The 55,687-nt window shown below is 30.1% G+C and carries 48 protein-coding genes; 38 read left to right on the top strand and 10 right to left on the bottom strand.

The features are described from left to right. Nucleotides 1-370 precede the first annotated feature (370 nt). The 3 genes from KGF52_RS06345 (at nt 371) to KGF52_RS06335 (ending at nt 6,663) form a co-directional block, all read left to right on the top strand. Complete coding sequence (locus tag KGF52_RS06345) at nt 371-2,074, top strand: InlB B-repeat-containing protein (RefSeq protein WP_227839509.1); 1,704 nt, start codon at nt 371-373, stop codon at nt 2,072-2,074. A gap of 176 nt (nt 2,075-2,250) precedes the next feature. Beyond that, nucleotides 2,251-4,866 (top strand): cell wall-binding repeat-containing protein, encoded by a 2,616-nt coding sequence (locus KGF52_RS06340; protein ID WP_227839508.1) that lies wholly within the window; start codon nt 2,251-2,253, stop codon nt 4,864-4,866. Nucleotides 4,867-4,992: 126 nt separating this feature from the next. Next, nucleotides 4,993-6,663 (top strand): bifunctional diguanylate cyclase/phosphodiesterase, encoded by a 1,671-nt coding sequence (locus KGF52_RS06335; protein ID WP_227839507.1) that lies wholly within the window; start codon nt 4,993-4,995, stop codon nt 6,661-6,663. A 102-nt stretch (nt 6,664-6,765) separates the two neighbouring features. On the opposite strand, the gene pflA is transcribed toward KGF52_RS06335, so the two are convergent. Both pflA and pflB read right to left on the bottom strand, forming a co-directional pair. After that, entirely contained in the window at nt 6,766-7,500 is a 735-nt protein-coding gene (gene pflA, locus KGF52_RS06330; protein WP_227839506.1) for a pyruvate formate-lyase-activating protein, read from the bottom strand. Between the two features lie 159 nt (nt 7,501-7,659). Continuing rightward, a complete protein-coding gene (gene pflB / locus KGF52_RS06325) occupies nt 7,660-9,891 on the bottom strand; it encodes a formate C-acetyltransferase (RefSeq protein ID WP_227839505.1) in 2,232 nt (743 codons plus the stop codon). Between the two features lie 360 nt (nt 9,892-10,251). On the opposite strand from pflB, the gene KGF52_RS06320 reads away from it, so the two are divergent. The 10 genes from KGF52_RS06320 to KGF52_RS06275 all read left to right on the top strand — a co-directional run bounded on the left by KGF52_RS06320 (nt 10,252) and on the right by KGF52_RS06275 (nt 20,666). Further along, on the top strand, nt 10,252-11,247 hold the full coding sequence (locus KGF52_RS06320) for a calcium/sodium antiporter (protein ID WP_227839504.1): 996 nt from the start codon (nt 10,252-10,254) through the stop codon (nt 11,245-11,247). Nucleotides 11,248-11,337: 90 nt separating this feature from the next. Next, the gene (locus KGF52_RS06315) at nt 11,338-12,951 is read left to right on the top strand and encodes a DEAD/DEAH box helicase (protein WP_227839503.1); all 1,614 of its coding nucleotides are present in this window, start codon (nt 11,338-11,340) and stop codon (nt 12,949-12,951) included. A 593-nt stretch (nt 12,952-13,544) separates the two neighbouring features. Further along, complete coding sequence (locus KGF52_RS06310; protein ID WP_227839502.1) at nt 13,545-15,635, top strand: molybdopterin-dependent oxidoreductase; 2,091 nt, start codon at nt 13,545-13,547, stop codon at nt 15,633-15,635. An 86-nt stretch (nt 15,636-15,721) separates the two neighbouring features. Further along, nucleotides 15,722-16,057: an anti-sigma F factor antagonist gene (gene spoIIAA / locus KGF52_RS06305; RefSeq protein ID WP_227829681.1), complete on the top strand. Its 336-nt coding sequence runs from the start codon at nt 15,722-15,724 to the stop codon at nt 16,055-16,057. A gap of 13 nt (nt 16,058-16,070) precedes the next feature. Next, nucleotides 16,071-16,499 (top strand): anti-sigma F factor, encoded by a 429-nt coding sequence (spoIIAB, locus tag KGF52_RS06300; RefSeq protein WP_227829680.1) that lies wholly within the window; start codon nt 16,071-16,073, stop codon nt 16,497-16,499. Between the two features lie 22 nt (nt 16,500-16,521). Then, complete coding sequence (gene sigF / locus KGF52_RS06295) at nt 16,522-17,286, top strand: RNA polymerase sporulation sigma factor SigF (protein ID WP_227433403.1); 765 nt, start codon at nt 16,522-16,524, stop codon at nt 17,284-17,286. 228 nt (nt 17,287-17,514) lie between these two features. Next, a complete protein-coding gene (spoVAC, locus tag KGF52_RS06290) occupies nt 17,515-17,952 on the top strand; it encodes a stage V sporulation protein AC (protein ID WP_003418420.1) in 438 nt (145 codons plus the stop codon). Between the two features lie 135 nt (nt 17,953-18,087). Beyond that, entirely contained in the window at nt 18,088-19,101 is a 1,014-nt protein-coding gene (gene spoVAD / locus KGF52_RS06285) for a stage V sporulation protein AD (protein ID WP_227839501.1), read from the top strand. Nucleotides 19,102-19,113: 12 nt separating this feature from the next. Then, nucleotides 19,114-19,476 carry a stage V sporulation protein AE gene (spoVAE, locus tag KGF52_RS06280; protein WP_169468704.1) on the top strand — a complete coding sequence of 121 codons (363 nt, stop codon included), beginning with the start codon at nt 19,114-19,116 and terminating at the stop codon, nt 19,474-19,476. A 170-nt stretch (nt 19,477-19,646) separates the two neighbouring features. Then, nucleotides 19,647-20,666 carry a LacI family DNA-binding transcriptional regulator gene (locus tag KGF52_RS06275; protein ID WP_227839500.1) on the top strand — a complete coding sequence of 340 codons (1,020 nt, stop codon included), beginning with the start codon at nt 19,647-19,649 and terminating at the stop codon, nt 20,664-20,666. Nucleotides 20,667-20,789: 123 nt separating this feature from the next. On the opposite strand, the gene KGF52_RS06270 is transcribed toward KGF52_RS06275, so the two are convergent. Continuing rightward, a complete protein-coding gene (locus KGF52_RS06270; protein ID WP_227839499.1) occupies nt 20,790-21,659 on the bottom strand; it encodes a LysR family transcriptional regulator in 870 nt (289 codons plus the stop codon). A 148-nt stretch (nt 21,660-21,807) separates the two neighbouring features. Between KGF52_RS06270 and KGF52_RS06265 the strand changes: the two genes are divergently transcribed. Genes KGF52_RS06265 through KGF52_RS06250 form a run of 4 tightly spaced genes read left to right on the top strand, consistent with a single transcriptional unit; the run spans nt 21,808 to nt 25,262 of the window. Next, entirely contained in the window at nt 21,808-22,650 is an 843-nt protein-coding gene (locus KGF52_RS06265) for a DUF3100 domain-containing protein (RefSeq protein WP_227839498.1), read from the top strand. Nucleotides 22,651-22,664: 14 nt separating this feature from the next. Then, nucleotides 22,665-23,129 carry a hypothetical protein gene (locus KGF52_RS06260; RefSeq protein ID WP_227829675.1) on the top strand — a complete coding sequence of 155 codons (465 nt, stop codon included), beginning with the start codon at nt 22,665-22,667 and terminating at the stop codon, nt 23,127-23,129. Nucleotides 23,130-23,142: 13 nt separating this feature from the next. Continuing rightward, nucleotides 23,143-24,288 (top strand): M20 family metallopeptidase, encoded by a 1,146-nt coding sequence (locus KGF52_RS06255; RefSeq protein ID WP_227839497.1) that lies wholly within the window; start codon nt 23,143-23,145, stop codon nt 24,286-24,288. A 38-nt stretch (nt 24,289-24,326) separates the two neighbouring features. Next, nucleotides 24,327-25,262, top strand: coding sequence for a DUF1177 domain-containing protein (locus KGF52_RS06250; RefSeq protein WP_227839496.1), 936 nt, complete (start codon nt 24,327-24,329; stop codon nt 25,260-25,262). Between the two features lie 184 nt (nt 25,263-25,446). On the opposite strand, the gene KGF52_RS06245 is transcribed toward KGF52_RS06250, so the two are convergent. Continuing rightward, nucleotides 25,447-28,116, bottom strand: coding sequence for a transglycosylase domain-containing protein (locus KGF52_RS06245; protein WP_227839495.1), 2,670 nt, complete (start codon nt 28,114-28,116; stop codon nt 25,447-25,449). Between the two features lie 214 nt (nt 28,117-28,330). On the opposite strand from KGF52_RS06245, the gene yunB reads away from it, so the two are divergent. Further along, a complete protein-coding gene (gene yunB / locus KGF52_RS06240) occupies nt 28,331-29,029 on the top strand; it encodes a sporulation protein YunB (protein ID WP_227433393.1) in 699 nt (232 codons plus the stop codon). Nucleotides 29,030-29,289: 260 nt separating this feature from the next. Here yunB and KGF52_RS06235 read toward each other — a convergent pair whose 3' ends face one another. Continuing rightward, nucleotides 29,290-30,297: a SpoIVB peptidase S55 domain-containing protein gene (locus KGF52_RS06235; protein ID WP_227839494.1), complete on the bottom strand. Its 1,008-nt coding sequence runs from the start codon at nt 30,295-30,297 to the stop codon at nt 29,290-29,292. Between the two features lie 227 nt (nt 30,298-30,524). On the opposite strand from KGF52_RS06235, the gene KGF52_RS06230 reads away from it, so the two are divergent. The 4 genes from KGF52_RS06230 (at nt 30,525) to KGF52_RS06215 (ending at nt 34,621) form a co-directional block, all read left to right on the top strand. After that, nucleotides 30,525-31,409, top strand: coding sequence for an N-acetylmuramoyl-L-alanine amidase family protein (locus KGF52_RS06230; RefSeq protein WP_227839493.1), 885 nt, complete (start codon nt 30,525-30,527; stop codon nt 31,407-31,409). Nucleotides 31,410-31,751: 342 nt separating this feature from the next. Continuing rightward, nucleotides 31,752-31,928: a hypothetical protein gene (locus KGF52_RS06225; RefSeq protein WP_227839492.1), complete on the top strand. Its 177-nt coding sequence runs from the start codon at nt 31,752-31,754 to the stop codon at nt 31,926-31,928. A gap of 472 nt (nt 31,929-32,400) precedes the next feature. Beyond that, entirely contained in the window at nt 32,401-33,951 is a 1,551-nt protein-coding gene (locus KGF52_RS06220; protein ID WP_227839491.1) for an ABC-F family ATP-binding cassette domain-containing protein, read from the top strand. 28 nt (nt 33,952-33,979) lie between these two features. Then, nucleotides 33,980-34,621, top strand: coding sequence for a TIGR01906 family membrane protein (locus KGF52_RS06215; protein WP_227839490.1), 642 nt, complete (start codon nt 33,980-33,982; stop codon nt 34,619-34,621). A gap of 108 nt (nt 34,622-34,729) precedes the next feature. Here the strand turns inward: KGF52_RS06215 and KGF52_RS06210 are convergent, their stop codons facing one another. Next, nucleotides 34,730-34,990: a cysteine-rich small domain-containing protein gene (locus KGF52_RS06210; RefSeq protein WP_227839489.1), complete on the bottom strand. Its 261-nt coding sequence runs from the start codon at nt 34,988-34,990 to the stop codon at nt 34,730-34,732. Nucleotides 34,991-35,199: 209 nt separating this feature from the next. Here KGF52_RS06210 and hflX point away from each other — a divergent pair, with 209 nt between their 5' ends. The 4 genes from hflX (at nt 35,200) to KGF52_RS06190 (ending at nt 38,662) form a co-directional block, all read left to right on the top strand. Next, on the top strand, nt 35,200-36,483 hold the full coding sequence (gene hflX, locus KGF52_RS06205; RefSeq protein ID WP_227829666.1) for a GTPase HflX: 1,284 nt from the start codon (nt 35,200-35,202) through the stop codon (nt 36,481-36,483). 7 nt (nt 36,484-36,490) lie between these two features. Further along, a complete protein-coding gene (locus KGF52_RS06200) occupies nt 36,491-37,159 on the top strand; it encodes a HEAT repeat domain-containing protein (RefSeq protein ID WP_227839488.1) in 669 nt (222 codons plus the stop codon). An 85-nt stretch (nt 37,160-37,244) separates the two neighbouring features. Next, nucleotides 37,245-37,688, top strand: a complete 444-nt coding sequence (locus KGF52_RS06195; protein ID WP_227433384.1) for an NUDIX domain-containing protein — start codon at nt 37,245-37,247, stop codon at nt 37,686-37,688. Nucleotides 37,689-38,017: 329 nt separating this feature from the next. Further along, entirely contained in the window at nt 38,018-38,662 is a 645-nt protein-coding gene (locus KGF52_RS06190) for a YigZ family protein (protein ID WP_227839487.1), read from the top strand. 118 nt (nt 38,663-38,780) lie between these two features. Here KGF52_RS06190 and KGF52_RS06185 read toward each other — a convergent pair whose 3' ends face one another. Beyond that, nucleotides 38,781-39,152, bottom strand: coding sequence for a sulfite exporter TauE/SafE family protein (locus KGF52_RS06185; protein WP_227829663.1), 372 nt, complete (start codon nt 39,150-39,152; stop codon nt 38,781-38,783). Further along, nucleotides 39,152-39,538 carry a sulfite exporter TauE/SafE family protein gene (locus KGF52_RS06180; protein ID WP_227829662.1) on the bottom strand — a complete coding sequence of 129 codons (387 nt, stop codon included), beginning with the start codon at nt 39,536-39,538 and terminating at the stop codon, nt 39,152-39,154. Before KGF52_RS06180 ends, KGF52_RS06185 begins: the two co-directional genes overlap by 1 nt. Before the next feature lie 177 nt (nt 39,539-39,715). On the opposite strand from KGF52_RS06180, the gene nadE reads away from it, so the two are divergent. Both nadE and KGF52_RS06170 read left to right on the top strand, forming a co-directional pair. Next, a complete protein-coding gene (nadE, locus tag KGF52_RS06175) occupies nt 39,716-40,471 on the top strand; it encodes an NAD(+) synthase (protein WP_227433380.1) in 756 nt (251 codons plus the stop codon). A gap of 82 nt (nt 40,472-40,553) precedes the next feature. Continuing rightward, complete coding sequence (locus tag KGF52_RS06170; protein WP_227829661.1) at nt 40,554-41,273, top strand: YebC/PmpR family DNA-binding transcriptional regulator; 720 nt, start codon at nt 40,554-40,556, stop codon at nt 41,271-41,273. A 191-nt stretch (nt 41,274-41,464) separates the two neighbouring features. On the opposite strand, the gene KGF52_RS06165 is transcribed toward KGF52_RS06170, so the two are convergent. Further along, entirely contained in the window at nt 41,465-42,469 is a 1,005-nt protein-coding gene (locus tag KGF52_RS06165; RefSeq protein WP_227839486.1) for a substrate-binding domain-containing protein, read from the bottom strand. Between the two features lie 280 nt (nt 42,470-42,749). On the opposite strand from KGF52_RS06165, the gene KGF52_RS06160 reads away from it, so the two are divergent. The 10 genes from KGF52_RS06160 to KGF52_RS06115 all read left to right on the top strand — a co-directional run bounded on the left by KGF52_RS06160 (nt 42,750) and on the right by KGF52_RS06115 (nt 54,941). Next, complete coding sequence (locus tag KGF52_RS06160; protein ID WP_227839485.1) at nt 42,750-43,655, top strand: hydroxymethylglutaryl-CoA lyase; 906 nt, start codon at nt 42,750-42,752, stop codon at nt 43,653-43,655. A gap of 69 nt (nt 43,656-43,724) precedes the next feature. After that, nucleotides 43,725-44,987: an SLC13 family permease gene (locus KGF52_RS06155; RefSeq protein WP_227839484.1), complete on the top strand. Its 1,263-nt coding sequence runs from the start codon at nt 43,725-43,727 to the stop codon at nt 44,985-44,987. A 76-nt stretch (nt 44,988-45,063) separates the two neighbouring features. Beyond that, nucleotides 45,064-46,257 (top strand): CoA transferase, encoded by a 1,194-nt coding sequence (locus KGF52_RS06150; protein ID WP_227839483.1) that lies wholly within the window; start codon nt 45,064-45,066, stop codon nt 46,255-46,257. A 609-nt stretch (nt 46,258-46,866) separates the two neighbouring features. Then, a complete protein-coding gene (locus tag KGF52_RS06145; protein WP_227839482.1) occupies nt 46,867-47,661 on the top strand; it encodes an enoyl-CoA hydratase-related protein in 795 nt (264 codons plus the stop codon). Nucleotides 47,662-47,756: 95 nt separating this feature from the next. Further along, nucleotides 47,757-49,097, top strand: coding sequence for a GntP family permease (locus tag KGF52_RS06140; RefSeq protein WP_227839481.1), 1,341 nt, complete (start codon nt 47,757-47,759; stop codon nt 49,095-49,097). Nucleotides 49,098-49,234: 137 nt separating this feature from the next. Further along, nucleotides 49,235-50,467 (top strand): CaiB/BaiF CoA transferase family protein, encoded by a 1,233-nt coding sequence (locus tag KGF52_RS06135; protein ID WP_227482977.1) that lies wholly within the window; start codon nt 49,235-49,237, stop codon nt 50,465-50,467. An 18-nt stretch (nt 50,468-50,485) separates the two neighbouring features. Further along, nucleotides 50,486-51,628, top strand: a complete 1,143-nt coding sequence (acrC, locus tag KGF52_RS06130; RefSeq protein ID WP_227839480.1) for an acryloyl-CoA reductase — start codon at nt 50,486-50,488, stop codon at nt 51,626-51,628. A gap of 10 nt (nt 51,629-51,638) precedes the next feature. Then, entirely contained in the window at nt 51,639-52,433 is a 795-nt protein-coding gene (locus KGF52_RS06125; protein ID WP_227829652.1) for an electron transfer flavoprotein subunit beta/FixA family protein, read from the top strand. A gap of 13 nt (nt 52,434-52,446) precedes the next feature. Further along, nucleotides 52,447-53,466: an electron transfer flavoprotein subunit alpha/FixB family protein gene (locus KGF52_RS06120; protein ID WP_413841237.1), complete on the top strand. Its 1,020-nt coding sequence runs from the start codon at nt 52,447-52,449 to the stop codon at nt 53,464-53,466. Nucleotides 53,467-53,564: 98 nt separating this feature from the next. Next, nucleotides 53,565-54,941 carry a sigma-54 interaction domain-containing protein gene (locus KGF52_RS06115; protein WP_227829650.1) on the top strand — a complete coding sequence of 459 codons (1,377 nt, stop codon included), beginning with the start codon at nt 53,565-53,567 and terminating at the stop codon, nt 54,939-54,941. A 162-nt stretch (nt 54,942-55,103) separates the two neighbouring features. Here KGF52_RS06115 and KGF52_RS06110 read toward each other — a convergent pair whose 3' ends face one another. Beyond that, nucleotides 55,104-55,448, bottom strand: coding sequence for a hypothetical protein (locus KGF52_RS06110; RefSeq protein WP_227433370.1), 345 nt, complete (start codon nt 55,446-55,448; stop codon nt 55,104-55,106). Nucleotides 55,449-55,687: the final 239 nt, after the last annotated feature.

The following is a 55,687-nucleotide window of genomic DNA, read 5'->3' as shown; positions in this document are numbered from 1 at the left end:
TATTGATACTCTGAACATATATCACAACTAATTTTCATGAAATTGAAAACAATTAAAGTTAATTACTTTAAGTAATATAAATATATAAAATATCTTACGCTATTGTTTTTTTAGGCTGTTTAATTCTACAAAAATAAAATCAAAATATCTAGTCTATAAAGTATTAATATATTTGTGTAAAAATTAAATATATTTTTTATTTAATAAAAAGGATTTCAAGTAAAAATTAAATAAACTATAAAAACTTCACTTTTAAGATAGACTTCATAATAGATTAATTAGACTTTAAATAAATAGTTTTGATAAAGACTATGCAAAATAAAGTATGAAAAATCTGTTTGAAATAAAAAATATTGGAGGGGGATTTTTAATGAAACACAGATTAAGTAAACTAACATCTTTTGTGGCAACCTTAGCTTTAGTTGTTGGTGTAGGAGTACCATCATATGCACAAACTTTACCAGATAAAGTTAATAATGAAGTACTACAAAGTACAGAGCGAAGATATGATATTAATGGAAGATATCAAGTTGACCTTCGTGCAAATATGGGAAATGGATATGTAACATTTTTCTCATTATTTGTCCCATGTGGTGGGAACTCATTAAATGTAAAGTATGTATGGGGAACTGATCCAAAGGGAGGTTCTCAAGAAGGTTGGGTATTACAAATTAATGGGGAAAAAGTTTCAACTATTTATGGAACAAGCTATGGATTCCCTAATGGCATACCATCTGCAGGAATAACAGGAAGTCAAATGACAGGAATTTATTCTTTTGTGACAAATCGAGACATGTCTGGAGTAAATTGGAGCTATACATCACCTAATACAGGGAATGGAAACGCTACAAGAACATCATATGCATCTACTGAAATTTCAAATGCAAAACTTTCTATTAAGGTCAATTATAAAAATAAAGAAACAGGAGCTATAGTTGGGTCATATACAACTCGAGTTCCAGCTAAGTATGGAAATAGCACAGTTACACCTGATGCTACACAAATTCCTGCTGGATATAAATTAGAACCAGCAAGTCAATCTAAAGTGGTGAATCTTGCTCAAAATGGAGTTAACCCAAATGAAGTTAATTTTACAGTAATTCCTGATAAGGCTGGAGTGCCAGAAGAAAATCGTGTTCTTATAGTTGGATTTAAGGATAAAGATGGAAATAATGTTGGAAGTACTTATATAGAAGAAATTCCAGATATACTAGGCTCACATGACGTAACACCAAACACATCAAAAGTTCCTAATGGTTATAAGCTTGATCCTTCTAATCAAACTCAGACTGTTAATTTACAACCAACAGGGCTTGACAAGAGTATTGTTTACTTTACAGTAAGTCCTGATATTCCACTTGTAAATCGTATAGTTACAGTTAACTTTAAAGATAAAGATAGTGGAGCAATAATTGGAGACCCATATACAGTTACACTACCAGCTAAATATGGAAATCATAGAGTGGAATCTGATTCTACAAAGGTACCAAATGGATATGTACTTAATCCAGACAACCAATTTGAAATGGTAAATCTTAGTACAAGCGGTCTTGTACCAGATAGAGTTTACTTTACAGTAAGTAAGATGCCTTCAGAAGCAGAACGTACTTTAACAATTGGTTTTAAAGATAAGGATGGTAATATAGTTGGAGATACGTATACAGAGGTTGTTAATGCTGTACTTGGAGACCATACAATAACTCCAGACTCTACAAAGGTTCCTGCTGGATACAACTTAGACCCAGTAAGTCAATCTCAAATAGTTGCACTTGATTCTTCTGGAATTAATCCAAACACAATTTATTTTACTGTAACTGAAAAAACTTATAGGGTAGCTTATAGTGCAAACTTCCCTTCAGGAGTAACTGTTTCAGGTATGGCTCCTGTTGATACAACAGAATATAAAAAAGGAGATACTGTGACTGTTTTAGGAAATGTTAATGGGCTTAATGCTGATACTTATACATTTGTAGGATGGAGTACAGTTAGAAATGACTCATCAACAATAGTATCAGGTACAATCACTATGGACGAAAGAAACATTATATTATATGCAGTGTGGCAAAAAAATTAATAATATAAGTTGTTTATTATTGTAATTTATAATCTAAAATCGTATTTAATATTTATATAAGAATAAGATTTTAATAATTATAAGAAATACTGATATAGATTTTATCAGTATTTCTTTATTTTACAAATTACAAAATGAAAAATAAAATTAATTTTTATATAAAGGGGAGGGTTTTGATGAATAAAAAGTTAAAAAAGTTAACTATATGCATACTTACATTTGCTATAATTCCTTTAAATTATTCAAATGTTTTTGCTGATTATGATTTAAATAAGATATTTAATAAGCAGATTCAAGATAAAAGCTTAAGGCGAGTTAATAATATTACAATAACTTATGATGATAATGGGGCTACTGGAGGAACGATAAATGAAGCTATATTTAATGGGGGAAATGTTATTCCTGGACCAGTAATAACAGGTCAAAAAGTATATGACCTTGATAATTTTGATTCTTATTTAGCGTTCAGTAATAATCTTACAAGAGCAAACTATCATACTGATGCTTGGAGTGTCTCAAGGGACCATTTGGCAAGTGGTACTCAACCATATGGAAGCGGAGAAATTCTAATAGGAACAGATATCGATAGAGATACAACACTTTATGCCATTTGGATTCCAGACTTTTTACAAGTAAGATATAACGGAAATGGAAATACTTCAGGTAATGTTCCATCAGATTCAAATAAGTATCATCAGAATGCTACTTTGCAAATTAAAGGAAATGAAGGTGACCTTAAAAAAACAAATTATAAACTTACAAAATGGAATACAAAAGCTGATGGTACAGGAACATCTTATAATTTAGGCTCAAGTTTTGAGGTATTATTAAACGATTATGACAATTTTAACGTAGATCTTTATGCACAATGGGAGTATGATTTGCAACTGGATGGTAATGGAGGAACAGGTACACTTCCAGAACTACCAAAACCAGGAGAGGCTGACAAATTCCCAGGGTCAGGTGGACTTATCAATGGTGATGAAGAATTCATAGGGTGGAATACAGAAGAAGATGGAAGTGGCACATCTTTCAAAGAAGGGGACCCTATTCCGCCAAATATAGCAGGAGATACGATATATGCACAATGGGGATATAAATTAGATTATAACTTAAATGGAGGAACAGGAAGTATATCAGAAGAAAAACATAAAAAAGGCGCTGAAGTAACTGTTACAAGTCAGATACCATCTAAATCTGGAGCAATATTTATGGGATGGAATACAAAAAATAATGGTGAAGGTACTTCATACAGAGATGGTGATAAATTTAACCTTACAAAAAATACAATTTTATTTGCACAATGGAAAGAAGAATGTAGAGTAACATATGATAAAAATGGAAGTACAGGTACAGCGCCAATAGATAATAATATATATGGAAAAGGAGATGAAGTTACTATACTTGGTGATAATGGTTTAGTAGCACCTTCTGGTAGAGGAGGCAATTTTTATTGGAGTACAAAAGCAGATGATACAGGAAGTAGGTATAAAGCAGGAGAAAAGTTTAACATAAAGGATACAAATACAACTCTTTATGCATTTTGGACAGATAAATACAGAGTTAAATATGAAAATAATGGTGGACAAGGAGATGTACCTGAAGATGAACTGCATGATGGAAATACAAATACAAGTGTAAAAGCGAATACAGGAAATCTTACAAAAGAAGGGTACAAATTTATTGGATGGAATACAAAACCAGATGGTAGTGGAACTCCATATAAAGGTGATGGAAGTGATATAATTAATGTTGATGATAATATAGTACTTTATGCGCAATGGGAGAAGATACCTGATAACCAAGGAGATAATGATAATTCAGGTGGAAATAGTGGTGGAAACAGCGGAGGAAGTAGTGGAGGTTCATCCACTAATACAACTAGTCCATCAGAAGAAAATTTAACAGGTGATGATAGATACAAAACTGCTATAAAAATAAGTAAAAGAGGTTTTGAATCAGCTGAAAATGTGATACTGGTAAATAGTACATCAATACCAGATGCCCTATCAGCAACTCCATTTTCATCTACTAAAAATGCACCTATTTTATTAACTGAAAAAGATAAATTAAATGCAAATACAGAAGAAGAGATAAAAAGATTAAAAGCAAAAAATATTTATATAATAGGTGGAGAAAATACATTAAGCTCTGATTTAGAAAAAGAATTAAAATTAAAAGGGCTTACTATTATAAGAATAGGTGGAGTAGATAGATATTCAACTTCTCTAAGACTTGCTAAAGAAATAGATAAAATAATAGATGTAGAAAAAGTATCTGTAGTCAATGGACATGACGGATTAGCAGATGCAATAAGTGTTGGTGGCATTTCAGCACAAAATAAAACTCCAATAATTCTTACAAATGTAAAAAATGAGATAACATCTATTAAAAAATTTATAGATGAAGAAGAAATATCAAAATCTTATATTATAGGAGGAGAAACTTCTTTGCCAAAATCTATAGAAAAACAGTTTCCAAATCCAAAGAGAATAGGTGGAGAAGATAGAAATAAAACAAATTCAAAAGTAATAGAAGAGTTTTATAAGGATAAAGAACTAAGAAATCTTTATGTAACAAAAAATGGGATGTTAAGAGAAAATGATTTAATAGATGCTTTAACAGTAGGTGTTTTAGCAGGTAAAAATAAATCACCAGTAATGATTGTAGAAAAATCACTTGATGAGTCTCAAAAAACTTTAGTTAAAAGTAAGAAATTTGATAAGATAACTAAGGTAGGAGGAAATGGAAATGAAGATGCATTTGATGAGATAAAAAGATTAGTAAAATAGTATAATATAAATAAGAATATTTTGTTGATTAAACTACACCAATAGTAATAAATTATAACCCTACTTTATTTTTATTATAAGTAGGGTTATAATCTTACTATATTACTTATATTGTAGGGGGAAAAGATGAGAGAAGAATCGAACTCTTTAAATTTAGATCATATAGAAATTTTCTTTGAACTTTTGTCTCAAAGCACAGAAGATTATATATTTTTTTGGGATATAAATAGGAATAAATTTAAAATTTCTTCAGCAATTTTTGATGAATTTAACTTAAGTAAAGATATGGATTCTGATGTAGTCAATTGTTGGAGTAAAACTGTTTATCCAGATGATGTCAAAGTATGGAAAGATGATATACAAGCGTTGGTAGATGGAAAAAAAGATGAACATAATTTAGAATATAGATTAATTAATAAATATGAAGAAGTAGTATGGATTTCTTGTAGAGGGAAGGCTTATGTATCAGATGACCAAAAAACTATAATTATAGTTGGTAGAATAAAGAATATAGGTGAAAAGAATAAATTTGATTCTATCACAGGAACCTGGAATAGAGAACAATTTGAATACAGAATGAATTGTATTATAAAAGAGAAAATCTATACAAGTGGAGCTATATTTATCATGGATATTGATAATTTTAAAAATATAAATGAGAAATATGGGCACTCTTATGGTGATAAGGTTTTGCGTGCAATTGCTACAGAAGTTTTAGAATATTTACCTAAGGATGTTAGATTGTACAGATTAGATGGAGATGAATTTGCATTTTTTTACCCTATGTGCAATAAAGAAACGATAGAGAATTTATATGAAAAAATACAATTGTATACAAATACTCAGCATGAAATCGAATCAAATAAGTACTATTGTACAGTAACTGCGGGGGTTGCTATGTACCCAGAAGATGGAGATAATTATTTGGACTTATTTAAACATGTTGACATTGCACTAGATATCGCAAAAATGGGTGGTAAAAATAGAATGAAGTTTTTTTCAAAAGAACTCTATGAAAATAAGTTGAAAGTAATTTCAATGCAACAGAAATTGAGAGAGTGTATTGAAAATGATTTTAATGACCTTGAGTTATTTTTCCAGCCACAGGTAGATGCATCTACCAAAAACGTTATAGGAGCAGAGGCACTTTTGAGATGGCATTCAAATACTTATGGAGAAGTATCTCCTGTTGAATTTATACCAATACTAGAACAAAGTAATCTAATTATACCAGTAGGAAAATGGATTATAAAAGAGGCCATAAAACAGTGTAAAGAATGGCATAAAGTAAATCCAGATTTCAAAATATCTGTAAATGTATCGTATATTCAATTAAAAGAGGATTTTTTTAGAGATTTTATAATAGAATGTTTGATAGAATATCAATTAAAACCTGAGTTTTTGATTTTAGAACTAACAGAGAATTGTTGGATACCAGATATAAATTTATTGAATGACAAGTTTATCAGTTTAAAAAGTATTGGAGTACATATTGCAATTGATGATTTTGGTACTGGGTATTCATCTTTAAATTATCTTAAAGAGTTATCTGTTAATATAATAAAGATTGAAAGAAGTTTTGTTAAGAATATTACATATAATAGTTATGAACATACCTTTCTAGAATATATTATTAAATTAGCTCATATTATCAATTTGAAAGTTTGTGTTGAGGGTATTGAGTCTTATGAAGAATACAATATAGTGAAGAGTTTAGGTGTAGATATTATTCAAGGTTTTTTATTTGGCAGACCTGTAAGTGCATCTGAGTTTTATAGACTTAAATTATCAAATTGATGAGTGTAGATAAAGTATATTAAAAATAAGGTAAAATATAAGGTTTTTTAAATCGTATATTTTACCTTATTTTATTGTGATAGTTATTAATCTCAAGGAGTATTAGCTATTATATACTTTTGCTCCAAACTTAGAGATTATTTCACTAGCTTTTTTTATATCTTCTTTGGTAGCATCAGGAACATCTTTTAACTCATAATCAACGCCTAAATTTTCCCATTTGTGTATTCCCATAGAATGATATGGTAGCAATTCGAATCTCTCTACATTTTTTAATGTAGCAACGAATCTACCTAATCTTTCTAAGTTATCTATATCATCAGTAATCCCAGGAACTAAAACATGTCTTATCCATACTGGAATATTTCTTGATTCTAAGTGTTTAGCAAGTTTTAAAGCTTTATCCATACCCACACCAGTCAAATCAATAGATTTTTCTTCAACCATATGTTTTAAATCAAGCAAAACTAAGTCAGTATTATCTAAAACTGAGTCTATAGTTTCTATATCTACAAATCCAGATGTATCTAGACAAGTGTGTATGTTATTTTCTTTAGCTTTTTTAAATAGTTCACTTAAAAACTCTGGTTGAAGAGTAGACTCGCCACCAGAAGCAGTAATACCTCCACCAGAAAACTTCATAAAAGAAGTATACTTAAGAGCATCAGTTATTATTTCATCAACTGTATATTCTTTTCCAGATTTGGTATCCCATGTATCTCTATTATGACAGTATTTGCATCTAAGAGGACATCCTTGAAAGAATAGTATGTATCTTATTCCTGGGCCATCTACAGTACCAAATGTTTCTATAGAGTGTACTTTTCCCTTAATCATAGAGTTCACCTCACAATATATTTTGATAACTTTATTAATAGTTATAATATTTCTCTAAAAAAGGCCATCTTATACCAGAAATAATCCGAATATAAGATAGCCATTTATTTTTATTTTCTACACAGTAGTAATCTTAGCTAAAGTATAAAAATTTAAAGACTAAGCCATTTTACCGTGGAATGTTCTGTTTATAACATCTAATTGTTGTTCTTTAGTTAATTTTATGAAGTTAACTGCATATCCAGAAACTCTTATAGTTAATTGTGGATATTCTTCTGGATGTTCCATAGCATCTTCTAAAGTAGCTCTATCAAATACATTAACATTTAAGTGATGAGCATTTTGAGCGAAGTAACCATCCATCATTGCAGAAAGATTATTTATTCTTTCAGCCATATCTTTTCCTAAAGCACCAGGTACTATAGAGAAAGTATTAGATATACCATCTTGAGCATGCTCATATGGTAATTTAGCAACTGAAGATAATGAAGCTAAAGCACCATTAGTATCTCTACCATGCATTGGGTTTGCACCAGGAGCAAATGGAGCACCAGCTCTTCTACCATCTGGTGTATTACCAGTTTTCTTACCATAAACAACATTTGAAGTTATTGTAAGTATAGATTGAGTAGGATAAGAATTTCTATAAGTTTTATTTTTTCTTATCTTATTCATGAAGCTTTCAACTAGCTCTACAGCTATACTATCAACTCTATCATCGTTGTTTCCGTATTTTGGATAATCTCCTTCTATTTCGAAATCAACAGCTATTCCTTGTTCATTTCTGATAGTCTTAACTTTAGCATGTTTTATAGCAGATAATGAATCCGCACAAACTGATAATCCAGCCATACCACAAGCCATAGTTCTAAATATATCTCTATCATGTAATGCCATTTCTAATGCCTCATAAGAGTATTTATCATGCATATAGTGTATTACATTTAAAGTATTTACATATAAGTTTGCTAACCAATCAGTAAATGGTTCAAATTTACTCATAACTTCATCAAAATCTAAATACTCAGAAGTTATAGGCTCAAATCTTGGCCCAACTTGAGCACCAGATTTTTCATCAATACCACCATTTATAGCATATAATAAAGTTTTTGCTAAGTTAACTCTAGCTCCGAAGAACTGCATTTGTTTACCTATTTTCATTGCAGATACACAACAAGCTATACCGTAATCATCTCCCCAGTATGGTCTCATTAAATCATCATTTTCATATTGAACTGAACTTGTATCTATAGATACTTTAGAACAGAAATCTTTGAATCCTTGAGGTAATTTAGTTGACCATAAAACTGTTAAGTTTGGTTCTGGTGATGGTCCTAATGTATATAGAGTATTTAACATTCTAAATGAGTTTTTAGTAACTAATGTTCTACCATCTACTCCCATACCTCCTATACACTCAGTTACCCAAGTTGGGTCTCCAGAGAATAAGTTGTTGTAATCAGGAGTTCTTAAGAATTTAACCATTCTTAACTTCATAACGAAATGGTCCATATATTCTTGTAGTTCTTCCTCTGTTACTGTTCCAGCTTTTAAATCTCTTTCAAAGTATATATCTAGGAAAGTAGATGTTCTACCTAAAGACATTGCAGCACCATTTTGGTCTTTAACAGCAGCTAAATAACCAAAGTATAACCATTGTACAGCTTCTTTTGAGTTAGTTGCTGGTTTTGATATATCAAATCCATAAGATTCAGCCATTTTTTTAAGTTCGTTTAAAGCTGATATTTGTTCAGTTATTTCTTCTCTTAGTCTTATAACTTCTTCATCCATACAAGAAACTTCTAATGATTTCTTTTGTTCGATTTTATCTTCTATTAAGGCATCAACACCATATAAAGCAACTCTTCTATAGTCACCTATTATTCTACCTCTACCATAAGCATCTGGAAGACCTGTTATTATACCAGATTTTCTAGCAGCTCTCATTTCTGGAGTATATGCGTCAAAAACTCCTTGGTTATGTGTTTTTCTATATTTAGTGAATATTTCTTTTATTTCAGGGTCTAATTCATATCCAAAAGCATCACATGAATTTTCAACCATTTTTATACCACCATATGGCATAACCGCTCTTTTTAAAGGGGCATCCGTTTGTAATCCAACTATTGTTTCTAATACTTTATCTAAATATCCTGGAGCATATGCAGCTATTCCAGAAATAGTTTTTGTATCTACATCTAAAGTACCACCATTTTCTCTTTCTTTTTTAAATAAGACCATTGCTTTGTCCCATAATTTTTTAGTGTTTTCAGTAGCACCAGCTAAGAAAGAGTCATTTCCTTCATATGGAGAATAGTTTAATTGTATAAACTCTCTGACATTTACTTCTTTAGTCCATCTTCCTGTTTTAAATCCTTGCCATGCATTCATTAAGTATTTCCTCCTTAGATTTAAATGATAAATAATGTTATTAAAATTAATTTTTATATACTTAATTTATTTTATATATTTTTTAAAAAATATATTTTCTAATATAATAATAACATATTATACGTATCCTGTATACATGAAAAATAAAAAAATGTCGTTTTAAAGTATAAAACAAATTATATGTTAGTAATGTGATGAAATTATACCCATATATTAATAAAATGAAACAAATAAATGTCTAAATTAATAAGGTAATATTTGAAAAAATTATAAATTAGAAATAAATAAATCTCAGTACAAAAAAGAAAAAGCATACATCTTTACAACTTGAATATTTATTTAATAGGGGGAGGTGATATATTGTTTATCACAGTGATATTATTTTTAGTAGGTTTCCTATTAATTACTAAAGGCGCAGATATCTTTATAAATTGTACTGTAGAGATAGGTAGAAAAACGAATATTTCAGAAATTATACTTGGAGCAACTATTGTTAGTTTTGCAACAACATTGCCTGAATTTACAGTGTCATTACTTGCTTCTATTGATGGTCACACTACAATGAGTTTAGGAAATGCAATTGGTTCTATAATATGTAATACAGGATTAGCATTAGGGTTAGTTGTTTTTATAAGTCCATTTAATGTAGATAAAAAAATGTTTTTTTCTAAGTCTTTACTATTAATAGTATCTGTTATAGTTTTAATTTTATTGGGGTTAGATGGAGTTATAACAAGAGGAGATTCATTATTACTTATAATAATATTGATTTTTTATATGGTTAATAACTATAAGAGTGTTGTAGGGAAATCGCATACTAAAAATAGAGGTGTTCAAAAAAATACTATTAAAGAAATACCTACAAAGAAGAGTAAACAGTACAGAGGTTTCTCTATAGCAGAAATCATAAAAATACTAATAATTTTTGCTACAGGCTTAATAATGATGATAATAGGTTCTCAAATTCTTATAGAGAGTGGTGTAAGAATAGCTAGTTTTCTTAATATACCTCAAGGTATAGTGAGTTTGACTATAATAGCACTTGGAACTTCTTTACCAGAGATAGTGTCTTCAATTACTGCCATAAGAAAAAATCATCATGAAATATCTGTAGGAAATATTTTAGGTGCAAATATATTGAATATAGTATCAGTAATAGCTGTATCAGCAATACCAAATAACATACCAATATTATCTCAAAATAGAAAACTTGATATACCATTTATGATATTATTATTGTTATTAGTAATAGTACCAACTCTTAAATCAAATAGACTTAGTAGATTACAAGGTATATTAATGTTATTTACATATTTTATATATATATCAATTTTGTATTTTATGTATATTATTTAATCATACTGTTAAAAATATTAATTGCAGAATATCCTAAAAAAGTATATAATGGATAGGTTAAGATTAATTGATAACGGAGAGGAATAATATATGAATATAACAAAGTTTGAAGATTTACCAATAAGTGAGGGAATAAAAAAAGCTATAGCTGAAATGGGGTTTGAAGAGCCATCTCCTATACAAGCACAGTCTATACCTGCAATTTTGTCAGGTAAAGACGTTATAGGACAAGCACAAACTGGTACGGGGAAAACAGCAGCTTTTAGTATACCTATACTAGAAACAATAGACCCAAATAATAGAAGTTTACAAGCTGTAGTACTTTGCCCAACAAGAGAACTTGCAATACAAGTATCTACAGAAATAAGAAAACTAGCTAAATACTCGTACGGAATAAAGACATTACCTATATATGGTGGTCAACCAATAGATAGACAGATAAAATCTCTAAAGAGTGGTGTTCAAGTTGTAATAGGTACACCTGGACGTACAATAGACCATATTAATCGTAAAACATTAAAGATGGATAATGTAAAAATGATTATACTAGATGAAGCAGACGAAATGCTAGATATGGGATTTAGAGAAGATATAGAAATGATTTTAAGTAAGATTCCTGAGGAAAGACAAACAACTTTCTTTTCAGCAACTATGCCAAAAGGAATTTTAGATTTAACTAAGAGATATCAAAAAGACCCAGAACATATAAAAGTTGTTAGAAAAGAACTTACAGTTTCAAATACAAAACAATATTATATAGAAACTAGATCATCAAATAAATTGGAAGTATTATGTAGATTAGTTGATGTGTATGACCCTAAATTGTCAGTTGTTTTCTGCAATACTAAGAGAAAAGCAGATGAATTAGTGGGAGATTTACAAGCAAGAGGATATTTTGCAGATGCATTACATGGTGATTTAAAGCAAACACAAAGAGATATAGTAATGGATAAGTTTAGAAATGGTACAATAGATATACTTGTTGCTACTGATGTCGCAGCTAGAGGTATAGATGTTGATGATGTTGAATGTGTATTCAACTATGATTTACCACAAGATGAAGAATACTATGTTCATAGAATTGGTAGAACTGGTCGTGCTGGTAGAGAAGGTATGTCATTTACTTTTGTATTTGGAAAAGAAATGAGAAAGATGAAAGATATAGAAAGATATACTAAATCTAAATTAATCAAGCATAATATACCAACAATAACTGATGTTGAAGAGAAAAAAGTAGGTACTTTCTTTGCACAAGTTAAACAAACTATAGAAGAAGGTCATTTAACTAAACAATTACAATGGTTAGAAAGCTTCTGTAATGATGAAGATTATGCAATGGTTGATATTGCTGCTGCACTTGTTAAGTTATCTCTAGGTGAAGAAATGAAAGAAGAAATAATAGAAGAAAAACCTAGGAGAGAACGTGGAGATAGAAAAGGTGTTACTGGAGCTAGAGATGGTATGATTAGATTGTTTATCAATATTGGTAGAAATCAAAGAATACAAGCTAAAGATATCGTTGGTGCTATAGCTGGAGAAGTTGGAATACCAGGTAAAATGGTAGGGACTATAGATATATATGATAAGTATACTTTTGTTGAAATACCTAAAAAAGATGCAAAAACAGTAATTGAAAAAATGAAAGATATTAAGATAAAAGGTAACAAAATTAATATAGAAAAAGCCAATAAAAAGAAAAAATAATATATGGTATATAAAAATATAATCGCAAGATATATAAAATAGTATATTGAATATTTAAAAAGCCTAATGTGTTTTCAAAACAGATGATAAGCAATCTGTAAGAGTCAACAACATAAGGCTTTTATTGTTTTATATAATAGTATTATTAAAGACATTTTAAATTTTGTTTGTACTTTATTTCTGTAAGTATAAAAAATACATTAGAAAATAAATAATCAAATAAAAATTAATTAATCGCTTAGAATTCTTTGTAATCCATGTGGTTAACAGAATTTTATGTTTATACTGGAAAAGGGGAAAACATTGAAAACTAGATTGAAATGTGTAAAGAGTATATTATAATATAATGTGTTTATAACTTTCAAATATAGCACTAATATAATCATATTATAAGTATGTTATAGATAAAAATCAATTTAACTTATCAAGTTAACTTTTAATGTGATACAAAAGAGAAAATGAAAAATGTCTAAGGTATTTTTAAATTTATTTTGATAAAATATATTTATGTCTTCAGCAGAATATTTTAAGTATACAAATTTTAATAAAAATATAGTGAATAGGTAGCGGTTATAAGGAGAGAAAGATATTTTATGGATACAATAAAGAAATTAAGTCATGGATGTACACTAGATTGCCATGATTGTTGTAAATTTAATGTTTATACTAGCGGAAATAATGTGATAAAAATTGAAGGAGATAGGAATCATCCTTATACAAAAGGATTTATATGTAAAAAAGGGTTGGCTCATTTAGATAGATTAAATCATAAAGATAGGATAGAGACTCCAATGTTAAAGGTAGACGGTCTATGGAAAAAGATTTCTTTTGATGAAGCATTAGAGATAATGGCAGATAAACTCCTATATTATAAAGAACATTATACATCAAAGTCTATTATGCACTATGACCAATATGGAAGTGGGTCTATATTAAAATATATAGGAGATGTATTTTTTAATTTTTATGGAGGAGTTAGTAGACATAAGGGGGGGCCATGTTGGAGTGCAGGAATGCATGCCCAAAGGTATGACTTTGGAGTAGCTAAGGGACATGCTATAGAAGATATGCTAAACAGCAAGAGTATCTTTATATGGGGAAAAAATCCAGCATATACTACCATTCATACTATGCAAATAATTAAAAAAGCTAAAGAAAAAGGGATAAAAATAGTAGTCATTGACCCTATATATACAAAGACTGCTCAAATGGCAGATAAGTACATACAAGTAAGCCCTGGAACAGATGGAGCATTAGCTATGGCTATGGCAAAAATTATAATAGAAGATAACTTGCATGATGAAGAATATATAAATTCATATGTTGTTGGTTTTGAGGAGTATAAAAAATATTTGGATTCATTAGATTTAAACTTTTTAAGTGATGAATGTGGTGTTAAAGAAAAGGATATAAGAGAGTTAGTTAATTTATATGCTAATAAATATTCAAGTATAAACGTAGGTTATGGTCTTCAAAAGTATAAAAATGGAGGAAATACAATAAGAGCGATAGATGCCTTAGGAGCTATAACAGGTCAAATAGGATTTAGTGGTGGAGGAGTGAATTATGCTAATAAGGTTTATCAAAATGTGATAGATGCTGACCCTTATAATAGTCAATCATATGGAGAAGATAGGGAGTTTTATGTAAGTAATATTAGCAAGTTTATAGAAGAATCTTTAAAAGACAATACACCGAATGAAGCTAATAATATGTTAGAGAAAACAAATAATATATTGAGTGAATTTGATAATATGTCAAGTAAATTACTAAAAGGAAATATTCCTATAAAGATGGCAGTAATAACTAAAAGTAACATGTTAAATCAGTTGCCAGATTTAGTAGAATTAGAAAGAGTTTTTTCAAAGATTGAATTTAAAGTATGTTTTGATATGTTTATGACTGACACAGCTACTTTATGTGACTTATTTATACCTTGTACAAATACGCTTGAAAGTGAAGATATAATTTATAGCTCAATGACTAATCCATATATAACATACAATGAAAGAGCAGTAAAACCAAAGCATGAATTGATGGATGAGTATTATTTCTTTATGGAGTTAGCTAAAAAGATGGGGCTAAGAGACTATCCTTTTGTATCAAAAAAAGAATACTTAGAAAAAGTAATTGAACCACTTAAACGCTTTGATAAAAGCCTAGATATAGAAAAACTTAAAAATAGTTATTTTACTATACATAATCCTATTGCTTGGGAAGATAAGAAGTTTGAAACTCCATCTGGAAAGTATGAACTTTATTCAGAAAGGATAAGAGATTTAGGAATTAGTCCAATTCCAGTGTATATAAGTAACAAAACTAGAAACTTTGAATATGAAAATAGAAAAAATATTTTTAGACTGTTAACTAATCACCATGCAGATACTTTGTTTAGTCAACACTTTATGGATAAGACATCTATAGCTCAAGCATATATAAATCAAAGTATGGCTAAAAAAATAGGTGTTAAGAATAAAGAGATTGTAGATTTAAAGTCAAAAAAAACAAAGATAGATGTTCAGATAAATATAGATAACAGAGTAAGTGATTATATAGTAAAAATGTATGTTGGATGGTGGAAGAAACATGGCAATCCTAATAGTTTAACAGATACTGGTATATCGGATATTGGTGGTCAAGTAACATATAATGAAACGATGGTAGAAATAATACGACAAAACTAGTTAAATTTCATTGAAGGAATAGAAATAAGATTATAGAATTGATTAAAAGTTACTATTTTTACAAAACTATTGAAGGAGGGATTTTGATGGTAAAATATTCCTTAGAACATAAGAATCTATACATAGAATTTATGTGCTCAGAACTAGACCACCATGTAGCTAATGAAATAAGGGAAGAAATAGATAACTTATTAAGTGTTAATCAAGTAAAAAATGTTGTATTTGATTTTGGAAATATTAATTTTATGGATTCTTCAGGTATAGGTGTCATTATAGGTAGATATAAAAAAATTTCTAATGAAGGGGGACGAGTTTCAGTAATTAATATAGGTTCACGAGTTAAGAAAATTTTTGATTTATCTGGGTTAAATAAAATTATTGGCATTTATGATACGTATGAAGAAGCTCTAAGTTCTTTGTAGGGAGGAGTATGTGATGAATAATATTATGGAAGTTAAATTTTCGGCACTATCAGAAAATGAAAGTTTAGCAAGAGTTATAGTAGCATCATTTGCAGCAAAATTAGACCCAACAGTAGATGAATTAGTTGATATAAAAACTGCTGTCTCTGAGGCTGTTACAAATGCTATAATACATGGATATGAAGAAGACAGTTCTAAGTTTGTTTTTTTGAGATGTGAGATAGAAGGAAATACTATAAAAATTGTAGTTGAAGATGAAGGGTATGGAATAGAAAATGTGGAGAAGGCAATGGAACCACTTTATACATCAAAACCAGAACTTGATAGATCAGGAATGGGATTCACAGTTATGAAAAGCTTTATGGACGATGTAGAGGTAAGTTCTAGAAAAGATAATGGCACTAGAATTGAAATGACTAAAAAAATAAATTTGCCTAAATAAAGTCCAAAAGTGAGGTTTTATTATGGAAGTAACTGTTGCCAGAGAAGAAAAAAAACCTCTTCTTAGTCATGAAGAGACTCTAGAACTTATTGATAAAGTTCAAAATGGAGATGAAGAGGCAAAAGAAATATTAATATCAAGTAATTTAGGTCTAGTTAGGAGCGTTGTATCTAGATTTTTAAATATAGGGTATGATAGAGAAGATTTATTTCAGTTAGGTTCTATAGGTTTAATAAAATCAATATATAAATTTGACCCAAAATTTAATGTTAAATTCTCTACTTATGCAGTACCGATGATTCTAGGTGAAATAAAGAGATATTTAAGAGATGATGGTATGATAAAAGTATCAAGGTCATTGAAGCAAATAGCTGTAAAGGCCAAGATGGAAAGTGAAGCTTTAACTAAAAAGCTAGGTAGAGAGCCAAGTATAGAAGAAATAGCTCAAGCATTAGATGTAGAAAAAGAAGATTTAGTAATGGCTATGGAAGCTAACTTTAATGTAGAGTATTTGCAAGGTGTTATTCATGAAGAAGAAGGTTCTCCAATCTGTCTTATTGATAAGATAAGCATGAAAGGAGAAAGTGAGGAAGAAAAAGTTGTAGATAATATATTATTAAAGGACATACTTGGAAGGCTGGATAAGAGAGAACGTCAAATAATAGTTCTCAGATATTTTGAAGATATGACTCAAAGTGAAATAGGAGAAATGCTCAATATATCACAGGTTCAAGTATCAAGAATAGAGAAAAAAGTATTGTCTAAGTTAAAAGAATATATATCATGATAATACTTATAATATATTAAGTTTTTATATTAAGTTTTTAAGTTTCGATTAAAAAATTATAAGTTCAAATAAAAAATATTAAAAAACAAGGTGTCTTTATAATAGAAAATAAATTATTTTCTTTATTAGGCATCTTTTTTATTTTTTGACAAAACTTTAGGTGTCTAAAATAAATTATAGGTTTATTTTTTTAAAATTAACAAATAATACTTTAGAGAGGTGTTTAGTATGGATAAAAATTATAAAAAGTATGTAGACCAAATAAGCCCAAAACCTACATATTTAAAAAACTATACACTTGCATTTATTGTAGGTGGAATTATTTGTATGATAGGGCAAGCTATAAATGATTTATACATGAAAGTTGGAGGGCTTGATAAATTAGGTGCTAGTTCTGCTACATCAATAACACTAATATTTATAGGGGCATTTCTAACTGGATTAGGAGTTTATGACCTAATCGGAAAAAGAGCAGGAGCTGGTTCTATAATACCAATAACAGGTTTTGCTAACTCAATAGTATCTCCTGCAATGGAGTATAAAAGAGAAGGATATGTATTAGGTGTAGGTGCAAACTTATTTAAAATTGCAGGACCAGTTTTAGTTTATGGTATAGGTTCTTCTATTTTATGTGGAATTATTTATTATATTTTTAAAATGTTTTAGATGATTTTTATTTAATTTAAACTTTATTAATTAACTATTAGCTAGAAAATTTATCTATTAGAAAATAGCTATGAAAATTTCAATTAATATTAAAGGATTAAATAGTAAAATTCAAAATTAAAAAGGTGTGAAAATATGAAAAATAAAAGAATTGGAAAAAGAACAGTCAAGCTAGAGAATAAACCAACAATAATATCAGCGGGTACTATAGTAGGTTCTAAAGAAGGTGAAGGACCGCTAAAGGATTATTTTGATATGATTATGACCGATGATTTATATGGTGAAAAAACTTGGGAATTAGCTGAAAGTAAAATGGTAGAGACTGCTTCACAGAAAGCCATACAAAAGTCAGGAAAAAAACTGTCAGATGTAAATTACATGTTAGGTGGAGATTTAATCAATCAAATAGTACCAGCATCTTTTGCTGCAAGAGAACTAGCAATTCCATTTTTGGGTATATATGGTGCTTGCTCTACAATGGCAGAAGGACTTTGCATAGGTTCTATGCTTGTAGATGGTGGTTTTGCAGATTTAGTGCTATCAGGTACATCAAGCCATTATTGTACAGCAGAAAGACAATTCAGATTTCCACTAGAACTAGGAAATCAAAAGCCAATGACAGCTCAATGGACAGTTACAGGAGCAGGAAGTGTTTTACTAGCTCCTAATGGAGAAGGTCCTAAAGTAAAATATGTTACAGTTGGAAAAGTAATAGATAAAGGTATTGATGATGGTAATAATATGGGACCAGCCATGGCTCCAGCAGCAATAGATACTATATATTCTTATTTTGAAGACACTAATGATGACCCAAATAGCTTTGACATAATTGCCACTGGCGATTTAGGTACACTTGGAAAACAGATAACAGAAGATTTTTTAAAACAAAAAGGTGTAGATATTTCAAAGTGTTATACTGATTGTGGTATAGAAATGTTTAACCTTAAAGAGCAAGATGTTCACTGTGGTGGAAGTGGATGTGGATGTTCAGCTACAGTATTTGCAGGATATATATATGAAAAGTTAAGAAAAAAAGAATTTAACAAAGTAATGCTCGTATCAACAGGAGCACTATTATCACCAACAAGTACACTACAAAAGCAAACAATACCATGTGTTGCACATGCAGTAGTAATAGTAAATGAGTAGGATGTGATATATATGTTAATGGACTATGTAAGAGTATTTATTGTAGGTGGAATTATATGTTTAATAGCCCAAGTAATGATGGATTATTTTAAGATGCAAACTCCATATGTTATGGTAACATATGTAACATCTGGTGTAGTTTTAACTTTTCTAGGACTTTATGAGCCATTAGTTAAGTTTGCAGCAGCAGGTGCAACCGTTCCTATAATAGGATTTGGATATTCACTTGCAACAGGAGTGATAAAATCAATACAAAGTGATGGATTTTTAGGTATTTTTCTAGGTGGAACAACTGCTACAGCTGGTGGAATAGCCGCAGCTATATTTTTTGGATATATTATGTCAGTAGTATTTACACCAAAAGCAAAACCATAAAATCACTTAAATATATGATAAGTTTTTTTATTAAAATAGGTAGATATCTTTTTAGATTCTACCTATTTTTTTATAGTTACAAGCGTTTACATAATCAAGTTGACAATTATTTACAACATGGTGTAGTATTATATTAGCAAAAATAAAATGAAGTGAAGTAGGGGATAAAGATGGTAACTATTAAAGATATTGCAAAGAACCTAGGCATTAGCTATTCAACTGTCTCTAGGTGCTTAAACAATAATCCTAATGTATCTGAAAAAACAAAAAAGAAGGTAGTGGAAGAGGCTAACAGGCTAGGGTTTCATTTTAATGTAAATGCGAGAAATCTAGCAAAAAAAGAAACAAATAGAATAGGGGTAATCTTTTCAAATAATTTTAATCATCAAGACACTAGAAAATTTTTTAGTGATATAATGGACAGTTCTATAAATTCTATTGAGACTAATAAGTACGACTTTATAATACAGCCTAATAATAACATTAGTGGTGACAGTAATGTCTATAAAATGGTTAATGGACAAATGGTTGATGGATTAGTAATAGTGTCTCAATCAATAAAAAAAGAAGAGTATGAGTTTTTAAAAGACAATAATTTTCCACATGTATTCATATATTTTAAGCCATCTTTTGTAGGAGAAGTAGATAATTTCTTTTGGGATGATAACGTATATGGAGGTTATATAGCTACTAAGCATTTAATAGATCATGGTCATAAAAATATAATAACAATAACTTCAGAAGATAAGAGTTCAAAAATGCACGAAGATAGAACAAAAGGGTATTTAAATGCTATGGAAGAAGCTAATTTAAAGACTGATGTAATTGAATCTAGAATGGATTTTGAATCTCAAGTTGAGCTATTAAAAAAATATATTGATAAAATAAAAAAAGCCTCAGCTATATTTGTGCAACAAGATGTACCAGCTATTTCTATAATACAAGAATTAAAAACTACTTATAGTATAAATGTACCAGAAGACATATCTGTAATAGGATATAATAATATTGAATTGATATCTTACTTTAGGTCACACTTATCAACAATAGATGACCCAAGAGAACAAGTTATAAAAAATGGAGTAGATAGTTTAGTAAATACAATAAATAAAAAGAGTACAGAACATATCCCAAGAAAACTTTATCCAAGACTAATTATAAGAAACAGCGTTAATAGAATAAAAAACTAAAAGTAGTCCAGTTGATTATAAAATTTAATATGAATAAAAACCTGCATAAAAATAAAAATACTGGAATGAAAACTCATTCCAGTATAAAGTCCAACCTTTTGGGTCTCAGTGCAACATTGAGCTTTACCATTTATTAAGATAGTTTTTTATAAAATCAATAAACATCCTTGTTGACTTGTTTAAAAATTTATTATCTGTCCAATATAGCTCAATAAATTGCTCACATCTTATATCATTAATAGGCAATAGTTTAATAGAAGATTCATAATCTATACACCATGATTTTTCAGGAATAAATCCAACTCCATGACCTTCTTTTATCAAATTATAAACAGTTGAAGGAGAATCACATTCAAAACATACATTAGGTTCAAAGTCAGCATAGTTACAAAATCTATCTGTAATTTTTCTGAAATTTGTACCTTCTTCTAAACATATAAAATTCTCATTTTGTACATCTTTAAAATATATACTGTTAAGCTTTGATAGTGGATTGTTATAAGGTATACCTATAAATATTTCTTCACTAGTTAATACTTCATAATTTGATGATTTAAATTCAAAGCAATATGAAGTAATACATATATCAAAATCGTAGTCAAATGTTGATTTTGGAACATGTTGCATTAATTTGAATGAAATATTTGGATGTAATTTTTTAAATTCACTAAGTACATCTAAAATTAACCTTGATGCAGTAAGTACGATTAATTTGATTTGGTCAAACTCACTACAAGCTAAATCTTTTATTTCTTTAGTTGATGTATCTAATAAATTAAGTATTGAATCAACTCTTTTAAGAAAAATATTTCCGCAATAGTTTAATTTAATAGACCTTCCTTTCCTGTCAAATAATTTTACACCTAAATCCATTTCAAGTAGAGCTATACTTTTACTAAGTGCTGACTGTGTTACATGTAATTGCTTAGCAGCATTAGTCATATTTTCAGTACGAGCTATAACTTGAAAATATTTTAATTGTAATAAATCCATGATGTTTAATCCTCCTTTTGCTTTATGACTAAAAGCATATAAAAATAATGAAAAATTTATATTATACATTATCGATGAGAGAATATATAATTAAATCACTAACAATTATATTGTAAGAAAATTATAAAAATTGCAAGGAGGTACAGAAATGAAAGGAAAGACAGGAATTAGAAATGCTCTGATAGCAGCCTGTATAATTACAGTATTGGCTGAATTAATTGGGCCTATTTCATTTAAAGTTATGGGTATTAATATAACTTTACTTAGTATACTATGGGCTATCTTTATAGGTATGGCTGTGTCCCCTCATTTGTTAGGAAGGATTATACCAGCTTTAAAAAAGTTTATAGGAGATAATGAAATAAATGTATCTCCATATCTTTTATCCTTAACTCTATATCCATTGGGAATCATGTTTGGAATTAATGCAGGGCCTAAAGTTGGTATATTACTTCAAGCAGGACCAGCACTTTTATTACAAGAGTTTGGTCATATGGGTACAATGTTAATAGCATTACCTGTTGGAGTAGCATTAGGTCTTGGAAGAAGTGCATTAGGAGGAACTTTTTCATTATGTCGTGACACAGCACTAGGAATTATTGGGGATAAGTATGGATTGAATTCACCAGAAGGTATAGGAACATTAGGAACTTATATAAGTGGTAGTATCTTTGGAACATTATTATTTTCATTTTTGGCACCACTGGGTGTTCTTATAGGCTTTCATCCATATGCTTTAGCAATGGCATCAGGAATGGGAAGTGGTTCTATGATGGGGGCTGCAACAGCAGCATTGATGAATACTGTACCAAATATGTCTGAACAGATTTTAGCTTATTCAGCAACCAGCGGATTGATTACAGCTGTTACTGGAATATACATAGAATTATTTTTATCATTACCAGTTGCCAATTATTATTATAGTAAAGTGGCTCCAATTATTGAGAAGTTTAGAAGTAGAAAAAAAACAAAAACAAGAGATGTTTTATAATGGAGGGTGTATAGATGGAAAAGACTTTGAAGACTATTATGGAACAGATAAAGATAGTAATGTTCATATATATTATTATTTGCTTTGGACAGGCTATAGCACTTAAAACACAGGCTAAAGATTTGTTGATTGGAAGTGTATTTGGTTTTATATTAGTAATAATTGCTATTGTAATAAAGAATTTTGTTAAGAGACCAAATTTACCAGGTTTTGCATGGGCTACTTTGGTTGCGTTTGTATTATCACTTCCAATATCACCAGTTGGAGATTTTATAGCAAGTAATATAGGAAAAATAAATTTTATGTCTACAGTAACACCATTATTAGCTTTTGCAGGAATTTCTGTAGGTAACCAATTGGATATATTAAAGACTTTGAGCTGGAAGCTAGTAGTTATATCATTTATAGTTATGACATCTACTTATTTTGGTTCTGCTTTTATATCTCAAACAGTTCTAAAAATAAATGGAATGCTTTAAGGAGGTAGTAAGTATGGAAGAATTAAAATTAAAAATCAAAGAAGATATAAAGTTGTTATCTGATGAGAAAAAAGTATCATTTGAAAAGGTATCTAAATCTTTATTTGAAAATCCAGAATTAGCATTTGAAGAATTTAAATCACAAAAAGCATTATGTGATTTATTAGAAGAAAATGGATTCAATGTGACAAAAGGGGTAGGAGGATTAGAAACATCTTTTGAGGCAGTCTACTCAAATGGAACTGGTGGAAAGACAGTGGCTTTTTTAGCTGAATATGATGCACTTCCAGGTATGGGACATGCTTGTGGACACAATATTATAGGCACAAGTTCTGTTGGAGCGGGTATTATTTTAAAAGAAGTTATAAAAAAATATGATATAGAAGGAACTGTAAAAGTGTTTGGAACACCTGCTGAAGAAAGAGTAGGTGGAAAGATAACTATGATTAGAGAAGGAGTCTTTAAAGATGTAGATGCTGCATTAATTTTACATCCATGTGATGCTTCAATACCTGATGATATATCATTTGCTCAAGTTAATTTAAAATTTGATTTTAGTGGAAAAGCTTCTCATGCTGCTGCTTATCCTTGGGAAGGAAGAAGTGCATTAAGTGGAGTAATAGCATTGTTTAATAGTGTAAATAGCATGAGATTACATCTTAAAGATTATGCAAGAGTACATGGAATTATAACTGATGGAGGTAGTATACATAACATAATTCCCGAAAAATCTACAGCTATATTTAATGTAAGAGCATTAAGCATAGAATACCTAAATGAAATTTGTGATATGCTTAAAAATTGTGCTAAGGGAGCTGCAATTTCTACAGGAACTAGTGTAGAAGTAATTCAATTAGATGAGATATATAAAGAAATAAAAAATGATTCAAGATTAGTAAATATAGTTAGAGAAAATTTTGAAGTATTAGGTGAAGACTATATTGAAAGAGATTTAACTCAAGGTATTGGCTCAACTGATACTGGAAATTTAACTCATGAAATACCTGCAATACAAGCGTATATCAAATTAAAAGAAAACACTGCAACTCATACAGAAGAATTTGCTGTAGCTGCTGGTGGAGAAGAAGGAAAAATAGCACTTATAAAAGCAATTAAAGTACTAGCAATGTGTGGTGTAGATGTTTTGTACAGTAAATAATGTATTACTAAAAAATACATGAAGAAAGGACATTAAATATGATATTAAAACAAGTATTAGAGGTTTATGATATTTTAGACAAATCAACTGCAAGTGGAGAAGAAGTAAAGACATACTTACAAAGCTATGGTGGAGAAAATATAATAGTAAAAAAGCTTTCATCAAGTAAAGGTTCTACAGATTTAGTTAAGCTTACAATTGCTGGCAAGAATGGTAAATTAAAAGGAGGAAGTGCTCCCACTCTTGGTATTTTAGGCAGACTTGGAGGTATTGGGGCAAGACCAGAGGTAATAGGTTTTGTTTCAGATGGTGATGGAGCATTGGTAGCAATTTCAGTAGCAGCGAAACTTTTAGATATGCAACGAAAAGGAGATGTATTAGAAGGAGATATTGTGATTTCGACTCATATTTGTCCAGATGCTCCAACTAAAGAACATTATCCTACACCTTTTATGGATTCACCAATAGATATGATAACTATGAATGAAAATGAAGTTGACAGTAGTTGTGATGCAATACTTTCAATCGATACTACTAAAGGTAATAGAATAATCAATACTAGAGGATTTGCAATATCGCCAACTGTCAAAGAAGGGTACATATTGAAAACTAGTGATAATCTTTTAGATATTATACAGACTGTAACTGGAAAATCTCCATTTGTATTTCCTTTATCCATTCAAGATATAACACCATATGGAAATGACTTGTATCATTTGAATAGTATTTTACAGCCAGCAGTTGCTACAAATTCTCCAGTAGTTGGAGTAGCAATTACTACAGAAATGCCTGTTGCTGGATGTGCTACAGGTGCAACTCATTTTAGTGATTTAGAGTCAGCTGGTAGATTTGCAATTGAAGTTGCCAAATTATTTGGTGTAAATAAGTGTGATTTTTATGATAAGGAAGAATGGGATATACTTATCAAAAGATATGGTAAATTAAACACATTCCAGACTTTTGGTATACAATAAGCAAAAAATATAAAATTTATATAATTTGTAATACATAAATATTATAACAATTCCCACATTAATTATAATTACTAAAAAAGGAGTGTCTCATTGAGGATTTCTAAAAATCACTTTGAGGCAACTCCTTATATTTTTGTTTGAATTTTAAGTATTTATTAATATTTAAATATAATCTTTTATTAAACTAAGGTGTTGTATTTCCACCACCATCAGGAGGGGTGACAGTACCACCACTGTTTCCACCATCATCAGGAGGAGGAGTACCACCACTGTTTCCACCATTATCAGGAGGAGTAGTACCACCGCTATTTCCACCATTATCAGGAGGAGTAGTAGTACCACCACTATTTCCACCATTATCAGGAGGAGTAGAGCCACCACTATTATTACCTGAATTATTGTTGTTATTATTATTCTCTTCTTCTTGTTGATTATTATCTGGTTTCTTTGTATCTTCAGGAGATGGTTGAGAACTTACTCTAGAAGGAGCAGTACCTTCAATAAATGCTGCTTTAGAGCCAGAAGATTGCTTTCCTCCATCTTCTAAATTAATTTTTGTAAAATATACATTTTTAGGAACTTCAAATTCAGTAACTGTTAAATTTGCATGTATTTTTGACATAATTTTTTGCCAAAGTTTTGCTGTACTAGTACTTCCATGTGGAACATCTCTACGTTTTATGGTGTTACCAGCATCATCTTTTCTACCAGCATCATCTCCAATGTATGTTGCTCCTACATAATAAGGTGTATAACCAACAAACCAAGCATCATATGCGCTATTTGTAGTACCTGTTTTACCTGCAACAGGCATTTCTTTTGGAAGTGATGCAATACCACCTGTACCTTCAGTAATTACACTTTCTAACATATCTGTAACAACATAAGCTACTTCTGGGTCTACAACTTTATGTTCCTCAGGAGCGTTTTTAACTAATAATTGGCCATCAAAAGTAGTTATAGTAGTGTAAATAGATGGTTCTACATAAACTCCTTGATTTGCTAATGTACCATAAGCAGCAGCCATCTGAAGTGGAGTAATACCACTTGCCATACCACCAAGTGTTAATGATGGAAACTGTCTATCAGTTGCTCCTGTTTGGCTATTTTTAACAGTTGTTATACCAAAGTTCTTTAAGTAGTCCATCATTATATCTATACATTCATCGTAAGAATCTCCAAGCATTTCAGCAGTTTTAACTGCTATTGTATTTGAAGATTTAGCAAGTGCTTTACGTAAACTCATAGAACCATGACCACTAGTAGTAGTTCTTGGATTCCACTTATTATTTTCTTCAAATTTATATCCTCCTCTAACATCATTTAGAGCAGTTGATTGTGTAATCTTTAAAGTATCAATAGCTGGTGTATAAATTGCTAGAGGTTTTATAGAAGAACCTGGTTGATGAGGGCTAGTAGCACGATTTAAAGTTTTTCTGCCACTTATGTTTCTACCTCCAGCTAGTGCTCTTATTTCACCATTCTTGTAATCTAAAATTACCATTGCAGCCTGTGGCTGGCTAACTCCATCAGGTCCAACCATATGGCCTGGGAAATTGCTATTTTTATCAAATTCTTCTTCTAAAGCATCTTGCATTTTAGGGTCTATAGTTGTATTTACAATTAGACCACCATTGTAGAATAAGTTTTGAGCTTCATCATTTGTATGACCTTGTTCCATTAGGGCATTTATAACTTCACTTTCAATAAGGTCTTCTACAGATGAAGAAACTTTATCTGCTGATTTAGGTAATTTTATTTCTATCTTAGCATTAATTGCTTCATCATATTCTTTTTGTTTTATATATCCTAGGTCTAACATTTTCTTTAGAACAATTTCTTGTCTTTTCTTAGCTTCAGGATTGTTTATAGCTTTTCTGACAACTAATGTACCTGCTTTTAGTTGTCTATAAGTATCACTAGATATAAGTTCCCAAGTCTTTAATTTCTCAATCATATCAAAGTCTACTTGAGTTGGGTCATCTAAATCATCATCAGTTGTATTAACAAAAAATAATAATTTATTCTCTAAGTCACTCTTAGCTTCACTTCCATCTAATTTAGAAGTTTTGTAAGCTGAGAACCTAGATGGGTTTTTAGTTGAACCAGCAAGAAGTGCTGACTCAGCTATAGTAAGGTCAGCTGCAGACTTATCAAAATAACCACGTGCACCAGCTTCAGCTCCTGCAAGACCTTTTCCAACGAAGAAGTTATTTAAATAAGTTTCTAATATTTTGTCTTTACTTACTGTCTTACTCATCTCATATGCATAATAAATATCTTTTATTTTACGAGGTAGAGTTTGTTGCTCAGTAGTCAACAGCATCTTAGATACCTGCATAGGAATAGTACTACCACCTTGCTTGGTACCTGTAAGAGTTTTTAATACTGATCTAAATAAACCTTTAATGTCAACACCCTTGTGTTCATAAAAACGTTCATCTTCTATTGCAATTACTGCATGTTGAAGATGAGTTGAAATTTTATCTAATGGAACGGGTGTCTTTTTATTTACACTTGGAGCAGTAGATAATGTTTTTCCATTAGCGTATTTAATTGTAGTTGTTTGGTTGGTTTGTTTGTCTAAAACAGCTTCTGTAACTGGAGAGACATCTCTTAATGATGCAAATACTAATCCAGCAGTACCTGCTGCACCAACAACTAATAAAACTAAAAATACTATACCAAATACTCTTAGTCTTTTAAATTTATCGCTTTTTTTAGGTTTATTCTTGTTTTTAGTTGAACGAGTTTTGTTAGCTGAATTTCTATTAACTGGTTTATTTGAGTTACTAGATGAGCTAACCTTTTTTCTTCTGATTTTATTTCCATTTTTATCATTATCGTTATTCATAAGATTTTAACCTCCTTACTTAATGCAATATTATAACACAAATAGGAGTAATTTTGTAATTAATAGAAAAAATGAATTTGCTATAATATTCTTTACATTGTAGATATGTATAAACAAAATGTATTAATAAGTCTATATTTTTATTTATTTATTTTTGACAAATATTATAAAAATTATGCCAAAGTTACATATAAATAAATAGGAGGGGATAAATTTGAATAGAATAGTAGATAGAAAAAAGAAAAATGAATTTAGAAAAATTGTAGCTATTTTCTTGTTAATTCTTTTCTTGTCTGTATTTATAGGCAGTTTTATATATATAGATAAAAGTTTAAGACCAACAATTACAGTTCTAGCAGAAACAAAAGCTCTTGAATTAGCAAACAGGTCTATAAATAAAGCTGTTGCTGAAATGGTAGAAGGAAAAATAAATTATGAAGATTTAATGGATATACAGCTTGATAATAATGGAAAAATAACTATGATACAAGCAAATACTATTATGATGAATGAAATTGCATCTGCAATAGCTTTAGAAATACAAGATGAATTAAAAAAAGGTAAAACAGCAGACTCTTACATACCTATAGGAACAGCATTAGGAAGTCCTATATTAGCTAAATACGGTCCTAAACTTGAAGTATCTATTGAACCTATAGGAACAGTATCAGTAAACTTTAAAACGGAATTTGAGTCTTCAGGCATAAATCAAACAAGACATAGGATATATTTAGAAGCTCAAACCCAAGTAAAAGTTGTAATCCCACTTATAACTTCAACAAAACAAATTAAAGCTCAGATACCTATTTGTGAGACTATAATAGTAGGTGATGTTCCAGAAAGTTATGTAAATATACCTGAAAAGAACCTTGGGAATGTTCTACCTAACACTGGAAAAAATGCTAACAAGTAATATAGTGATGTTTATTTTTTGATAAATTTGAAATAATAGTTTATAAATAAAAATTTTGTAAATAATAAGTAATAAATAATAATTAAAATGGTTGTAATAAAAATTAATATAATTGTAATAAAAATTTGTGTTTTAAAGTATGTAAAATATTTAATATATTTGGTCTGTAGAGTGAAGGAATATATCTTCAGACCAAATATATTAGTAACATTTATTGAATGATGATTTAAAGTTTACAAATTACTTATAATATTTATTATCTATAACATCCATTTAATAAATACAGCATAACCGACAGCTGGGTCATTTTCAATGGCATGAGAGACTGCTCCTATTATTTTATCATCTTGTACTATTGGAGTACCACTCATACCTTGTACAATACCACCAGTTTGAGCTAAAAGTTTTTTGTCAGTGATTTTAATTTTAAAACTTTTACTCTCAGGATGATTTTGGTTTTCTATATCTACAATTTCAATATTATATTTTTTACATTCATTAAAGTTGTTTTGTAAAATTATTTGAGCTTTTCCTAGTTTAACTTCATTCAATGAAGCTACTTTATATTTTTTTAAGCTAGAAATATCAAAATTATTAATTTGACCTCTTATTCCAAAGTCAGTGTTTTCCGTAAAACTACCAATAATATTTTCTCTTTTTGCATTTATACATCCAACACTACCTCGATAAGATTTTTCTATATCAAGATGTTTAGTTGTAGAAATTGAACCTGATTTTATAGGTATTTTTCTTGAATTACCAACACTTATTGGGTGACCTACAGCACCGAATTCTGAGGTTTCTGGATTGATATAAGTCAAAGTAGCAAATCCAGAAAGTAAGTTATTAAAACTAATTTTTTCTAATATGTGTTTAGTTGTTTTCATTGTTAAAAGTTGACCACCTCTATTTAATAAAATAGAAACTGGTTTTTCTTCTGGTAAAGCATTTAGTGTATTAGCAAAATCACTATATCCATCAACTTCTATATTGTTTACTTTGATTATAGCATCACCTAATCTAAATGGAGATGCTTCACCAGGACTTCTAACAATGATATTTTTTAGTTCTGCATCAATTTGAAGAACATTTCCTATAGGTATTAAATATTGAGGTTCACTTTTTTGTAAATTTTGTGCATAAATTAAATTATTTGAGAAAAAATATAATAAAAATAAAAATGTTAAAACAATTGTAAATTTAGACTTAGCTAAGTTATTTCTTTTACTTAAAGCTTTATCTTTAAAATAAAAATTTTTAAATTGCATAGAATACCTCTTTCTTATTAAAATATTTTAATAATAAAATTGAAATTTTCTTGCTGCCTCAATATTATGTTGCTCAAGAATCAGTTTTTGATGCTTGGAAAACTGACTCAATAACACCTTAGTTTTCATAAAAATAAATAAATTAAACAAGGTATATGATAAAATAGATACATATTCATATAAATTTAAAATAGATAATAGCTGTCTATCATTGAAAGGAGCAAAAGATGAAAAAATATAGATTGTTAGTTACTTGTATAATTGCCATGGGAATTATAATTATAGGAACATCAAATCCAGTTACCAATTTTTACAAGACAACAAATTTAATTAATTCAGGTACTACTAAAAATGAAAAAACAGATAAAGATAAAGATGAAAATAAAAATATAAAAGATAAAGATGAAAATAAATCAAATTCAAAAAGCAAAAATGATAATAAGTCAGAGGATAATAAATCAGATAGTAAAACAGAAACTCAAAAAAATAAAAAGTTTTTAATTTGTATAGACCCAGGGCATCAAGGAAAAGGAGATAGTAATTTAGAACCAGTAGCTCCAGGTTCTTCATCTCAAAAAGCAAGAGTATCTTCAGGAACAGAAGGTATAGCCACAAAGAAAGCAGAGTATGTTTTAAATCTTGAAGCATCTGTAGTTTTAAAAAATATATTAGAATCTAAAGGTTACAATGTAATAATGACTAGAGAAACACATGATGTAAATATAAGTAACTCAGAAAGAGCGATACTTGCTAATGAGAAAAAAGCAGATATGGTTGTAAGAATACATGCAGATAGTTTAAATAATTCTTCAAAGACTGGTGCATCTATATTAGTTCCTGAGAAGGATGGAAAATATACAGCTCCTATATATGAAGATAGTAATAGATGTGCAGAATTCATCAAAACAAACATGGAACAAGCTGGAATACAAATAAATGGAATTGTTCAAAGAGGAGATTTGACTGGATTTAACTGGTCAAAAGTGCCAGCTGTATTAGTAGAGATGGGATTTATGAGCAATTATAATGAGGACCAAATGATGTCAAATCCAGAATATCAAAGAAAAATGATGCAATGTGTGGCAGATGGATTAGATGAGTATTTTAAATAAAACGTGAATAGAGAAAAAATTAGGTTGGTATTATTTTCCTAATTTTTATCTCTATTTTTTATTCAAAAAATAGTGAAAAAGCAAATTGCAAGGCTACATAATTGTTTGTATAAGAGCTTACAAATCTACATTAAATGGACAGATAGACATTTACACATATGACCTATATTTTCACAATAAATCCCAACTATATGGTTTTGTAAGGTTAGATAAGATTTAGGAAGAATTTAAATTTGATATACTTTATTAAGAAAAGACCAAAAAAAGAAGAAAACAACAAAAAGAATTATGTGTATTATAGGAAGAAAACTAAATAAAGAAAACTTTTTACTATTACGAGTTTTGATTAATGAAATAATATATGAGACAGGATATAAACCAGCAAGTAGCATAGTAACTAAAGCAATCACAGATTGTATAAGTTCACTGAAAATTTTCCAGTCTACCATTCCTAAATCAGCAACAGAAATGATAGTTCCAATCCATGTTATTAGAGAAAAAGGAATTGGCAATGCATAAATAATATACATAATAATGAAATATTTTTTCTGTTTCATAACTATTTCTCACCTCCGTTTAGATAAATAACCTGTAGTACCAACTTATCGCCTAAAGCAAGCAAATGTAAATCGGTTTTATTCCATTCTAATAATTGTATTTATAAATATCAAATGATTTGTATTATGTCACAATTTTATATTACTGTTCATAATAAATTTTGTTTATTTGAGAACAAATCAGAAACCATTTTATAATTTCAAGATTAAACAGGCTACAAAGAAATTATAGCATGCATGTGCTTTTTTAGTCGATAAATAAGTTCTATTATTGATGAAAGTATCTATTTTTTATTTTACATAATATAATGATGAAGTTTATTTTTGGTTAAATTGTTGTAAATATAACTAAAAATATTGGTAATACTTGATTTAACTTTCAAAAGAATATATTATAGTATAGAATGTGTAAAATTTTTTTGAGAGGTGTTAAAATGCTAGTAGTAGAAAACGTAAGCCACGGATTTGGTGCAAGAACAATATTAGAAAATGTATCCTTTAGACTTAGAAAAGGTGAACATATTGCACTAGTTGGCGCTAATGGAGAAGGAAAATCGAGTTTTTTAAATATAATAACGAAAAAGCTTATGCCTGATGCTGGAAATATAAAATGGTCTTCAAGAGCTACAGTAGGTTACTTAGACCAACATACAGTATTAAGTAAAGGTAAAAGTATAAGAAAAGTGCTTAGAGAAGCTTTTAAGCATATGTTTGATTTAGAGCAAGAAATGATTGCTATGTACGACAAAATGGGAGAAGCTAGTGATGATGAGATGAGTAAGCTTCTTGAAGAAACAGCAGAGATACAAACTATACTTGAAAATAGTGGTTTTTATATGATAGATGCAAAGATACAAGAAGTTGCAAATGGTCTTGGTCTTGGAGAAATTGGTCTTGATAAGGATGTAACTGATTTAAGTGGAGGTCAAAGAACAAAAGTACTTCTGACTAAACTTTTACTTGAAAATCCAACTATTCTTATACTGGACGAGCCTACAAACTATTTAGATGAGGAACATATAACATGGCTTACTAGGTATCTTCAGGAATATGAAAACAGTTTTGTTCTAGTATCACATGATATTGACTTTATAAATAATACTTGTAATGTAATATATCATATGGAAAATGGTGAGTTAAATAGATATAAAGGTAATTACGATGAATTTGTAAGACTGAATGATATAAAGAAACGTCAAGAAGAGCAAGCTTATGATAAACAAGTTGAAGAAAGAAAGAGATTAGAAGATTTTGTAGCCAGAAATAAAGCTAGAGTTGCAACAAGAGGAATGGCTAATAGTAGACAAAAGCAACTAGATAAGATGGAAATACTAGAAAGACCAAAGGAAAAGATAAAACCTACTTTCTCTTTTAAAGATGCCAGAGCAGCAAGTAAAATAATTTTTGAAACGGAAGACTTAGTTTTAGGTTATGATGAAGCATTAACAAAGCCACTTAACTTCCATTTAGAAAGAGGAAAGAAGATTGCTTTAAAAGGGATGAATGGTATTGGAAAATCTACTTTATTAAAGACTTTACTTGGAATAATAAAACCATTTGAAGGAAGTGTTAAGCTAGGTGATTATTTGGAGCTTGGATATTTTGAACAAGAGAGTTCAAGAGAAAATAGTAATACACCTATGGATGAAATTTGGAGTGAATTCCCAGGGCTTACAAACTTTGAGGTTAGACAGGCTCTTGCAAAATGTGGACTTACAAATGAGCATATAACTAGTCAAATGAGAGTACTAAGTGGTGGAGAAGCTGCAAAGGTTAGACTTTGTAAAGTAATGCTAAAAAATATAAACTTCTTAGTACTAGACGAGCCTACAAATCACTTAGATGTTGAGGCAAAAGATGAATTGAAGAAAGCTATCAGAGAATTTAAGGGAACAGTTCTTTTGGTATGTCATGAACCAGAATTCTATTCAGACATTGTAGATGATGTATGGAATATAGAAGATTTTACAACTAAAATCGTGTAGTGATTTAATTTATTACTGGGGGGATTTCATGAAAAAGTTTCTAAATATAATTTTTTCAGTGTGTATCAGTATAGTTATAATAGTAAGTGCTATTAATTTTACTGTTGGATTTAAACAACTTTATTATTTTGATATTGATTATTTAAACATATCAGAGTTATCTGGTTTATCTAAAGATAATATAAAATTAAATTATGATTACTTAATAGATTACAACCTAAGTAAGGATGTATCTGAGTTTAAGTTACCAACATTAGAATCTTCTCCAGAAGGGAAAATACATTTTGAAGAAGTGAGAAATATATTTCAAAATATCAATAAATTATCTAAGTTATTAATGATAATTTCTTTGATAGGAATTATATTAAGTGTAAAAAATAAAAATATAAAACTACTAAAAACTACATCAATGACATTGATAATCATGCCAGTAGTGTTGGCACTTCCTATTTTGTTGAATTTTGAAAAATCATTTATTATTTTTCATAAATTATTATTTAGAAATGATTATTGGATATTTAATCCTGACTTAGACCCAGTTATAAATATGCTTCCAGAAGAATTTTTCTTTCATGCTGGACTGATGATTTTGATATTGATTTTTGCAGTAAGTATGTTGCTTTCTGCAATGTATAAATTATGTAAATTATTTAAAAGTAGAAAGATATAAGGTAGAACGATATAAATTAAAACTTATACAATAAAAATAGCTATGTAATACTATTTAGACTAAAAGTAGTCAATAAATATTTATACATAGCTATTTTTAATAAAAAAATTATTTTTTGCAAGTAATTTTAACTAAGTCTTGAAATTTTCCCATAATATAATTATAATTATCTTTTTTATGAGGTAGCATACAGCTACTGCAGTCTTTAATGCCTTTCTCTGTGTACTTAAAGTTTCCTCCACAATTTTCTCCTAAAGCATATAAAGGACAATAGCAAAATAAACAGTTAAATTCTTTTGGTTTATTCGTTTTATGACAAGGGAAAAACTCACAATCTTTGTGATTAAAAAATTTATAATTTTCGCCCATATTTTCCTCCTAATTTAAATAAAATATCAAATCTTTTATAAGTATATAAGATTTTGGTGATAATATAATTATACTAAATATTCTTATTTAATAGTTGATAATATAGTATTATTAATCATATTATTAATGGTATAATTAGTAAATAGATAAATAATGTAAGTGTTTAATACAATTATATTATGCTTTATAACAAAAAATGAGGTGATTAAGTGAAAGAAATTCAAGAAAGAGCACTTCTTGTAGGTCTAAATTTGACAACAATAATTAAAAAAAGTGATGATATAGACACTAATGAATCCATGGAAGAGCTAAAAGAATTAGCGAAAGCTGCTGGTGCAGAGGTTGTAGGTAGCTTAATTCAAAATAAGCAAGCTGTTGATGCAGCTTATTATATAGGAAAAGGTAAGGTAGAGGAAATAAGAGCATATAGTGAATCATTAGATGCTACTTTAGTAATTTTTAATGACGAATTATCTGGCGCTCAAATTAGGAATATTGAAAATGTTGTTGGAAAAAAAGTAATAGATAGAACTACCTTAATTTTAGATATATTTGCTCAAAGAGCACTTAGTAAAGAAGGTAAATTACAGGTTGAATTAGCACAATTAAAATACAGATTACCACGACTTTATGGAATGGGTGGTGAGATGAGTAGAACAGGTGCAGGAATTGGAACTAGAGGGCCTGGAGAACAAAAGTTAGAAGTAGATAAAAGACATATACTTAATAAAGCAGCAGATATAAGACGTGAACTTAAAGAGGTAAAAAAGAATAGAGAGACACAAAGAGTTAAGCGTTTAAAATCAAATATACCAATTGTTGCACTTGTTGGGTATACAAATGCAGGAAAATCGACCTTACTAAACGAATTAATAAAGACACACAAGGATTATGAACAAGAAAAAGAAGTTTTTGTAAAAGATATGCTTTTTGCAACTTTAGATGTAACTTTAAGAAAAGCTCTTTTGCCAAATAAAAAAGAATTTTTAGTAGTAGATACTGTTGGATTTGTCAGTAAACTTCCCCATGATTTAGTAGAGGCATTTAAGGCTACACTAGAAGAAGTACAATATGCAGATTTAATTTTACATGTAATTGACACAACTAATACTAGTTATGAATTGCAAAAAAGTACAACTGAGGGTGTATTAAAAGAACTTGGTGCAAATGATAAAAAACATATACTTGTATACAATAAAGTAGATAAGTTAGAGTTAGATATATATCCTAAGAGTCAAGAAGATATTGTGTATATATCTGCAAAACAAGGCATAAATATGGATAAGCTATTAAATATGATAGAAATTGCTTTAATGGAAAATACTTATTCAGTAAGTTTGATGTTACCTTATGAAAGAGGTGATATATTTAGTAGAATAAAAGATAAATACAATGTGGAGAATTTTGAGTATGGGGAAAATGGTATAACATTAGATGTAAATTTAGATGAAGAAGATTTTAATATCTATAGAGAGTACATATTAGAAAAATAGGTTTGATATGGATATAAATTGGGAAAATATAGATAATCTTGAAGATTATTTTATAACCTATCTTCTTTACAAAGAATCTAAAACAGTATCTCAAATTAGTAAAATTAGAAATATTTCAAATGTTGAAGCAAGTGAGCAACTTATACAAGCAAAGTTGAAGATAAAAGAAATACAAAAAGATGATTTTGAGGCATCTAAGGATATTTTAGATAAATTTTTAGAATTAGATAAAATTAAGAGACTTGATTTTATGGATAGCTTAGATGACGAAAAAATGGTATACTTTAAGAGAAAGGTTTTCAAAAGAATCCTTGTAGAAAAAAATGCTGAAGATTTGATTGTTTTAATTTGGGCAACAGGTGAGCTAAGAGATGATAGGTTTTTGAAGTTACTCCATCAGCTCACAAACCACAGACACTCAGATATTAGAAGAATAACTTATTCAGCAATAAGAAAGATTGAGTCACCAAGTAGTAGAGAAGTTTTGCAAAAAGGTCTCTACGATAAAAATGCACAAACTAGACAATATTGTGCAAAAGCTCTTTCAAAATTAGGAGATGAAAACAGTTTAAAGATTTTACAGCAGTTAAAAGATAAGAATAAGAATTTTGAAAAAGAGTACGTGCTTAGAGCTTATGATGAAGCCATTAAAGCATTATCAAATTTGAAAAAGTGATTTTTTATTAAAGTAATTTGTTTACTTAATGATTTATTTATGGAGTTTAACAAGGTAATTAATAAATTAATGGGAGGGGTTTCAAATGATAGTAAGACGTTGTGCAGGTGGAGTAGTGTTTTATGCTAATAAAGTACTTATTGTAAAAAATGATAGAGGTGAATGGACACTTCCAAAAGGAAAGATACTTGGAGGAGGACTTCCATATGAAAGTGCTGTTGAAAGAGTTAAAGTAGAAACTGGCATAGATGCTAAAATGATAGATGTAGCTGGCGATACTATGTATGAATTTTTCTCAAGAAGTAGACAACAAGAAGTTTGTAATGCGATAATGTGGTATGTTATGGAAGCTTGTAATACTGAATGTGTACTTGCTCCTGAATTCCAAGAAGGTGGATTTTACAAGATAAAAGATGCTTTAGAAATGTTGTCACATCATAAAGAGCAAGCTTTAGTTGAAGTATCTTATAAAAAGTTTAAAGAATTAAAGAAATTAGTTTCAGAGGGCGACGATGTTCCAGCAAACTAGTAGTGAATTTATAGAATTTTGAGGAAGGGTTAGACCCTTCCTTTTTTAATTCCAAGTTTTAGAAGTGTATACTTTATAGTTTATCTGATTTGTATATTAATAAATTATATTGTATATTAATAAATTATATTGTATATTAATAAATTATATTGATTTATGTCTCAATAAATTATATTAAAAATAAAAATTAAAAATCGTGTGATTTTATTATATAATTGACTTATAATGTTAACAAAATGAATACTAAAAATTCTATTTACATTTTAAGCGGAGTAATTTTTATAAATAAAGATATATTTTAGCAAATGACAAAAATAGGAGGAGTTATAATGAGTAATTATAGGACATTACACGAATTTGGAACAGATGAGATAACAATTGAAAAATCTGTTTTTATTGGATATGCTAAGCCTATACAAAGTGAAGAAGAAGCAGTAGAATTTATAAATGAAATAAAGAAAAAACACAAAGATGCAAATCATAATGTGTGGGCTTATACAGTTGGACAAAATATGAATATACAAAGGTATAGTGATGATGGAGAGCCACAGGGAACAGCAGGGATACCAACATTAGAAGTCATAAAAAAAGAGGACTTGAGAGACGTAGTAGTAGTTGTTACTAGGTATTTTGGTGGTATAAAATTAGGTGCAGGTGGTCTGGTTAGAGCTTATACAAAAGGTGCTAAGTTAGGCTTAGAGTCTGGAAAAATAATTAGTAAGGTAATGTACCAAGAAGTTAAAGTTAAGATAGATTATACTCAACTTGGAAAGGTACAAAATGAACTGATGAATTTAGGGTACTTTATAAAAGATACCATATATGAGGATAATGTTGAGATAATAGTATATTCAAAGTTAGAAGATGTGGAAAAACTATCAGAGAAAATGATTGATATAACAAGTGGAACAGGGAAGATAGTTTTAGGAGAAGAATTTTATTTATCTGAACAGGATGGAGAAATTTTAATATAAAAATCTTACTGTAATTTAACCTAAAAGTAAAAAAGTAGAATAGCAATATAGAAAATAAAAACATAAAAATAGAATAGTTATATAGAAAATAAAAGCCATTAATTTATATTAAAATAATTTAATGGCTTTTATCAGACTTTGCACAGAATCCTTTTTTAACTTCAAATAAACCAACTAAAAGTAAAAACACTCCAAATATTTTCTTCAATATATCAGAAGACAAATAATTAGCTAATAGTGAACCAAATATAGCTCCTAACACTCCAAATACAGCTATTGGGATAACTAATTTGAAAACTACGTTTTTATTTTTGATATGTATAGCCAGTGCTATAAGTGTCATAGGTATGGATGAAAGTAAGTTGACACTCTGTGCTATTTTAGTATCTATACCAGCAAGTAAAACGAGAGCAGGAATAAGAATAGTTCCACCACCCATTCCCATTCCTCCAATAATTCCTGCAAAAAATCCAATTAAAGCAAATAACATTAAAACACCATCCTTAATGCTGCAATTATCATAATTAATCCAAAAGAAATTCTAAGAAACTTTCCAGTAACTTTATTTAGTAATTTAGCCCCTATAATGCCGCCAACAATACTTCCTGCTGCAACTTTTATTGTTAAGTTAATATCGTAAGTTCCTTTAGAAACATATAAAACAGAACTTGCTGTTGTCAAGAAAATTATTATAGAAAGAGCTGTTGCATGAGATTTATGTTCTTCTACCTTCACAATATCATTTAGTATTGGTACTAAAAGAGTACCACCTCCAGAGCCAAATACCCCATTTATAAATCCTGTAAATACTCCAATTATCGTATTTTTTATATTGAAATCAAAATATTTTTTCTTTAAGTTATTAGTATTTTTCATAAAAACCACCTTCTGAAATAGTTTTACCAAAATAGGCAAATTATATTTATATAAAATAATATTAAATATAATCCTTCATTTTTGCTTAAATTTGCATAAAAAAAAACATGTTAAAACAACATATTAATATATGGTATAATATATTAAAACAAAGTAGTAAATTGAGAGGAGATAATGATGTCAAATATAAAAATACAAATAGACAAAACTGTAGAATGGCTTAAAAATAAAGTTAATGAGGCAAATGCAAAAGGATTAATTGTTGGTGTATCTGGAGGAATTGATTCAGCAGTAGTTGCTAATTTAATTAAAAAAGCTTTTCCAGAAAACTCTATGGGAGTTATAATGAGCATAAAAAGTAATCCTCAAGATAGAGAAGATGCACTTAAGGTTATAGAAGGATGTGATATAGAATATCTTGATTTAGACCTTATAGAACCACAAAGTGCTATATTAGACATGGTAGTAGGAAATTTAAAAGAGAAACATTTATATAGAGAAGAATATTTAAAAATGACAGATGCAAACTTAAGAGCAAGAGTAAGAATGAGTACTATTTACACAATTGCTAACAATCTAGGATACTTAGTTGTTGGTACAGATAATGCTGCAGAAATACACACTGGATACTTTACTAAGTTTGGTGATGGTGGAGTTGATATTTTACCAATTGCAAATTTAACTAAAGCTGAAGTATATGAATGGGCAAAAGAACTTGGTGTTCATGAAGATTTAATAAATAAAGCTCCTTCAGCAGGTCTTTGGGAAGGACAAACAGATGAAAATGAAATGGGAACTACTTACAATATGATAGATGCTGTATTAGAAGGTAGATTAGATGAAGTTCCTCAAAGAGACCAAGAGATAATAGAAAGACTTCATAGAATAAGTGAACACAAGAGAAAAACGCCTGCACAACCTCCTAAGTTCTAATTTACTATTTTCAGGATTTGTGATAAAATTTACAAGTGATAAAGGTTAGAATAATTAATTGTACGTATTAAGGAGTGGAAATATGGGACGTATAGGAAATATAATTAATAGAAAAGGTAAACAAGATGCTCAAAGGGCAAAAATATTTACGAAACATGCTAGAGCAATAGCCGTTGCAGCTAAAGAAGGTGGTGCAGACCCAGAATATAATGCAGCATTAAAAACAGCTATAGAAAAAGCTAAGGCAGATAATATGCCAAATGATAATATAGATAGAGCTGTTGCTAAAGGTGCAGGGGCAGGTGCTGGAGAAGACTATGAAACTATAGTTTATGAAGGATATGGACCTGGTGGGGTTGCTGTTATAGTAGAGACTTTAACTGACAATAAAAATAGAACTGCTGGTAATGTAAGATACTATTTTGATAAAAACGGAGGAAACCTAGGAACTACTGGATGTGTGTCTTTTATGTTTGATAACAAAGGACAAATATTAGTTGGTGCAGGAGATGGCGTTTCAGAGGAAGAATTAATGGATGTTGCATTAGAAGCAGGTGCTGAAGACTTTATAACAGAAGAAGATGGTTATGAAATAATAACTACACCAGAAGATTTTTCTAGTGTTCGTGATGAATTAAAAGCAAAAGGGTATGAATTTATATCTGCTGATGTAAAGATGATACCTCAAACTACAACTGTTTTAACAGAAGAATCTCATCTAAAAATGATGAATAAATTAGTTGATATGCTTGAAGAAGATGATGATGTTCAAGATATCTACCATAACTGGGAAGTAGAATAAATATTATATCACATTGAGATTTGTAATTATTACATTAATTTTACTATGTGATAAATTTCATAAAATAAGTAATTATTAAAATGAACATATACACCTCTAAACTATGTCTGCATAAATAATATGTGAACATGGGTTAGAGGTGTTTTTTTGTGTATGGAAGATAGCTGTAATGTATTTATAAGTTAAGAATTTTAAAGTAAGTTCTGAGCAGGACTTGATTGCCTATAAATAATTGATGGGTATATCATCTGTTGCTGAATACCGCTTATACGACCAGTTACTATATCAATAATCATCCTAAGACTACGCTCTGCTGTCTCTTCCATCTTCAAATCTATAACTGTCAAAGGAGGAATACTTCTTGCCATTAGTCGTGCAGGACCATTGCTTGCTGCAAATATTTGAACATCCTCTCCAATTACAATTCCCGATTCATTAAATGCATTCATCATACCAAGAGCTACCACGTCATGATTACAGAAAATTACTTTTTTTAGTGAATTTTTTGCAAGCATTTTCTGAGCAATATCGTATCCACTATCTATTTTATTAGAACAATAATATATAGAGTCTGATAACTGTACTCCATGTTCCTTACATGTTTTTAAAAAAGATTTACCTCTCAAGGTCATGCATGTGAAGGATGTTGGGTTGAATACAACAGCAATATCATTTTTACCATTTTGGATAGCATGTAAAGCTGCTATACGACCTGTTTCTTCATTATCAATAGAAACACTTGAAAAACCAGGTATTTCACGATTTACAACAACTACAGGAATTTTAGGTTTATTTTTTAATAGATACTCTATGTCATCAGCATTGATACCTGTTAAAACAACTCCATCATAATAATTATTTGAAAAAAGATATTCATCATTACATAGATGGCCAACACTGTAAGGTCGTATTATGATATTTATATTTAAATGTTCTAAAGAAACTATGTGGTTTATTGCTTGAAATATATTAGTTGATGCCAACTCAAATCCTGCATCTTGCCAATAAAATGCTATTTGAATATTGTTGTGTTTAATAGGAGTAGAGCGTTTATATCCAAGCCGATTTGCTGAATTTAATACAAGTTCTTGTGTCTGTAGTGGAATTCTACGCTCATTTCCTTTACCACTTAAGACATACGAGACAGTTGCTGAAGAAAGGCCACAGTCCTTTGCGATATCTTTGATTGTTGCCATGATAAAATCCTCCTTGAGTAGTTGCTTAAATTTGCTTATATCAATAATCTTAACATATATTCAACTAAAGAACAATATTCTACAACACGTATATTTTACATGTCTAGAATAAATAAATTTTAAAAAATTTATTATTATGTTGGCAGATTATGTTGACAGAATTTAGTTTATAGGATTATAATATGCTTAAATAAGCTTATTAATTAAGTCAAATTAAGCAAAGTTAAGCAGGAACATACAATGCTAGCTTGTTATGTGACTGTAAAAAGGGGGAAAAGAAATGAGTAAGGTAAATATATTTGAAGTTGGTCCTAGAGATGGATTTCAAAATCTGAAGGAATTTTTAGATACTGATAAAAAACTTAAGATTATTGATGGTCTTATTTCATCTGGGATTAAACAGCTTGAAATTAGTTCATTTGTAAGCCCAAAAGCAATACCTCAGATGAAAGATGCAAAGGAAGTAGCAACTTACTGTGTAAAAAATTATCCTGATGTGAAACTTTATGCATTAGTTCCAAATTTATATGGAGCTAAAGTTGCATGGGAGTGTGGTATAAGAGATATATCTTATGTTATTTCTTTGAGTGAAACCCATAACAAGAAAAATATAAATCGTACTCATGAAGAGTCTATTGATGAGCTTAAAAAAATAATGAGTACTTATCCAGATATGAATATATGTATTGGAATGGCTACTGTATTTGGATGTCCCTTTGAAGGTTTGCCAAAAATTGAAGATGCCATAGCATTTGCCAAACGTCTTTGGGAAAACGGTATCAGAGAGATAAACCTAGCAGATACAATAGGCATTGCCGACCCTAAACAAGTAAGAGATACTATTAGTGCACTAGTTGAAGCTTTGCCAGAGTGCAGATGGCAGGTACATATTCATGACACTAGAAATATGGGGATGGTTAATACTCTTGCTGCTATTGAATGCGGAATTACCACTGTGCAGTCTACACTTGGAGGATTAGGAGGATGTCCTTTTGCTCCTGGAGCATCTGGAAATACTGCAACTGAAGATTTAGTATACATGCTCGAACGCATGGGGTATGATACAGGCGTTGATTTTGTTAAACTTCTTGAATTATCAAAGTATCAGATGAGTTATGTAAATGGTGTATATAGTGGTCATCATGTAAATATAAAGTCTGAGAGTTCTAATTGTCAGTCCTATTGATTAACGAAACATATCTATTAATAAAGTATATCGATTAATAAAATAAATAAAAGAATTGAGGGGATTAGTATGGATGTTATAGCTTTACTTTTATTCTTAGGAGTTATTATTCTTGCATTTGTACGTAAGAATAATGCAGGTATTTTAGCTTTAGCTATTGGTGTTATAGCTGTTAGAATTTTTGGTATGGATGATAAAGATCTTTATGGAGCTATAAGTAACTCAATGTTTACTACGCTTGTTGGTATAACATTACTTTTTGCAATAGTGAATTCAACAGGAGCATTGAAGCTTGTTGCAGAAAAAATTGTAGCTGCTTCAGGTAAACGTGTTTGGCTTATACCTATAGCGGTTTTTATAGCAGGATTTGTTGTTGCTGGTGTTGGGCCTGGAGCAATCCCAGCACTTGCAATTATTCCTGCAATGGCTGTTCCTGTAGCAATAACTGTTGGTTATAATCCTGTGATGCTTGCACTTATAGGTGAATGTGGATTAATGGCAGGACGTATGACTCCTATTACTCCAGAAGGTCAAATCATAACAACTGTTGCAGAGGGAGTTGGAATTGAAAATGTTATGCCTGCTGTTTTAGCTTGTCAGACTCTTTCAACAATTGTATTTTCAATAGTATTGTTTATAATTTTTAAAGGATATAAACTTAAAAAGCCTATAAATGTTATAAATAGTAAGGAAATAGAAAAATTTAATGTAAAGCAGATAATTTCTCTGATAAGTATAGTGGTTATGATTGCTTTTATCATAATCTTTGATATGAATGTTGGACTTGCAGCTTTTTCAGTTTCAGCTGTACTTCTTCTTTTCAATATTGCTGAAGATGGAGAATGTATCAAAGCAATTCCATGGAGCACGATAGTAATGGTACTTGGAGTAGGTGCAATGATGACAATCGTAGACGCAGCAGGAGGGATTGATTTAATGAGTAATGCATTGTCATCATTAATGAATAGTAAAACAGCTACCCCAATTATGAGTATTTCAGCAGGGCTTATGTCTATGGTTAGTTCAGCATTAGCAGTAGTGTATCCAACCATGATGCCTATGTGTGTTGATATAGCTAAGTCAGTTGGAGGAGTAGACCCACTAGCACTTATTGCAGCAGTTGGTGTGGGTGGTTCTCTTGCTGGTGTAAGTCCACTTTCTACTGGTGGTGCATTGATTTTGGCAGCTATGGGGTCAAGTAAAAAAGACTTCAATAAAGAAGAACAAAATAAGGTGTTTGTTCAACTTTTCATTATGAGTGCAGTTGGACTATTGGTTATTGCAGTAGTATCAGTTCTATTTTTTAATGGAATAGCACATATAATGCATTAATTTCGATAATCGGAGAATTTGTTATTAAACTCAACTTTTAATATTGAGTAATATAATATAAATTGGGGGTATAGTTATGAAAAAGGGAGCATTAAGTAATATAAAAGTACTTGACCTTACTAGAGTTCTTGCAGGGCCATATTGCACAATGATGTTGGCTGATTTTGGGGCTGATGTTATAAAAATAGAAGTACCAAAAAAAGGTGATGATACAAGAGGTTTTGGACCTTTTGTAAATGGAGAGAGTCTATATTATGCAAATATAAATAGAAATAAGAAAGGTGTAACTTTAAATCTTAAGTCAGAAAAAGGCAAGAAGATATTTTTAGATATGGTAAAGCAAGCTGATGTTGTAGTAGAAAATTATAGACCAGGTGTTATGGAAAAGCTAGGATTGGGTTACGATGAGCTAGCTAAAGTGAACAATCAAATAATTTATGGAGCTGTATCAGGCTTTGGATGTTATGGGCCATATTCAGAGCGTCCAGGATATGATATTATTGCACAAGCAATGGGTGGTCTTATGAGTATAACAGGAACTGAAGGAGGAGAACCAACAAGAGTAGGTAATGCTATGGGAGATGTATTGGGTGGAATGAATTTAACTATTGGTATACTTGCAGCACTTAATGCTAGAAAGATAATAGGAAAAGGGCAAAGAGTAGATGTTTCCCTCGTTGATTCTGTTGTATCATCTCTTGAAACTGGTATACAGAGATATTTTGATTCAGGTCAACCTGAACTTATGGGAAATAGATATGCCTCAGCTTATCCTTATGATTCTTTTAAAGCAAGCGATGGTAACTTTGTAATAGGTTGTGGTAATGATAAACTTTTTGAAAATTTATGTAAGAAGGTTCTTTTTAGAGAAGACCTTTTAATAGATGAAAGGTTTAATACAAATCTTAACCGTTGCGAAAACCATGCATCTCTCAAACCAGAGATAGAAAAATGGTCTATCAACTATACAATAGAAGAAGCTGTTGATTTAATATCGAAAGCAGGAGTTCCTGCTGCTCCTATATATGACCTCGGTCATGTTACAACAAATGAACATATTGCAAAGGCAAGAGAAATGATTGTAGATATTAAACATCCTATTATAGGAGATATGAAAGTCAATGGAAATCCAGTTAAGCTTATGACAACAAAAGCTCAAATTAATGTACCAGCACCATCTTTAGGTGAAAGTAATGAGGAGATTTATAATAGCTGGCTTGGGTTTGATGGTGTAAAAATAAATGAGTTAAAAGAGAGTGGAGTTATTTAACTTTAGAATAATATCAAATAAAAGATTAAATCAACATTATAAATCAAATCTAAAATTATCAGGAGTATTTAAGATAGGAAAAACTATTTAGACATTAAGTCTTTGTGGTTTTTCCTATTTTCGTTAAAAAATTTATACTATTGGAACATATACATAGATGTATTAAACTAAAGTATTAACAATTTAAATTAATAGAAAATAAACTACCTAATATGTTAAATAAAGACTCTTTTACTAGAGTGCAAATAAACTTAGTGCAAATAAACTTATGGATATACAACTTAAACTATTTTAATGAAAATATCAAAAATGAGACTGCATTCTCAAAAATGAGACTGTGTTTTTTAAGTATTTTCTCGAAAATGAGACAAAAATATGGTTTTATAGGTTTTGTTGGATAAAAATTCTTTAGTGAATTATAATTTAATCAATTCTAAAGTTAAAAATGATTAAAAATTAAGTGAAATTTATGTACATTTTGTTTATTTTATCAAAAAAAATAATTTTTTAACAAAAATAAAGGAATTTAATATAAGTTGGCGTAGAACTTGCTATTATATATTAACAAGAAATGTAGAAAAAATAACAATGCATAATGGGAGGAATATGATGGGATTTGTAATGGAAAATTTGAAAAATCTTAAGGTGGAAGTTAAGGATAAAGTCTGTGTTATTACTATAAATAGACCTAAAGCTTTAAATGCTCTTAACAATGACACTCTTAGAGAATTATCTCAAGTTATTGATGTAGTATCAGAAAAGGAGGAAATATTAGGAGTTATTATTACTGGAGAAGGTAAAGTTTTTGTAGCTGGAGCTGATATACGTCAGATGCAGAACTATAAAAGTGAAGAAGGCAGAAAATATGCAGGTTATGCCCAAGGGATTTTTGATAAAATTGAAGCTCTTGAGAAAACAGTAATAGCAGCAGTTAATGGATATGCATTAGGTGGTGGATGTGAACTTGCTATGAGTTGTGACATTAGAATTGCATCAGAAAAGGCTATATTTGGACAACCTGAAGTTAATTTAGGAGTCATTCCATGTTTTGGTGGAACTCAAAGATTATCAAGACTTGTTGGAACTGGGATAGCCAAGGAATTAATTTTTACAGGAAGGCAAGTAAATGCAGAAGAAGCTAAATCTATTGGTCTTATTAATAAAGTGGTTCCAAGTGATGTGCTTTTAGAAGAGACAATTAAGATGATGAACCAAATAGTTGAAAAAGCACCAATAGCAATAAGATATGCAAAAGTTGCTATTAATAAAGGGATAAATATGGATTTAAAAAATGCTCTTGAACTAGAGAAAGATATTGCAGGCTTAACTTTTGCTACAAGAGATAAGCAAGAAGGCATGGATGCATTTATAGAAAAGAGAAAACCGATTTTTGAAAATAAGTAATTATTATAACTAAAATTAGAACAAATATAGAATATATTCAAAATCTAAATTTCGTGAAAAAATACATATAGTTTAATTTTAAAAGGAGTTAATTTATGAATACGGGAGTAATTATAAGTTTAGTAGGGATTATCATGGCCCTATCCCTTCTAGTTGTAATGGTTATGAAGGGAGTAAATATTTTTATAATAGCAATTGTATGTTCATTATTAGTTGCTATAACAGGGAATTTAAATGTGTATGATGCACTTAAGGTGGATTATATGACAGGATTTGTTGAATTTCTTCAGGCAAATTTCTTTATTTTCCTAACAGGTACCTTAATGGGAAAAATAATGGAGATTACTGGTGGAGCAAAATCTATTGCTAAGATGATTGTAAGATGGATTGGTAAGGATAAAGCATTACTTTCTATTCCAATAGCTTGTGGAATATTAGCTTATGGAGGAGTAAGCGTTTTCGTTGTAAGCTTTGCAGTGTTTCCGATAGCTTTAGAAATTTTTAAAGAAGCTGATTTGCCACGACGATTTATACCAGCAGCCTTGACTTTTGGATGTTCAACTTTTGCTATGGTTGCACCAGGGGCACCTCAGATTCATAATATTATTCCAGCTTCAACATTAGGGACAGATATTATGGCTGGAGCAGTAAATGGATTTATATCATGTGCAGTAATGTTTATAGTTGGAAGCACCATTTTATACAAGATGGTTTCAAAAGAAAAAGCCAATGGTGGGCATTTTATAGCACATGAATCAGATATATTTGATGAAGTAGCAACAACTAATTCTAAGAGAGAAAATGGTCCTAATGGTCTAATTGCGTTAATTCCATTAATAGTATCAATCTTAATAATTAATGTGAAAATTAATGGACAAGCAATAGTACCAATTGAGGTAGGAGTATTTATTGGAGCTTTATTAGTATATTTATTGTTAAATAAATATCAAGATAATGCAAAAATAGTTGGCCATGTTGGTGATGCATGTAAAACTACAGTAGTAGCAATATGTAATACTTGTGCTGTAGTAGCATTTGGTTCAGTTGTAAAATCAGCAGTTGGTTTTGACTTCATAGTTAATGCCATGACTAATATTCCTGGACCTCCTATTGCAGGGGCTGCAGTTGGAACTACAGTTATTGCGGGTATCTGTGGATCAGCTTCCGGTGGACTTGGAATTGCGGCTCCACTTCTTGGACCAGTATTTTTAGCTAAGGGTGTCTCTGCTGCAGCATTAACTAGAACTATGGCAATTTCGTCAGCAGCATTAGATTCACTTCCACACAATGGTTATATTGTTACTGTAACAAATGGTCTATGTAATGAATCACATAAGGATGCTTATATGCCAATATTCTGGGTAACTGTTTTAACGCCGATTATTGGAACTGTAGTAGCAGTTCTTATGTTTACAATGTTCCCAGGATTACCATAACAGAAAAGACAAAAAGTATAAATTATATTTTGATATTGTAAAATCAATTTTCAAAGTATATACAATAAATTTTATGTTTTAATACCATAAATACCATATTTAAAATACCAAGTTGACAGTATAAGGAGGAATTGAAAGTGTTAAATAAACCATTAGAAGGAGTTAAGGTCATTGACTTAACATATTTTGTAGCAGGTCCAGGAACTTCCAAAATATTAGCTGACTGGGGTGCTGATGTTATTAAGGTGGAGCCAAGCTTTGGAGACCCAGGAAGAAAGACAGGGGCAACAATGACAATGCCAATAGATGATTATAATAATCCTTTCTACAGCACATATAATTCAAATAAAAGAGGTTTGTCTATAAATCTTAAGAGTGAAGCTGGAATTGAAATTATGGATAAGCTTTTAAGTGAAGCAAACGTATTTGTTTCAAGCTATAGAACAGGAGCGTTAAAAAGACTAGGTCTTGACTATGAATCATTAAGCAAAAAGCATCCACATCTTATCTGGGGACAAATAAATGGTTTTGGCGATTTTGGACCTGCTAAGGATAATGCAGGTTTTGATACAGTTGCCTTTTGGGCAAGAAGTGGAGCTATGCTTGATATCGCAGAGAAGGATACAAGCCCAATAAACCCACCTATAGCCTTTGGAGATGCCACAACTTCTTGTAGTTTATCTGGAGGTATATGTGCAGCTTTGTATCAACAAGCTAAGACTGGAAAAGGACAAAAAGTAATGGCATCTTTATTTGGACAAGCAATATGGAATGCATCATCTTTATTAGCATCTACACAGTTTAGCGATGAGTATCCAAAAACTAGAAAAAATGCTATTTCTCCAGTAATAAACTCTTATCGTTGTAAGGATGGAAAGTGGATATTCTTAAGTATCCTAGAGCATGAAAGATATTTTGAGGCACTTTGCAGATTATTTGGAAGAGAAGATTTAATAAAAGAAGAGAAATTTGCATCTTCAGTAGAAAGTAAGAAAAATGCAACAGAGCTTATTAATATTTTGGATGGTGAATTTGCAAAATTTACTCAAAATGAGATGGTTGAAAAGCTTACTACTGCGGATATAGCCCATGAAAGAATTCAACATGTTAATGATGTAGTAACTGATGAACAGGCTATTGCTAATAACTATATATATGAACATACAAGTAAAAATGGAAATAAGACAATGCTTGCGTCCACTCCAGTTAAGTTTGGAAATATTGAAGTTAACATGACTTGTGATGCTCCACTTATAGGAGAACATTCAGATGAGATATTGAGAGAACTTGGATATAGTGATTCTGATATAGAAGTTCTAATTGAGTCTGGAATTGTAGCAATGAATAAAGAAACATGTGAAGTACGTTAATAAATAGGAGGAAATTTTATGGATTTTAGATTAACAGAAGCACAATTAATGCTTCAAAGAGTAGCAAAAGAATTTGCAGAGAAGGAAATAGAACCAATAGCTGCTGAAACAGATAGAACAGGTATTTTTCCAAGAGAGCTTTTTAGCAAAATGGCTAAAATAGGCTTTAATGGTATTGGAACACCTGTAGAGTATGGCGGTTCTGGTGGAGCAGATATAGAAAAGGTAATTGTTGTTACTGAGGTTGCCAAAAAATGTGCAGCATCTGCAGCAATATTATCAATACACACAATATATGCTCAAGCTATTTTGAAATTTGGTACTGAGGAACAAAAGAAAAAATACCTTCCGATGATGGCTGAAGGTGGGTGTGTAGGTGCTTTTGCTTTAACTGAGCCTAATGCTGGTTCAGATGCCGCAAGAGCTGCAACAACTGCAATCATTGATGAAGCAACTGATGAATATGTCTTAAATGGGACTAAGTGCTTTATTTCTGGTGGAGGTCAAGCAGAATCATTAATAATATTTGCACTTACAGAGCCATCAAAGGGAATAAAGGGAATGTCTGCTATCATCGTTGACAAAGGTACTCCAGGTTTTTCAATAGGAAAAATTGAAGAAAAAATGGGTATACATGGTTCAGAAACTGCAGAGTTAATATTTGATAACTGTAGAGTTCCAAAGTCTAATTTATTAGGAAAAGAAGGAAAAGGCTTTAACATAGCTATGACTTGCCTAGATGGAGCAAGAATTGGAGTTGGAGCTCAAGCTGTAGGAATTGCTGAAGGGGCTTTAGAAGAAAGTATCAAATATTCTAAAGAAAGAGTTCAGTTTGGCAAGCCAATTTCAGCTTTGCAAGGTATTCAATGGTATATAGCAGATATGGCGACTATGGTGGAATCAGCAAAGTTGTTGGTATATTATGCTGCAGACTTGAAAGCTAGAGGAGAAAAACATACTAAAGAAGCTGCCATGGCAAAATATAATGCGTCACGTACTGCAAGAGAGGTTACAAACCTAGCTCTTCAAATCCATGGAGGATATGGATATATGAAGGATTATCCATTAGAAAGAATGTACAGAGATGCCAAGATAACAGAAATTTACGAAGGTACTTCAGAAATACACAAGGTTGTTATTTCAAGAGCAGTACTAGGATAGGAGGAAGAGCATGAATATAGTTGTTTGCTTAAAGCAAGTTCCAGATACTAATGAAGTTAAAATAAATAAAGAGACAGGTACCCTAATAAGAGATGGTGTACCAAGTATAATCAATCCAGATGATAGAAATGCTTTAGAAGAAGCTTTAAAAATAAAAGATGAACTGGGAGCAGTGATTAAGGTTATAAGCATGGGACCTCCTCAGGCTAAAAGTGCTTTAAAAGAAGCTTTGGCAATGGGCGCTGACGAAGCATACTTAATTTCAGATAGAGCTTTTGGTGGTTCAGATACCTGGGCTACATCTACAATTATTGCTGCTGCTATAGAGAAGGTTGGAAAGTATGATGTAATATTCTGTGGAAGACAAGCTATAGATGGAGATACAGCTCAGGTTGGACCAGAGGTTGCAGAATTCTTAGGGGTACCACAGGTTACCTATGCAAAAGAAGTAAAGGTTCAAGATGATAAATTACTAGTAACTCGTTATACAGAGACAGGAGATTATTTAATAGAAGCAAAGATGCCAGTTTTACTAACTGCTATAAAAGAGTTAAATAATCCAAGATATCCAAGTGTCAAAGGAATCTTAGGAGCTTATAATAATGGAGATGCAAAGATTACTGTGTTAACACTTGAAGACTTAGCTGTTGATACAACTCAAATTGGATTAAAGGGTTCACCTACAAATGTTTACAAGTCTTTTGTACCAGTTAAAGACAAGCATAATGAAATAATCGAAGGTATAAATAAAAAGGAAAAAGCTGAGAAATTAGTAGAAATACTATTCGATTTGAAACTAGTATAGGAGTGTTAAGATGATGAGAGCAAAAGTTAATCAAGGTATAAATTTAAATGATTATAATGGCGTTTGGGTAATAGGAGAGCAAAGGGAAGGCAAAATCAATCCTGTTACTATAGAACTTATTGGTGAGGGAAGAAAGCTTGCTGACCAATTAGGAAAAGAGCTTGCAGTTGTAATAGCTGGATATGAAGTAGAGAAAGAAGTAAAGGAGTTACTTCACTATAGTGTTGATAAAGCATATTATATCAACGACCCTCTTCTTAAAGATTTCACAACTGATGGATATGCAATTTCAATAGCAGGTTTAATTGAAGAGAAAAAGCCAGAGGTTGTACTAGTTGGAGCTACTTCTATAGGAAGAGATATCGCACCTAGAATTGCAGGTAAAGTTGGAACAGGTCTAACTGCTGACTGTACAAAACTTGAAATAGATTCAACGGATAATAAGTTATTACAAACAAGACCAGCCTTTGGTGGAAATTTAATGGCTACTATTGTTTGTCCAAAAAATAGACCACAGATGTCAACAGTTCGTCCAGGGGTTATGGCAAAAGCTGTAAGAAGTGAATCAGAGGCTGGAGTTTTAGAGGTTATTACTCCAGAACTTAATGAAAAAATGATTAGAACTAGATTAGTAGAAATGCTTCCACAAGAAAAGAAATCCATAAATCTAACTGATGCTAGAATAATAGTATCAGCAGGAAGAGGATTAAAGAAGGCAGAAGGATTTGAACTAATAAAAGAATTGGCGGATAAATTGGGGGCAGAGATTGGTGCTTCAAGAGCGGCAGTAGATTCAGGGTGGATAGAGCATTCTCATCAAGTGGGACAAACAGGAACTACTGTTAGACCAGAGTTATACATTGCATGTGGGATATCTGGAGCAATACAGCATTTAGCAGGTATGAGTGATTCTAAATATATAGTTGCTATAAATAAAGATTCCAAAGCCCCTATTTTCAGTATATGTGACTATGGAATTGTAGGAGATTTATATGAAATTCTACCTGAAATAATAGAATCATTAAATAGGTAACTTCTAGAAAACATTGAATACATAGAATGGTAAGTCTTATAATATTGTATTGTAAGACTTATTATTTTTGCTGAAGGTTATAGTGGAGGGATGAAACAATGAAAGAGCACTGGTATAAGGATATATTTGCAAGAGTGTTATCCATGACTGATGATGGTTTTATTGTTGTAAATAAAGATGGAGTAATCATAGATATTAACGATAAATATTGTGACTTCTTAGGGAAAGAAAGAGACGATATAATAGGACACAATATACAAAGTATTATACCAAATACAAAAATGCTAGACATTATGAGAGATAAGTATTGTGAAGAAGGAGCTATACATCATTACTCAGGTGGAAATACAAAAGAAAAAAGTGTAATAGTAAGTAGGTCTTATGTGGAAAATGACAATGGAGAAGTAGTTGCAGGAGTAGCTCAAGTTAAATTTAGATTGCAATCCTTTGATGTAGCTAAAAAGTTAATGTCAGAATATATGGAGCTCCAATATTATAAAGAACAGTTTAAGGATAACTGTGGTTTTGACAAGCTCATAGGTGAAAATAGAGATTTCATAGAACTTAAGAAAACAGGTGTGAAAGCTTCTAAAACGAACTTCTCAGTTCTTTTAACAGGTGAAACTGGCACAGGTAAAGAAGTTTTTGCTAGAGCAATTCACAATAATAGCAGTAGGTCAGACAAACCCATGGTTAGTATAAACTGTGCTGCAATACCAGAAGAATTATTAGAATCAGAGCTATTTGGGTATGACGAAGGAGCTTTTACAGGAGCAAAAAAAGGCGGCAAAAAAGGTAAATTTTTAGTTGCGAATAATGGTACAATCTTCTTAGATGAAATAGGTGACATGCCTTTGACCATGCAAGCAAAACTTTTAAGAGTTCTTCAGGAAAGTGAGATAGAACCAGTTGGAGGTCTTAAAACTATAAAGATAGATGTAAGAGTAATCTCTGCTACAAGAAAGAATTTAAGTAAAATGGTTGAAGAGGGATTATTTAGAGAAGACTTATACTATAGGTTAAATGTAATAAATATTCATATGATGGAATTAAAGGATAGACAAGATGATATTTTATTGCTAGCAAATTATATATTAAATAAATTAAATGTTGAATATAAGGAATTGAAGGTTTTAAGTGATAAGGTTAAAAATTGTTTTATTAACTATATTTGGCCAGGAAATATAAGAGAACTACAAAATGTAATAAAAAGCGCCTATGCTGTAAGTGATGATATGGTCATTATGATGTGTGACCTTCCATCTAAAATGGATAATATCAGCAGAGTGGCTCAATGTAATGTGGATAGTAATTGCTCAATTCATGAAATGGTTGAAAATTATGAGAAGAGTTTAATTATTGATGTGTTAAGGAAGTACAATTGGAAATGTTCTAAGGCAGCAGAGGTTATGGGAATACACAAAAGTCTTTTGTATAAGAAAATAAAAAAGTATGAAATTGAATTAAACAATTAAGATGACTTTAATTAAGATTAATTAATTTTGGACATAACAAAACCCTCCTAGTTTTAGACAGTTTTACATATTTTAACTGTCTCCTAAGAGGGGTATCGTTCAAAATTAGAGTGACTTTTATCTAACATTTACAAAAACTGTTTTGAATAGTTCTTTTGTTATTTAATCATAATTTTCTACTTCTTTATCAAGTTCTTTTCCACAAGAATCACATTTATATATAGCATTATATCCGTAATCATATTCATCAACTATTTTCTTTTGTCTAAATACACCACCACAATCACATAAGAAACCGTTTTTTATAAGAGTAACAATAAATTGTGATTTTATAAACTTTATATCATTACATTTATCATTAGTGTAAAAATTATAAATATAAGAGTTGTCACATTCATCTCTCAATTCAAATTTTTCAATATATGTGTTGTTTTTTAACTCCTCAAACTCTTCTTTAGTTAAGTATGACTTTTGTTGCAATTCGTGTAAGCGCTTAATTTGGTCCATAATTTATATCCTCCTAATAATTTTAGTATTTTAAGCTTAGATAAGGACTCTAAGTTTTATTAAATTTATCTCAAGGAATTATTTAAATTATATTTAGTTTTATTTAATTACAACATAAATAAATTAGCTATAAATAAAAACTAATTTTAAAAATAATTTCCTATGAAAATCTAAATTACTAACCCCTTACTAACCCGAAAAACTAAAAAAGAAAATAAAAAATATATCCAATCTAAATG

This window comes from Clostridioides sp. ZZV15-6597 (assembly GCF_020657815.1).
In the GTDB taxonomy this organism is placed as follows: domain Bacteria; phylum Bacillota; class Clostridia; order Peptostreptococcales; family Peptostreptococcaceae; genus Clostridioides.
Note: the sequence above shows the minus strand (reverse complement) of the source record. Positions and strands in the feature narration are given on the sequence as shown.

Coding starts and splice junctions, on each gene's coding strand:
- KGF52_RS06180 (WP_227829662.1), bottom strand. CDS start 39,538: ATGAAAAATACTAATAACTTAAAGAAAAAATATTTTGATTTCAATATA.
- KGF52_RS06275 (WP_227839500.1), top strand. CDS start 19,647: ATGGTAACTATTAAAGATATTGCAAAGAACCTAGGCATTAGCTATTCA.
- KGF52_RS06140 (WP_227839481.1), top strand. CDS start 47,757: ATGAATACGGGAGTAATTATAAGTTTAGTAGGGATTATCATGGCCCTA.
- KGF52_RS06185 (WP_227829663.1), bottom strand. CDS start 39,152: ATGTTATTTGCTTTAATTGGATTTTTTGCAGGAATTATTGGAGGAATG.
- KGF52_RS06345 (WP_227839509.1), top strand. CDS start 371: ATGAAACACAGATTAAGTAAACTAACATCTTTTGTGGCAACCTTAGCT.
- pflB (WP_227839505.1), bottom strand. CDS start 9,891: ATGAATGCATGGCAAGGATTTAAAACAGGAAGATGGACTAAAGAAGTA.
- KGF52_RS06245 (WP_227839495.1), bottom strand. CDS start 28,116: ATGAATAACGATAATGATAAAAATGGAAATAAAATCAGAAGAAAAAAG.
- spoIIAB (WP_227829680.1), top strand. CDS start 16,071: ATGAATAATATTATGGAAGTTAAATTTTCGGCACTATCAGAAAATGAA.
- KGF52_RS06145 (WP_227839482.1), top strand. CDS start 46,867: ATGGGATTTGTAATGGAAAATTTGAAAAATCTTAAGGTGGAAGTTAAG.
- KGF52_RS06260 (WP_227829675.1), top strand. CDS start 22,665: ATGGAAAAGACTTTGAAGACTATTATGGAACAGATAAAGATAGTAATG.
- KGF52_RS06200 (WP_227839488.1), top strand. CDS start 36,491: ATGGATATAAATTGGGAAAATATAGATAATCTTGAAGATTATTTTATA.
- KGF52_RS06110 (WP_227433370.1), bottom strand. CDS start 55,448: ATGGACCAAATTAAGCGCTTACACGAATTGCAACAAAAGTCATACTTA.
- spoVAD (WP_227839501.1), top strand. CDS start 18,088: ATGAAAAATAAAAGAATTGGAAAAAGAACAGTCAAGCTAGAGAATAAA.
- KGF52_RS06335 (WP_227839507.1), top strand. CDS start 4,993: ATGAGAGAAGAATCGAACTCTTTAAATTTAGATCATATAGAAATTTTC.
- spoVAC (WP_003418420.1), top strand. CDS start 17,515: ATGGATAAAAATTATAAAAAGTATGTAGACCAAATAAGCCCAAAACCT.
- sigF (WP_227433403.1), top strand. CDS start 16,522: ATGGAAGTAACTGTTGCCAGAGAAGAAAAAAAACCTCTTCTTAGTCAT.
- pflA (WP_227839506.1), bottom strand. CDS start 7,500: ATGATTAAGGGAAAAGTACACTCTATAGAAACATTTGGTACTGTAGAT.
- KGF52_RS06215 (WP_227839490.1), top strand. CDS start 33,980: ATGAAAAAGTTTCTAAATATAATTTTTTCAGTGTGTATCAGTATAGTT.
- spoIIAA (WP_227829681.1), top strand. CDS start 15,722: ATGGTAAAATATTCCTTAGAACATAAGAATCTATACATAGAATTTATG.
- KGF52_RS06270 (WP_227839499.1), bottom strand. CDS start 21,659: ATGGATTTATTACAATTAAAATATTTTCAAGTTATAGCTCGTACTGAA.
- KGF52_RS06155 (WP_227839484.1), top strand. CDS start 43,725: ATGGATGTTATAGCTTTACTTTTATTCTTAGGAGTTATTATTCTTGCA.
- KGF52_RS06165 (WP_227839486.1), bottom strand. CDS start 42,469: ATGGCAACAATCAAAGATATCGCAAAGGACTGTGGCCTTTCTTCAGCA.
- KGF52_RS06250 (WP_227839496.1), top strand. CDS start 24,327: ATGATATTAAAACAAGTATTAGAGGTTTATGATATTTTAGACAAATCA.
- KGF52_RS06310 (WP_227839502.1), top strand. CDS start 13,545: ATGGATACAATAAAGAAATTAAGTCATGGATGTACACTAGATTGCCAT.
- KGF52_RS06230 (WP_227839493.1), top strand. CDS start 30,525: ATGAAAAAATATAGATTGTTAGTTACTTGTATAATTGCCATGGGAATT.
- KGF52_RS06125 (WP_227829652.1), top strand. CDS start 51,639: ATGAATATAGTTGTTTGCTTAAAGCAAGTTCCAGATACTAATGAAGTT.
- spoVAE (WP_169468704.1), top strand. CDS start 19,114: ATGTTAATGGACTATGTAAGAGTATTTATTGTAGGTGGAATTATATGT.
- KGF52_RS06195 (WP_227433384.1), top strand. CDS start 37,245: ATGATAGTAAGACGTTGTGCAGGTGGAGTAGTGTTTTATGCTAATAAA.
- KGF52_RS06235 (WP_227839494.1), bottom strand. CDS start 30,297: ATGCAATTTAAAAATTTTTATTTTAAAGATAAAGCTTTAAGTAAAAGA.
- nadE (WP_227433380.1), top strand. CDS start 39,716: ATGTCAAATATAAAAATACAAATAGACAAAACTGTAGAATGGCTTAAA.
- KGF52_RS06120 (WP_413841237.1), top strand. CDS start 52,447: ATGAGAGCAAAAGTTAATCAAGGTATAAATTTAAATGATTATAATGGC.
- acrC (WP_227839480.1), top strand. CDS start 50,486: ATGGATTTTAGATTAACAGAAGCACAATTAATGCTTCAAAGAGTAGCA.
- KGF52_RS06265 (WP_227839498.1), top strand. CDS start 21,808: ATGAAAGGAAAGACAGGAATTAGAAATGCTCTGATAGCAGCCTGTATA.
- KGF52_RS06255 (WP_227839497.1), top strand. CDS start 23,143: ATGGAAGAATTAAAATTAAAAATCAAAGAAGATATAAAGTTGTTATCT.
- KGF52_RS06115 (WP_227829650.1), top strand. CDS start 53,565: ATGAAAGAGCACTGGTATAAGGATATATTTGCAAGAGTGTTATCCATG.
- KGF52_RS06340 (WP_227839508.1), top strand. CDS start 2,251: ATGAATAAAAAGTTAAAAAAGTTAACTATATGCATACTTACATTTGCT.
- KGF52_RS06210 (WP_227839489.1), bottom strand. CDS start 34,990: ATGGGCGAAAATTATAAATTTTTTAATCACAAAGATTGTGAGTTTTTC.
- KGF52_RS06170 (WP_227829661.1), top strand. CDS start 40,554: ATGGGACGTATAGGAAATATAATTAATAGAAAAGGTAAACAAGATGCT.
- KGF52_RS06220 (WP_227839491.1), top strand. CDS start 32,401: ATGCTAGTAGTAGAAAACGTAAGCCACGGATTTGGTGCAAGAACAATA.
- KGF52_RS06190 (WP_227839487.1), top strand. CDS start 38,018: ATGAGTAATTATAGGACATTACACGAATTTGGAACAGATGAGATAACA.
- KGF52_RS06150 (WP_227839483.1), top strand. CDS start 45,064: ATGAAAAAGGGAGCATTAAGTAATATAAAAGTACTTGACCTTACTAGA.
- KGF52_RS06315 (WP_227839503.1), top strand. CDS start 11,338: ATGAATATAACAAAGTTTGAAGATTTACCAATAAGTGAGGGAATAAAA.
- KGF52_RS06160 (WP_227839485.1), top strand. CDS start 42,750: ATGAGTAAGGTAAATATATTTGAAGTTGGTCCTAGAGATGGATTTCAA.